At 46.6% G+C, this 57,671-nt stretch carries 49 protein-coding genes and 1 pseudogene (1 of these 50 only partly in view); 27 read left to right on the top strand and 23 right to left on the bottom strand.

What is annotated here, in order from left to right:
* From BM607_RS02465 to BM607_RS02360, 20 genes are all read left to right on the top strand, one after another.
* A protein-coding gene (locus tag BM607_RS02465) for an OmcA/MtrC family decaheme c-type cytochrome (RefSeq protein WP_071939004.1) crosses the window boundary here: on the top strand, nt 1-876 show its 3' end. It extends 1,656 nt beyond the left edge of the window; only the last 876 of its 2,532 coding nucleotides appear in the window; the start codon falls outside the window, past its left edge; it ends in the stop codon at nt 874-876.
* A gap of 430 nt (nt 877-1,306) precedes the next feature.
* Nucleotides 1,307-3,259, top strand: coding sequence for a cytochrome C (locus tag BM607_RS02460; protein WP_071939005.1), 1,953 nt, complete (start codon nt 1,307-1,309; stop codon nt 3,257-3,259).
* A gap of 68 nt (nt 3,260-3,327) precedes the next feature.
* Nucleotides 3,328-4,329 carry a decaheme c-type cytochrome MtrA gene (gene mtrA / locus BM607_RS02455; protein ID WP_006081107.1) on the top strand — a complete coding sequence of 334 codons (1,002 nt, stop codon included), beginning with the start codon at nt 3,328-3,330 and terminating at the stop codon, nt 4,327-4,329.
* A 12-nt stretch (nt 4,330-4,341) separates the two neighbouring features.
* Nucleotides 4,342-6,429, top strand: a complete 2,088-nt coding sequence (locus tag BM607_RS02450) for an MtrB/PioB family decaheme-associated outer membrane protein (protein WP_012088804.1) — start codon at nt 4,342-4,344, stop codon at nt 6,427-6,429.
* Between the two features lie 228 nt (nt 6,430-6,657).
* Nucleotides 6,658-7,263, top strand: a complete 606-nt coding sequence (locus tag BM607_RS02445) for a hypothetical protein (RefSeq protein WP_071939006.1) — start codon at nt 6,658-6,660, stop codon at nt 7,261-7,263.
* A 172-nt stretch (nt 7,264-7,435) separates the two neighbouring features.
* Nucleotides 7,436-8,134, top strand: coding sequence for a uracil-DNA glycosylase family protein (locus BM607_RS02440; protein WP_071939007.1), 699 nt, complete (start codon nt 7,436-7,438; stop codon nt 8,132-8,134).
* An 8-nt stretch (nt 8,135-8,142) separates the two neighbouring features.
* Nucleotides 8,143-9,384, top strand: coding sequence for a sugar diacid recognition domain-containing protein (locus BM607_RS02435; protein ID WP_071939008.1), 1,242 nt, complete (start codon nt 8,143-8,145; stop codon nt 9,382-9,384).
* A 151-nt stretch (nt 9,385-9,535) separates the two neighbouring features.
* Nucleotides 9,536-10,543: a catalase family peroxidase gene (locus BM607_RS02430; RefSeq protein ID WP_071939009.1), complete on the top strand. Its 1,008-nt coding sequence runs from the start codon at nt 9,536-9,538 to the stop codon at nt 10,541-10,543.
* A gap of 311 nt (nt 10,544-10,854) precedes the next feature.
* Nucleotides 10,855-12,213 (top strand): GntP family permease, encoded by a 1,359-nt coding sequence (locus BM607_RS02425; RefSeq protein ID WP_071939010.1) that lies wholly within the window; start codon nt 10,855-10,857, stop codon nt 12,211-12,213.
* 228 nt (nt 12,214-12,441) lie between these two features.
* Nucleotides 12,442-13,653 carry a glycerate kinase gene (locus BM607_RS02415; RefSeq protein WP_071939012.1) on the top strand — a complete coding sequence of 404 codons (1,212 nt, stop codon included), beginning with the start codon at nt 12,442-12,444 and terminating at the stop codon, nt 13,651-13,653.
* A 288-nt stretch (nt 13,654-13,941) separates the two neighbouring features.
* Nucleotides 13,942-15,591, top strand: coding sequence for a pyridoxal-dependent aspartate 1-decarboxylase PanP (gene panP, locus BM607_RS02410; protein ID WP_071939013.1), 1,650 nt, complete (start codon nt 13,942-13,944; stop codon nt 15,589-15,591).
* A gap of 410 nt (nt 15,592-16,001) precedes the next feature.
* Entirely contained in the window at nt 16,002-16,598 is a 597-nt protein-coding gene (locus BM607_RS02405; RefSeq protein ID WP_071939014.1) for an HAD-IB family hydrolase, read from the top strand.
* Between the two features lie 23 nt (nt 16,599-16,621).
* Entirely contained in the window at nt 16,622-16,903 is a 282-nt protein-coding gene (locus BM607_RS02400) for a hypothetical protein (protein ID WP_249269538.1), read from the top strand.
* 237 nt (nt 16,904-17,140) lie between these two features.
* Nucleotides 17,141-17,593: a hypothetical protein gene (locus BM607_RS02395; RefSeq protein ID WP_063883168.1), complete on the top strand. Its 453-nt coding sequence runs from the start codon at nt 17,141-17,143 to the stop codon at nt 17,591-17,593.
* 354 nt (nt 17,594-17,947) lie between these two features.
* On the top strand, nt 17,948-18,256 hold the full coding sequence (locus BM607_RS02385) for a hypothetical protein (protein ID WP_071939015.1): 309 nt from the start codon (nt 17,948-17,950) through the stop codon (nt 18,254-18,256).
* Nucleotides 18,257-18,385: 129 nt separating this feature from the next.
* Entirely contained in the window at nt 18,386-19,042 is a 657-nt protein-coding gene (locus BM607_RS02380; protein ID WP_071939016.1) for a Vat family streptogramin A O-acetyltransferase, read from the top strand.
* Nucleotides 19,043-19,310: 268 nt separating this feature from the next.
* Nucleotides 19,311-20,147, top strand: coding sequence for an AraC family transcriptional regulator (locus BM607_RS02375; RefSeq protein ID WP_011846436.1), 837 nt, complete (start codon nt 19,311-19,313; stop codon nt 20,145-20,147).
* A 199-nt stretch (nt 20,148-20,346) separates the two neighbouring features.
* Complete coding sequence (locus tag BM607_RS02370) at nt 20,347-21,204, top strand: AzlC family ABC transporter permease (protein WP_071939017.1); 858 nt, start codon at nt 20,347-20,349, stop codon at nt 21,202-21,204.
* Nucleotides 21,201-21,503 (top strand): AzlD domain-containing protein, encoded by a 303-nt coding sequence (locus BM607_RS02365; protein ID WP_006081091.1) that lies wholly within the window; start codon nt 21,201-21,203, stop codon nt 21,501-21,503. The genes BM607_RS02370 and BM607_RS02365 overlap by 4 nt, the downstream gene beginning before the upstream one ends.
* 774 nt (nt 21,504-22,277) lie before the next feature.
* Complete coding sequence (locus BM607_RS02360; protein ID WP_014615354.1) at nt 22,278-23,570, top strand: aerolysin family beta-barrel pore-forming toxin; 1,293 nt, start codon at nt 22,278-22,280, stop codon at nt 23,568-23,570.
* 116 nt (nt 23,571-23,686) lie between these two features.
* On the opposite strand, the gene BM607_RS02355 is transcribed toward BM607_RS02360, so the two are convergent.
* The 7 genes from BM607_RS02355 to BM607_RS02325 all read right to left on the bottom strand — a co-directional run bounded on the left by BM607_RS02355 (nt 23,687) and on the right by BM607_RS02325 (nt 31,156).
* Nucleotides 23,687-24,400, bottom strand: coding sequence for a YafY family protein (locus tag BM607_RS02355; protein ID WP_006081090.1), 714 nt, complete (start codon nt 24,398-24,400; stop codon nt 23,687-23,689).
* A 109-nt stretch (nt 24,401-24,509) separates the two neighbouring features.
* Entirely contained in the window at nt 24,510-24,959 is a 450-nt protein-coding gene (locus tag BM607_RS02350) for a GyrI-like domain-containing protein (RefSeq protein ID WP_071939018.1), read from the bottom strand.
* Nucleotides 24,960-25,060: 101 nt separating this feature from the next.
* Nucleotides 25,061-25,444, bottom strand: a complete 384-nt coding sequence (locus BM607_RS02345) for a VOC family protein (RefSeq protein ID WP_006081088.1) — start codon at nt 25,442-25,444, stop codon at nt 25,061-25,063.
* A 169-nt stretch (nt 25,445-25,613) separates the two neighbouring features.
* Nucleotides 25,614-27,335: a phospho-sugar mutase gene (locus BM607_RS02340; protein WP_071939019.1), complete on the bottom strand. Its 1,722-nt coding sequence runs from the start codon at nt 27,333-27,335 to the stop codon at nt 25,614-25,616.
* Between the two features lie 191 nt (nt 27,336-27,526).
* A complete protein-coding gene (locus BM607_RS02335; RefSeq protein ID WP_071939020.1) occupies nt 27,527-29,065 on the bottom strand; it encodes a hypothetical protein in 1,539 nt (512 codons plus the stop codon).
* A 234-nt stretch (nt 29,066-29,299) separates the two neighbouring features.
* Nucleotides 29,300-30,286: a TerC family protein gene (locus BM607_RS02330; RefSeq protein WP_006081085.1), complete on the bottom strand. Its 987-nt coding sequence runs from the start codon at nt 30,284-30,286 to the stop codon at nt 29,300-29,302.
* 297 nt (nt 30,287-30,583) lie between these two features.
* On the bottom strand, nt 30,584-31,156 hold the full coding sequence (locus BM607_RS02325) for a hypothetical protein (RefSeq protein ID WP_071939021.1): 573 nt from the start codon (nt 31,154-31,156) through the stop codon (nt 30,584-30,586).
* 544 nt (nt 31,157-31,700) lie between these two features.
* On the opposite strand from BM607_RS02325, the gene BM607_RS02315 reads away from it, so the two are divergent.
* Nucleotides 31,701-33,320 (top strand): peptide MFS transporter, encoded by a 1,620-nt coding sequence (locus BM607_RS02315; protein WP_071939023.1) that lies wholly within the window; start codon nt 31,701-31,703, stop codon nt 33,318-33,320.
* Between the two features lie 38 nt (nt 33,321-33,358).
* Here BM607_RS02315 and BM607_RS02310 read toward each other — a convergent pair whose 3' ends face one another.
* The 6 genes from BM607_RS02310 to BM607_RS02280 all read right to left on the bottom strand — a co-directional run bounded on the left by BM607_RS02310 (nt 33,359) and on the right by BM607_RS02280 (nt 40,703).
* A complete protein-coding gene (locus BM607_RS02310; RefSeq protein ID WP_071939024.1) occupies nt 33,359-33,598 on the bottom strand; it encodes a DUF3624 domain-containing protein in 240 nt (79 codons plus the stop codon).
* A 105-nt stretch (nt 33,599-33,703) separates the two neighbouring features.
* Nucleotides 33,704-34,894, bottom strand: a complete 1,191-nt coding sequence (gene oleD / locus BM607_RS02305; RefSeq protein ID WP_071939025.1) for a 2-alkyl-3-oxoalkanoate reductase — start codon at nt 34,892-34,894, stop codon at nt 33,704-33,706.
* A gap of 149 nt (nt 34,895-35,043) precedes the next feature.
* Entirely contained in the window at nt 35,044-36,918 is a 1,875-nt protein-coding gene (gene oleC / locus BM607_RS02300) for an olefin beta-lactone synthetase (RefSeq protein WP_071939026.1), read from the bottom strand.
* Nucleotides 36,918-37,826, bottom strand: a complete 909-nt coding sequence (locus BM607_RS02295; RefSeq protein ID WP_071939027.1) for an alpha/beta fold hydrolase — start codon at nt 37,824-37,826, stop codon at nt 36,918-36,920. Before BM607_RS02295 ends, oleC begins: the two co-directional genes overlap by 1 nt.
* Nucleotides 37,827-37,996: 170 nt before the next feature.
* Complete coding sequence (locus BM607_RS02290; RefSeq protein WP_011846420.1) at nt 37,997-39,046, bottom strand: 3-oxoacyl-ACP synthase III; 1,050 nt, start codon at nt 39,044-39,046, stop codon at nt 37,997-37,999.
* A gap of 253 nt (nt 39,047-39,299) precedes the next feature.
* On the bottom strand, nt 39,300-40,703 hold the full coding sequence (locus BM607_RS02280; RefSeq protein ID WP_071939029.1) for a methyltransferase: 1,404 nt from the start codon (nt 40,701-40,703) through the stop codon (nt 39,300-39,302).
* Nucleotides 40,704-40,867: 164 nt separating this feature from the next.
* On the opposite strand from BM607_RS02280, the gene BM607_RS02275 reads away from it, so the two are divergent.
* Nucleotides 40,868-41,101 (top strand): DUF1289 domain-containing protein, encoded by a 234-nt coding sequence (locus BM607_RS02275; RefSeq protein WP_006085323.1) that lies wholly within the window; start codon nt 40,868-40,870, stop codon nt 41,099-41,101.
* Between the two features lie 56 nt (nt 41,102-41,157).
* Here the strand turns inward: BM607_RS02275 and BM607_RS02270 are convergent, their stop codons facing one another.
* The 3 genes from BM607_RS02270 to BM607_RS02260 form a co-directional block, all read right to left on the bottom strand.
* Nucleotides 41,158-41,520 (bottom strand): YajD family HNH nuclease, encoded by a 363-nt coding sequence (locus BM607_RS02270; protein WP_006081075.1) that lies wholly within the window; start codon nt 41,518-41,520, stop codon nt 41,158-41,160.
* A 165-nt stretch (nt 41,521-41,685) separates the two neighbouring features.
* Nucleotides 41,686-43,662 carry a BCCT family transporter gene (locus tag BM607_RS02265; RefSeq protein ID WP_006081074.1) on the bottom strand — a complete coding sequence of 659 codons (1,977 nt, stop codon included), beginning with the start codon at nt 43,660-43,662 and terminating at the stop codon, nt 41,686-41,688.
* Nucleotides 43,663-44,059: 397 nt separating this feature from the next.
* On the bottom strand, nt 44,060-44,641 hold the full coding sequence (locus tag BM607_RS02260) for a DUF502 domain-containing protein (protein WP_071939030.1): 582 nt from the start codon (nt 44,639-44,641) through the stop codon (nt 44,060-44,062).
* A 187-nt stretch (nt 44,642-44,828) separates the two neighbouring features.
* Between BM607_RS02260 and BM607_RS02255 the strand changes: the two genes are divergently transcribed.
* The 4 genes from BM607_RS02255 (at nt 44,829) to BM607_RS02240 (ending at nt 47,346) form a co-directional block, all read left to right on the top strand.
* Nucleotides 44,829-45,224: a VOC family protein gene (locus tag BM607_RS02255; RefSeq protein ID WP_071939031.1), complete on the top strand. Its 396-nt coding sequence runs from the start codon at nt 44,829-44,831 to the stop codon at nt 45,222-45,224.
* Between the two features lie 885 nt (nt 45,225-46,109).
* Nucleotides 46,110-46,376, top strand: a complete 267-nt coding sequence (locus tag BM607_RS02250) for a hypothetical protein (RefSeq protein WP_012088863.1) — start codon at nt 46,110-46,112, stop codon at nt 46,374-46,376.
* A 107-nt stretch (nt 46,377-46,483) separates the two neighbouring features.
* Nucleotides 46,484-46,840, top strand: a complete 357-nt coding sequence (locus tag BM607_RS02245; protein WP_071939032.1) for a DUF2750 domain-containing protein — start codon at nt 46,484-46,486, stop codon at nt 46,838-46,840.
* Nucleotides 46,841-47,031: 191 nt separating this feature from the next.
* On the top strand, nt 47,032-47,346 hold the full coding sequence (locus BM607_RS02240; RefSeq protein ID WP_212669150.1) for a GNAT family N-acetyltransferase: 315 nt from the start codon (nt 47,032-47,034) through the stop codon (nt 47,344-47,346).
* Between the two features lie 494 nt (nt 47,347-47,840).
* On the opposite strand, the gene BM607_RS02235 is transcribed toward BM607_RS02240, so the two are convergent.
* From BM607_RS02235 to BM607_RS02215, 5 genes are all read right to left on the bottom strand, one after another.
* Nucleotides 47,841-48,923, bottom strand: a complete 1,083-nt coding sequence (locus BM607_RS02235) for a DUF3137 domain-containing protein (RefSeq protein ID WP_071939033.1) — start codon at nt 48,921-48,923, stop codon at nt 47,841-47,843.
* A gap of 455 nt (nt 48,924-49,378) precedes the next feature.
* On the bottom strand, nt 49,379-50,089 hold the full coding sequence (gene phoU, locus BM607_RS02230) for a phosphate signaling complex protein PhoU (RefSeq protein WP_011846414.1): 711 nt from the start codon (nt 50,087-50,089) through the stop codon (nt 49,379-49,381).
* An 81-nt stretch (nt 50,090-50,170) separates the two neighbouring features.
* Nucleotides 50,171-50,989, bottom strand: a complete 819-nt coding sequence (pstB, locus tag BM607_RS02225) for a phosphate ABC transporter ATP-binding protein PstB (protein WP_006081067.1) — start codon at nt 50,987-50,989, stop codon at nt 50,171-50,173.
* 33 nt (nt 50,990-51,022) lie between these two features.
* Nucleotides 51,023-52,681, bottom strand: a complete 1,659-nt coding sequence (gene pstA, locus BM607_RS02220) for a phosphate ABC transporter permease PstA (protein WP_006081066.1) — start codon at nt 52,679-52,681, stop codon at nt 51,023-51,025.
* Nucleotides 52,682-52,740: 59 nt separating this feature from the next.
* Nucleotides 52,741-54,999: an ABC transporter permease subunit gene (locus tag BM607_RS02215; RefSeq protein WP_011846412.1), complete on the bottom strand. Its 2,259-nt coding sequence runs from the start codon at nt 54,997-54,999 to the stop codon at nt 52,741-52,743.
* A 200-nt stretch (nt 55,000-55,199) separates the two neighbouring features.
* Here BM607_RS02215 and BM607_RS02210 point away from each other — a divergent pair, with 200 nt between their 5' ends.
* On the top strand, nt 55,200-55,700 hold the full coding sequence (locus tag BM607_RS02210; RefSeq protein ID WP_071939034.1) for an ACT domain-containing protein: 501 nt from the start codon (nt 55,200-55,202) through the stop codon (nt 55,698-55,700).
* Nucleotides 55,701-55,845: 145 nt separating this feature from the next.
* Here the strand turns inward: BM607_RS02210 and BM607_RS02205 are convergent, their stop codons facing one another.
* Both BM607_RS02205 and BM607_RS02200 read right to left on the bottom strand, forming a co-directional pair.
* Nucleotides 55,846-56,733, bottom strand: a complete 888-nt coding sequence (locus BM607_RS02205) for a DMT family transporter (RefSeq protein ID WP_012088774.1) — start codon at nt 56,731-56,733, stop codon at nt 55,846-55,848.
* A gap of 100 nt (nt 56,734-56,833) precedes the next feature.
* Nucleotides 56,834-57,541 (bottom strand): annotated as a pseudogene (locus BM607_RS02200) (alpha/beta hydrolase); the annotation flags it as partial.
* Nucleotides 57,542-57,671 lie beyond the last annotated feature (130 nt).

The following is a 57,671-nucleotide window of genomic DNA, read 5'->3' as shown; positions in this document are numbered from 1 at the left end:
AACTTAACAGCGACCGCTAATGGCTCAAAAGTGACGTACACTTTGACGGGTATTACGGCAGTGATTAGCGCCTCATCTGTACCATACAAACAAATTGTGAGTATTGGTAAAGGCTTTATGGACGGTAAATTGCTGGTTTGTGCAAACTCAGCAGAACTCGATCCAACAATGGATGCGGCGATTGATTGCACCAGCACTGATGCGCCTATCTACGAAGTGATTGTAGGCAGTAACAAAGCTTCATTCTCTGCCGATGCAAGCAATGTCACCGCACGTAGTGTCGTTGTCTCTGAGGCTAAATGTGCTAACTGTCACGGTGAAAAAGCCGACTTCTCAGACTCCCATAAGCTGACTCATGCGACTGATAAGCCTGACAACAGTTGTGGAACTTGCCACTCAGCCGTACCAAATACCGCGGTAGCTTTAGCCGATGGTAGTTGTGTTGCTTGTCACAATGGCGCACCTGCTCACAGTAAAAAGCCGTTTGAACGTGGTTTTGACTTCAAAGTCATGATCCACCAAATTCACGCAGATACTCGCAGTGTTCGTCGTTTAACAACAGATGCAGCAACCTTCCCTGAAAACCCAGCGAACTGCGCAGCTTGCCATGATAAAGGTCAACTCAGCTTAACTAAACTAGGCGATAAACCTGCATTCTTGGCAAGTACAGGTGAATACTCACCTACTGTAGCAGCTTGTGCTTCTTGTCATGCGACAACCGCTGCAGACAGTGCCGTCATAGGTCACTTCGAAACCAACGGTGGTGTGTATAACGGTGCTGCTGGCACTTATACCCCAGGTAGCGAAACCTGTGCGACCTGTCACGGTGAAGGAAAGTCATTTGGCGTGGATAAAGTTCACCCAGTGAAATACTAATATGAACCAGAGTCACGACTGAGCACTTAACCACTTTGGGTTAATCAAATTAGTGACTCACATTAAGCTCAGCAAAATCCCCCGCAGTGCGGGGGATTTTTTTGTTTCCGATAACACTAAGTTAAATAATACCAACCTCAGTTTTACAACACTAAACCCAGCTACAGCACATAGCTAAAATCCGCTGTTTTTTTGATCTGAAATCGTTTTTACCTCTCGCTTTAAATACCTCTTTAGAAATAGAAAGATCCAAGTCACACATTAGCAAAGGCCTTGGAGATTTTAAGGTCATGTTAGGTTAGCCTTTCCTTGGGGAATTCTATTTCCAGCATCCACTTAAGTCGCTTCTAGTGACCAAAAACACAGACATAGAATCTGTTGGCTCTAGAACACAGCGTTTAAGCAATGCCAAACCTATGCAGGGAAAAAAATGATGAACGCACAAACAACTAAAATCGCACTGCTGTTAGCAGCAAGTGCAGTCACTATGGCCTTAACTGGCTGTGGTGGCAGCGATGGTAATGATGGTAATCCCGGTGAACCTGGTGGCGAACCTGCTCCAGCGATTCAAACCCTTAATTTCACGTTTGATAAATCTGTCGTCACTAACGGTGTACCGAGTGTTGAGTTTACCGTGACTAACGAAGATGATTTACCCGTCGTTGGTCTCCAAAAAATGCGCTTCGCCGCAGCACAGTTGATCCCACAAGGGGCCACAGGTGCCGGTAATGCCTCGCAATGGCAATACTTTGGTGATGAAACCTGCGATGTCGCAGCAACATGCCCAGGGACCTTTATTGACCAGAAAAACGGTCACTACAGCTATACCTTCAACATGAACCTGACCGCTAACGCTAAAATCACCTACAACGATCAGTTAGCTCAACGGGTGTTAATCCGCGCTTATAACACGCCGTTACCCGATGGTACTCAAGTCCCTAACAGTAACGCCTTTGTCGACTTTACTGCCGATACCGGTGCTGCACCGACATACAGCCGCAAAATTGTGGCCACTGAAAGCTGTAATACCTGTCACCAAGATTTAGCCAATGTGAAACACGGCGGCGCGTACTCAGATGTTAACTACTGTGCAACTTGCCACACAGCTGGCAAAGTTGGCTTAGGTAAAGAGTTCAATGTTCTCGTTCACGCTAAACACAAAGACCTGACTTTAGGTTCATTGGAAAGCTGCCAAAGCTGTCATGCTGCAAACGATGCCGCGCCAGATTGGGGTAATTGGTCACGTATTCCAACTGCCGCTACCTGTGGAAGCTGTCATAGCACAGTGGACTTCGCCGCAGGTAAAGGCCATTCACAACAACTAGATAACTCTAACTGTATCGCTTGTCATAACAGCGACTGGACTGCCGAGCTACACACAGGCAAGACTGCTGACAAGAAAGCCGTTATCGCTCAGTTAGGTATGCAAGCGACTCTCGTGGGTCAAACTGATGATACTGCGGTATTAACCGTCTCTATCTTAGACAAAGACGGTAAAGCGATTAATGCGGCAACGGTTCAAGACAAGATTAAACGTTTAGAAACTGTCACTAACGTTGGCCCTAACTTCCCAATTATGGGTTACAACAAGAGCCCAGGTAGTGGTGCGGCGAAAATTGCTAAAGACTTAGTCAAAGATGGCGCACTACAAGCTGGCGTGACCTTAGTTGACGGCAAACTGGTTTTCACTACACCTGCCCTGCCTTTCGGTGCTGGCGATACAGATACGGCCTTTACTTTTATCGGTCTGGAAATGTGTAGCACAGGTACTAGCTTAACGGCATGTACCGTTGATAGCGCAACCACCAGTATGAAAGCAGAGCTCGCCTTTGGTACTAAATCAGGCAACGCCCCAAGCATGCGCCATGTTAACTCAGTTAACTTCAGCACCTGTCAAGGCTGTCACAGCGATACCTTCGAAATCCACAAAGGCCACCATTCAGGTTTTGTGATGACAGAGCAAGTATCACATGCAAAAGATGCGAACGGTAAAGCGATTGTCGGTGTTGATGGTTGTGTCGCGTGTCATACACCTGATGGTACTTATGCTTCTGGTGCTAACAAAGGCGCATTCGAGATGAAACTGCACGTGATCCACGGCGAGCAAGGTGTCATCAAAGAATGTACCCAATGTCACAACGATTTCAACCTAGATGCATTCAAAGTGAAAGGCGCGCTGGCAACATCAGCAGGTAAATACACCACGCCAATCACAGCCACTTGTACTTCATGCCACACGCCAGAATCCATTGGCCACGGCTTAGAAAACATGGGCGCGATTGTGAACGGTGATTATGTTCAAGCTAACCAAGCGGCGCAGTCAGAAACCTGTTTCTACTGTCACAAACCCACACCAACAGATCACACTCAGGTGAAAATGTAATTTGCCCAAGCAGGGGGAGCTAGCTCCCCCTTTCTTGAATTTTGTTGGGACAAATTGGGAAGCCTATTATGAAGAACAGCCTAAAAATGAAAAACCTACTGCCGGCACTTGTCATCACCATGGCAATGTCAGCAGTCATGTCTTTATGCATTGCACCAAACGCTTATGCGTCGAAGTGGGATGCGAAAATGACGCCAGAGCAAGTCGAAGCCACCTTAGATAAGAAGTTTGCCGAAGGCAACTACTCCCCTAAAGGCGCCGATTCTTGTTTAATGTGCCATAAAAAATCTGAAAAAGTGATGGACCTGTTCAAAGGTGTCCACGGCGCCATTGATTCATCAAAAAGCCCAATGGCTGGCCTGCAATGTGAAGCCTGTCATGGGCCTTTAGGTCAACACAATAAAGGCGGCAACGAGCCGATGATCACTTTCGGTAAGCAATCGACCTTAAGTGCTGAAAAACAAAACAGCGTCTGTATGAGCTGTCACCAAGATGATAAACGTGTGTCTTGGAACGGCAGTCACCATGACAATGCCGATGTTGCCTGTGCCTCTTGCCACCAAGTGCATGTGGCAAAAGATCCTGTGTTATCAAAAAACACCGAAATGGAAGTCTGTACTAGCTGCCACACTAAGCAAAAAGCAGACATGAACAAACGCTCAAGCCACCCATTAAAATGGGCTCAAATGACCTGTAGCGATTGCCATAATCCCCATGGGAGCATGACAGATTCCGATCTGAACAAGCCGAGCATTAACGAAACCTGTTACTCCTGCCACGCCGAAAAACGCGGCCCCAAACTGTGGGAACATGCACCCGTCACTGAGAACTGTGTCACTTGCCACAATCCTCACGGCAGCGTAAATGATGCCATGTTGAAAACCCGCGCACCGCAGCTGTGTCAGCAATGTCACGCCAGCGATGGCCATGCCAGCAATGCTTACTTAGGTAACACTGGTTTAGGTTCAAACGTCGGTGACAATGCCTTCACGGGTGGAAGAAGCTGTTTAAATTGCCACAGTCAGGTTCATGGTTCAAACCATCCATCTGGCAAGCTATTACAGCGCTAAGGAGACGAGAAAATGAAATTTAAACTCAATTTGATCACTCTTGCGTTACTGGCAAACACAGGTTTTGCGATAGCGGCCGATGGGTATGGCTTAGCCAATGCCAATACCGAAAAAGTCAAAATGTCCGCATGGAGCTGTAAAGGCTGCGTCGTTGAAACGGGCACATCGGGTACTGTGGGTGTCGGTGTAGGTTATAACAGTGAAGAGGACATTCGCTCGGCAAATGCCTTTGGGACGTCAAACGAAGTCGCAGGGAAATTGGATGCTGATGTCACCTTTCGCGGTGAAAAAGGCTATCGTGCCAGCGTTGAAGCCTATCAACTGGGCATGGATGGCGGCCGCTTAGAGGTGAATGCCGGCAAACAAGGCCAGTACAATGTCAATGTGAACTATCGCCAGATTGCCACTTACAACAGCAACAGTGCCTTAACGCCTTACTCGGGTGTGGGCAGCGATAATTTAACGCTGCCAGACAACTGGGTGACGGCGGGTTCAAGCAGCCAAATGCCATTACTGATGGACAGCCTGAACTCCTTAGAACTGTCGCTCAAACGTGAGCGCACTGGGCTAGGTTTTGATTATCAAGGTGAATCGCTGTGGAGCACACATGTGAGCTACATGCGTGAAGAAAAAACCGGCTTGAAAAAAGCATCAGGTGGATTCTTTAATCAATCTATGATGTTAGCCGAGCCTGTCGATTACACTACTGACTCCATTGAAGCGGGTATCAAGCTTAAAGGCGACAACTGGTTCACCGCACTTAACTACAATGGCTCGATTTTTAAGAACGAGTACAATCAGTTAAATTTTGACAGTGCATTTAATCCAACCTTTGGCGCGCAAACCTCTGGCAGTATCGCCCTTGATCCTGACAATCAGTCACACACTGTGTCGTTAATGGGCCAATACAACGACAGTACCAATGTGCTATCGGCTCGCTTGCTTACCGGACAAATGAGTCAAGACCAAGCGTTAGTGACTTCAGGTTATGGTTATCAAGTGCCAACTGAAGCCCTTGATGCCAAGGTCGACCTTATCGGTTTGAACTTAAAAGTGGTCAGCAAAGTCACCAACTCACTGCGCTTAAGTGGTAGCTACGACTATAACGACCGCGATAACAATACGCAGATTGAAGAGTGGACCCAAGTCAGCATCAACAATGTCAACGGTAAGGTGGCCTATAACACCCCTTACGATAACACTAGCCAACGCTTCAAAGTGGCAGCAGATTATCGTATTACCCGCGGCATGAAACTCGATGGCGGCTATGACTTCAGACGTGATGAACGTAATTATCAAGACCGTGAAACCACGGATGAGAACACGGTTTGGGCGCGTTTCAGAGTCAACAGCTTCGAGACTTGGGATATGTGGGTTAAGGGCAGTTACGGTCAACGTGACGGCTCTGAATATCAAGCCTCTGAATGGACATCGTCTGAAACCAACAGCCTGTTGCGTAAGTACAATCTGGCGAACCGTGACAGAACCCAAGTGGAAGCACGAGTCACTCACTCGCCTATCGAAAGCCTGACCATAGATTTCGGTGCCCGTTACGCATTAGATGACTACACAGATACTGTCATCGGTTTAACGGAGTCAAAAGACACCAGTTATGATGCCAACATCAGCTACATGATCACCGATGATTTACTGGCGAACGCCTTTTACAACTATCAAATCATTGAATCTGAACAAGCGGGAAGCAGCAACTACAGCACCCCAACCTGGACAGGCTTCATTGAAGATAAAGTCGATGTTGTTGGCGCTGGCATTAGCTACAACAACTTACTTGAGAACAAGTTACGCATGGGACTGGATTACACCTATTCAGACTCCAACAGTAACACCCAAGTTAGACAAGGTATCACAGGCGACTACGGCGATTATTTTGCTAAAGTACACAACATTAACTTATACGCTCAATATCAAGCCACCGAGAAAATGGCGCTGCGCTTCGATTATAAAATTGAGAACTATAAGGACAATGACGCTGCCAATGATATCGCCGTCAATGGGATCTGGAACGTCGTAGGTTTTGGTGATAATAGCCATGACTACACAGCGCAGATGATCATGTTAAGCATGAGCTACAAGATCTAATCCTCAATGATAGACAATCCAAAAGCCCGCATCTTGCGGGCTTTTGTTTAACCGCAGCAGTCACATGCAAAGTCAGATGCAAAATCATTACATCTGCCCAGATAAAAGTAAAAATCTTGAATAAGATCAGACTCTGGCGCGAAAGTCCGCCCATAAAAACCTTATTCCTTGAGTTTTAACTCACTTTAGCGGATCTTAATTCAATCTTTTGGTTAATCCTCTGAGCCCATGCGTATTTATTCTCCCCTCTGCGAATCTAAGTGGTTGTCATCGCTTCCTGCCCTACTGGGGCTGAGTCTATTGCCCTTACCCGCCTTGGCGTTCGACCCCTCGGGCGGCACCGCCAGCCTGTTTATCATTCTCGGCCTCGGCGGCTTTACCTTGATCAATTTATTTTTACAGGGTTTGTTCTTTTTTGCGGGTCAGTATCGCAGCGCCGCCTTTGCCAAACGCCATGTATTAAGCGCCTTAATCGTACCGCTGATTGCCGTCGCGTTAGCCATTTATGATCACAGAGGTTGGAGTGATTTTGCCCTGAACTTAGGCATTATTTGTGTAGGGATTGGACTGATTTTATTGCCACTACAATTGTGCCAAATCGATAAGCCCAGCAATCGTAATGCCGATTGGATCATCAGCCTAGGTGCATTATTCATCCTCGCCTTGAGCTATGTGATTGCCCCATTAGCCTTCTTTACCATTGTGCTGGCCCATATCTGTTTGGCTTCAAGCCCAAGTAGAGTGCCTAAACTATTAAGTTATATAAGCTTGCTGTTTGGCTACGGTCTTTTTGGCTACTGGCTATATCAAACGGCGATGATGTTCCAATCCTGATTGAAAATGAATGAGCGACCATGAATGAGCAACGATGAATGAGCGATGACATTTACCATTAACCACGGGCACTGACCACTGACTAAGAAAAATTTTGACTAAAACACCTTGCACTAACGCGCAGGCGTCATCGCCGCTAAGCGAAACGATATCTCCGCCCAGTTCTGCATCAATGACAGTGCTGCTGACTAAAATTAACGCCTGTATTTTATGTCAGGCTGATTTGCCCTTAGCGCCCAAGCCGATATTACAGGCCAGTAGCCAAGCGCGGATTTTGATTGCCGGCCAAGCACCAGGCGTGAAAACGCACCATAAAGGGATCCCATTTGACGATGCCAGCGGTGAACGGCTGCGCACTTGGTTGAATGTCACCCGTGAGCAATTTTACGACCCTGCCCTTTTTGCCATTATCCCTATGGGATTTTGTTTTCCGGGCAGTATCGAAAAAAACGGTAAAAAGCAGGGTGATAAACCACCACGCCCAGAATGCGCCGCCACTTGGCATCAAGCCTTACTTGCGTTAATGCCACAAATTGAGCTAATCGTGATCCTCGGCCAATATGCCATCGATTATCATCTACCGCGTGAATCGTCCGTGGCCATAAATCTCACTTCACCGCTCAGCAAGGTCCAAACAACCAGCACGAATGTATCGTCCAGCACCAAAGCAAAAACCATCCCCAAACTGAGACCCATCACAGTGACCCAAGCGTGCGCGCAGTGGCAGCAATATTGGCCTAAATATTTTGTCTTACCGCACCCGAGCCCACGCAATAATCTCTGGCTTAAGCAGCATCCTGAGTTTGAACGCGATATGCTACCCAGATTAAGAATGCGTATTGCATCCCTGTTAAACCTTCAACCACACTAGGCACTCATATGTATCTGCTTGATTCTGCCATCGCTAAACAAATTGTGAGTCGTACAATGAAAATCATTGGCCACAATATCAATGTGATGAACGGCCAAGGGGTGATTTTAGGCTCAGGCGATCCTAAACGTATCGGTTCAACCCACGAAGGCGCGCTGCTGGCCATTGCCCAAAATCGCAATGTGGAGATAAGCCAAGAAGTGGCCTCTGGGCTGCATGGCGTAAAACCTGGGATCAATTTACCCTTGCATTATCAAGGACAAATCATAGGTGTTGTCGGCATTACTGGCGATCCAAGTGAGCTTACCCATTACGGTGAATTACTCAAAATGACCGCCGAAATGATTGTTGAACAAGCTAACCTGCAGGATAAATTGCAGTGGGAGAATCGCCAGCGCGAAGAGTTTATTTTGCAGTTGATCAAAGCTGAAACCGACGATGATGAGCAGTTGCACCGCTGGGCAAAACAGTTAGAAATTGATATCAGCCTGCCACGGGTCGCGGCCATTATTGAGATCAGCGAGAAACACACCCAAAAACAACATTTAAAGACCGACGCCAACTCATCGGCCTTGTACTTAGCAGAGACATCCACTCAGTCCGCCGATGAACGCAGTCCCAGAGTCAGCGAAACCCTCAAGCAAGTGCTGCATCTATTGCAATATCCTGACCGTGGCAACTTGATTGCCATGACCTCAATGTCGCAATTGGTGATCCTAAAGCCCGCTTTTTTAGATGGTAAACAATGGGATCCTGAGCTTGAAAATCAACGCATCGATAAGCTGTTACAACGCTTACCCGCCCAAATGGATTTAAACTTTAAAATTGCCTTGGGCCACTTTTTCCCCGAAAAAGGCGGTATTGCGCGCTCCTATCAAACCGCGCAGGAAACCTTAGCCCTAGGTAAACAGCGCAATGCTGAGGGCAATAAATACCTGTTCGAAGATTATTCCCTGCAAGTACTACTAGCGGGACTTAAACATGACTGGCGCGGTCAGGCACTAGCGTCACCCTATCAGCAACTCGCCAAGGCCGATAAAAACGGCCAGTTACGCAAAACCTTAGCCGCCTATATCACCCACTTTGGTGATGCGCAGCAATGTGCGAATGCGCTGTTTATACACCGCAACACACTTAGATATCGCCTCGATAAAATTCAGCAAATCACCCAAGCCGATATTCAATCCCTGCATGGATTATTGAGTTTGTATCTTGGACAACTGCTTGATACTTCGGCAACCCCAAGATAACGGGTGTTATTTCCTATGCAATTGAGTCAATAAGGCATTAATTAACAGATCGATTGAAAGATTTATACCGTATCCCCTTTCCTATAGTTTCTAATAACAATCTCGCGTCGACATGTCGAACGCTCGACCCAGACCATTGAAAGGAATTGCAATGACCCCATTCAAACTGACTTTACTCGCCAAAGCCTGCCTCATCACAGGCTTAGCGCTAACTTCACCGACATTAGTCGCAGCCGAAAAAACCATTCCAGAGCTGGTTGATGCCGTGAATGGCACGCCCGATGCGGCAAGTCGCGAGGCGGGTAAAAAGGTTAAACTGCGTAATCACACGAAAGGATTTTGCACCTCAGGCACTTTTAAACCGGATCCGCAATTACAACAAACACTGGCGATTCCGTTTTTTAATCAAGATGCCATTAAAGTCACTGCCCGTTTTTCCCTTGGTGGCACGAATCCACAGATCTCCGATAAAACCGCAGGGCGCTTTATGTCACTCAAAATTGATGGCGATAAAGAAAACCTTAACTTTGTTACCACTAACGTCCCCGTTTTCTTCGCCAGTAATCTAGAAGACTTTTTTACCTTTCAGACCAAAGTGAAACAAGGCGCAGAAGGTAAACAGTGGCTTATCGACAATCAACCCAGCGCTAAAGCCTTTTTCGACTATGTCAAACAGCTGCCTCCCAGCCCTAGTTTTGCCAACAGCCGCTACTATGGCGTGAATAGTTTCCTGTTTAGCCCCCAAAAAGGTGGCGCTCAGCAAGGTGAAACGGTTGCGGGAAAGTGGATTTTTGAACCCGTCGCAGGTACGGCAGCACTGTCAGCCAGCGAACTTGCCAATTTGGGTGACGATTTTTTAGAGGCAGAATTACTCGAGCGCATTAAAACCCAGCCAGCACAATGGAATCTCTATATTCAACTGGCTGAAACGGGCGATGAGATTAATGACCCCACAGTAATTTGGCCTGAGACTCGCCAGCGTTTGCTGGTTGGCCAAGTGGTGATTAACGGTGAGCGAGATAGCGATCCCCAAGTGCAACAGTGCGATAAAGGCATTTTCAACCCGCTGTTATTACCTAAGGGCATTGCCGCGTCTGCCGATCCTATACTCAATGCCCGCACCGCTGCCTATGTCGAATCTTTTATTCGTCGCCAATAAAACGACGAATTAAGCCAAGTTCCTCCTATTTAAGGTTGGCAAATAGCCCTATTTGCCAACCCTTATCGACAAGAACCATCCTCCTACATTCGAATTCACCTAAGCATTTTTGTGCATGTGCACAAAAATGGCGAAACATAACGCGGTAATTCCGTGGATTCAACCAAAGCTATTCAAGCATGCCTGCACAATAATAGGATGACCTTAAAGCAGCCCTCATTTGGACTCAGGCCCAAATAAGCACTGCGCCCTACAATATAAGTCAAAAAACTTACTCAAAAACTTCAGCCAAGAACTGAACGGGACATAATATGAACTTAGTGCTAATTCTTATCGGCGTGATTGCATTTATTGTTATCGCGACCTCAAAATTTAAACTCCACCCCTTTTTAACCTTAATTCTGGCCGCCTTTATCGCGGCTTTCGCCTATGGCTTACCGAGCGGAGAAATCGCTAAAACCATCACCACAGGTTTTGGCGGCATCTTAGGTTATATCGGTCTTGTGATCGTCTTGGGGACAATCATAGGTATTATTCTAGAAAAAAGCGGCGCCGCCATTACCATGGCTGATGTAGTGATCAAGGTATTAGGTAAACGCTTCCCGACATTAACTATGTCGGTCATCGGCTACCTAGTGTCTATTCCAGTCTTTTGTGATTCGGGCTTTGTGATCTTGAACTCGCTAAAACAATCGATGGCGAACCGCATGAAGGTCTCTAGCGTCTCCATGAGCGTTGCCTTAGCCACGGGCCTGTATGCCACTCACACCTTTGTACCGCCAACACCGGGGCCTATCGCCGCCGCGGGTAACTTAGGCTTAGAGTCGAACTTGGGCTTAGTGATTGGCGTGGGTCTCTTTGTGGCCGCCGTAGCCGCATTAGCAGGCATGTTATGGGCGAACCGTTTTGCCGATGTTGAACCAGACGGTGAAGGCGCTGAGGAGCTTAAAGCGGAAGCGAGTGACTATGAAACCCTGAAAAAAAGCTATGGCACCCTGCCCAGCCCATTAAAAGCCTTCGCACCGATTTTTGTACCTATCGTATTAATTTGTTTAGGTTCTATCGCTAACTTCCCTTCAGCGCCTTTAGGTAAAGCAGGGTTATTTGACGCGCTAGTGTTCCTCGGTCAGCCCGTTAACGCTCTGATGATTGGCCTATTCTTATCCCTGTCGTTATTAAAAGGTGAGAATAAGATCAGTGAATTTAGCGAGCGCATCAGCCAAGGGTTAGTCACAGCCGCGCCGATTATTTTAATCACAGGTGCAGGCGGCGCTTTTGGTGCGGTCTTGAAAGCCACGCCTATCGGTGACTTTTTAGGCACATCACTGTCGGCACTCGGTATCGGTATCTTTATGCCCTTTATCGTCGCCGCGGCGCTTAAATCGGCGCAGGGTTCATCGACTGTGGCATTAGTCGCAACCTCGGCACTGGTTGCGCCTATGCTCGGTGATATTGGCCTTGGCAGCGATATGGGCCGCGTATTAACGGTTATGGCGATTGGTGCCGGTGCAATGACGGTTTCCCACGCCAATGACAGCTTCTTCTGGGTCGTCACTCAATTTAGCCGCATGAGTGTGAAACAAGCTTACAAAGCACAAACCATGGCAACCCTTATTCAAGGTATCACCGCCATGTTGACTGTGTATGTGCTCAGCTTAGTCTTGCTCTAATAGTGATTTAACCTTGATTCAAGCTTGTCCCTTGGGCGCTAACCGCGCCCAAGATATCTTTTTTATCGCCCAAATAATTGCACCAGTTCAATGTGCCAGTGATGGATATTAATACGTTTATATCCTTCAGTGTTTGCACAGGAAAACTGTTGTACCCAACGTAAGTGGCATTGGGTTTAGTGTTCAACATTGAGCCCTGTTTTATCCCATTTAGCTGTAGGATTTTTAATGAAAATAGTTATCGCCCCCGACTCATTTAAAGAAAGCTTAAGCGCACTCGAAGTAGCTAACGCCATCGAGCAAGGCTTAAGACAAGTGATACCCGACTGCGACATAGTCAAAATTCCCGTTGCCGATGGCGGCGAAGGCACAGTGCAATCTATGGTCGATGCCACGGGCGGCAGTATTGTCAGCCTAGAGGTCATGGGTCCACTGGGGCATAGGGTGCAAGCGCACTATGGCATTCTTGGTGGAGGCATTCTCGGCAATGGATCAAACTATGGCTCAAATTATGGCTCAAACAGTGGCTCAGTCGCTGATATAAGTGCTAGCGCGATTGCCGTGATTGAAATGGCCTCGGCGTCCGGTCTGCACCATGTGCCAAGGGAGCAACGTAATCCGCTGATCACCACCAGTTATGGCACGGGCGAGCTGATTTGTGATGCGCTTAATCGGGGGATAAAGCACATCATTTTAGGTCTAGGCGGCAGTGCCACCAACGATGGCGGCGCGGGTATGGCCCAAGCGCTGGACATTTTATTGCTCGATAGCCAAGGTAAAACCTTGCCTTCTGGCGGCGCGGCGCTAGCGAACCTTGCCCAAATCGATGTCTCGAACGCTCATCCACTTTTACGTGAGTGCAGCTTCGAAGTCGCCTGCGATGTTGACAATCCGCTATGCGGCGAGCGTGGTGCCTCGGCAATTTTTGGTCCGCAAAAAGGCGCAACACCCGAGATGGTTAAGCAGCTCGATACGGCGCTCGCCCATTATGCCGATGTGATTGCCCGCAATGGCATGACCGATCACCGTGAACATGCGGGTGCAGGTGCTGCGGGCGGTATGGGTCTTGGCGTGATGGCTTTTTTAAATGCTGAGCTTAAACCCGGTGTCGAGATTGTGATGCAAACCGTTGGCCTTGCTGACAAAATCCGTGGCGCTGACTTAGTGATAACTGGTGAAGGCCGTATCGACGGGCAAACCGTGTTTGGTAAAACCCCAATGGGCGTATTAAAGCAAGCCAAACTGCAGGGCATTCCTACTATCGGTATCGCGGGCTGCTTAGGTGACAACGCCAACGCCATATTAGATCACGGTATGGCGGCTATCTTCCCTATCATTCCGCACTTAAGTCCGCTCGATGATGTACTGGCCAATGCCAAGCTAAACCTTTGCAATACCGCCCGAAATATCGGCGCGGTACTCATGTTAGGCCAGCGCTAATTTTTAGGGCTAACATGAATTTTAGGGCTAATACTCAGGCTTGATGAGTGGCTCGTCGAGTTAAACATAAAGGCGCCATAACGGCGCCTTTGCTTATTTAGGCTGCAACGCTTTGGTTATACAAATTTTAGTGCTTGATGCCTAAAAGGCCTTGCAGTAAAGTGAGCTCCCTTTTTGGTATTCCGCTGATTGAACATTTTGAGAGTCGCTGATCGCGCATTACTGGTCCGTTATACTCTTCGAGCAAATTTGCGATTTCACTATAAAAATTAATAGACGGCAAGCCCCATGACCCAGAAACTCCCTCGCCAAGCCACAGCATCCGAAGAAAGTCTGCTCCGCATTTTTACTGCACCGGAAGATGCAGGATCAACGCTGAGTATTATCGAGCAGAAGCTCTCCGAGGACTTAGCAGGCTTTTTGGGTGACAGTATCGCCGCGCTCGAAAAACCTTTGTCGGAAATTGAAACTGATTTTCAAGCCTTTGAGATCCCAACTCAGCCGCGTTTTGTTTCCGATTACACCGACGAAATTATGCAAAATCTGGTGGCGCATTCGGTACACACAGCGGCACCAAGTTTTATCGGCCACATGACGTCGGCACTGCCCTACTTTGTGTTGCCGCTGTCGAAAATGATGGTGGGACTCAATCAAAATCTGGTCAAAATCGAAACCTCAAAGGCATTTACGCCACTTGAGCGCCAAGTGCTCGGCATGATGCACCATTTGATTTATGACCAAGATACGGATTTTTATCAAAGCTGGATGCACAGTGCCAATCATTCCCTCGGGGCATTTTGCTCCGGCGGCACAGTGGCCAACATCACCGCCCTGTGGATTGCACGTAACCAATTATTAAAAGCCGATGGCGAGTTTAAAGGCGTCAGCCGCGAAGGATTACTCAAGGCGCTGCGTCACTACGGCTATGACGATTTAGCGATTTTGGTCTCTGAGCGCGGTCACTATTCGCTGGGCAAAGCCGTCGATCTGCTTGGTATCGGCCGCGACAATATCATCAGCATTCCCACGGGCAGCGATAACAAGGTCGATGTCGCGAAAATGCGCCAAGCCGCCCTTGAACTTGCCCGTAAAAACATCAAAGTGTTGGCTATTGTTGGCGTGGCTGGCACCACAGAAACCGGTAATGTTGACCCACTGACAGAATTAGCGGCGCTGGCAAAAGAGTTAAATTGTCATTTCCATGTAGATGCTGCGTGGGGCGGAGCAAGTTTATTATCCAATAAATACCGTCACTTACTCGCAGGTATCGAACTTGCCGATTCAGTTACCATCGATGCCCACAAACAAATGTATGTGCCTATGGGCGCGGGTATGGTGTTATTTAAAGACCCAGAGTTTGCCCACGCCATTGCCCATCACGCCGAGTATATTCTGCGCCGTGGTTCAAAGGACTTAGGCAGCCAAACGCTGGAAGGTTCACGCCCCGGCATGGCGATGTTAGTGCACGCTTGCTTACAGATCATCGGCCGCGATGGGTATGAAATCTTAATCAATAACAGCCTTGAAAAAGCCCGTTATTTTGCCGAACAAATCAAAGCCCATAAGGATTTTGAGCTGGTCACTGAGCCAGAACTGTGTCTGCTGACTTACCGTTATGTCCCCGCCTGCGTCCAAGCCGCCATGCAGCTTGCCTGTGATCAAGCAGACACCTTAAGAATCGCCCGCTTTAACGAGCTGCTCGATGGCCTCACCCAGTTTATTCAAAAGCACCAACGCGAACAGGGTAAATCCTTCGTCTCCCGCACCCGCATTCAGCCTGCCCGCTACTTTAGGCAAGCGACTGTGGTATTTCGCGTAGTACTCGCTAACCCCCTCACCAGCCATGACATCCTCAATCAAGTGCTGGTCGAACAAAGTGAAATCGCCGCACTAGATAACGAGTTTTTACCTGCGTTATTGGCAATGGTTGCTGAATAGCGAGTTGTGAATGATGGAATAGCCCCAATACTATTTGTGGCTATCCCATCATTCGCCGAAATCTGAAGGATTGAACGATTCGGCGAGCTCAGTAATCACCTAAGAATGATGTAAAAGCCTCTGTATCCCCACTTAGACGTTAATAATAAAGTCATTTATTCCAGTGACTCGCTGCGAGTACATCCCTGTAAGCTCGACCGTGGCATCCATGCCACAAACGGTCACTTACATAAATATGCTTTATTCATTCAGTCATGTGTATCCTGTTGCTCGACTAACTTGTGTTGTACCTGATAACGTTTTTCTGACTCACGGCGCATGAGTTACACTAGGTAAGCATTTGAAATAAAAGACAAGAGATGATTAATGATAGCACCTACACTTAATATCAAAACAGGCTCGGAAAATACATGAATCTCGCATTATTTGATTTTGACGGCACAATAACCGATGCGGATATGTACACTAAATTTATACGATTTACGGCTTCTAAAAGACGAACTGTCGTCGCGGGCTGTTTATTATTACCGCTTTATTCACTGTATAGAATTGGCTGGTTTCCGGCACGAAAACTAAGACCGATTGTTAGCTATCTTGCCTTCCGTGGTCGTGATTACCAGCAATTAAATACTATGGCAGCTACCTATGCCCAAAAAGTGATCCCCAAACATGTCATGCCACATGCGCTAAACAAAATCCGCTGGCACCAAGAAAATGGCGATACCGTCGTAGTTGTTTCAGCGTCACTCGATGTCTATTTAAAACACTGGTCTAGTGCGCTCGGATTAAGGTTAATCAGTAGTGAGTTAGAGGTAAAAAATGGCATTTTATCGGGGTATTATGCAGCTGGTGATGTAAGTTGTGAGACAAAGGCAATAAAAGTTAGACATACTTTCGACTTAAACAGCTATGAACGTATTTACGCCTATGGTGACACAGCAGAAGATCTGGCAATGTTACAACTTGCACACGAAAAATATATGAACTGGAATGAAGTCACTTACTAGAAAAATAATACCAAGGGATCACTATGTACTTCATTGCTGCTTTTGGTTTACTGATGTTGTTATTAAGTCTAGTGATGGCTGTAAAGCCTGAGTCTTTCTCTAAGGGGATTATTTCATTTAGCGAGCAGCCCTACTTCCATATTGCTGAGGTGACCAGCCGAATTATTGCGGGTCTCATTTTTACCCATTACTCAACAGATACTCAGTTTCCACAGACCATTTTTGCGATAGGTATTGTGTTGTTCTGTGTCGGAATGGGCTTAGCATTAACGCATCCAAGGTTACATAGGAAGTTTGCGCTATAGTCTGCTCAATACTTCAACAATAAATTCCGTTTAATTGGTCTATTTTCGATCTCACTATCTTTGCTACATATCTATTCTGCTGTTGGCGCCTAAAAAATAGTATGCAATCCAACAACAAGGATTTTGTCACAATAATTTAGTTTTAGCTAAAGCATCGCCACTTGTAAAAAACAATGCTAAGGTAATGATTCGTATAACAAGTATAGCTTTCTAAGCAAAATCTGTCGGAGAAAAAGGATGTTTATCAGATATATTTTAATGCTCACTGCCGTGCTGCTATGCCTTTACCCTGTTTGGGGATTAGTGAGCCCAGCAAGCTACTTGCAGGAGATATTAGAGGTTTATCCCGATGCGGAACAAGCCAGTCATACTCAAGTACGAATTACGGCGGCTATTTTATGGATAAGCAATCTGACGCTATCATTTGGGTTACTATTTATTGCAAAATTCATTAAACAACCTCAAACGTACAAATTCGCAAAAATATCGTCTATCGCATTAATTAGCTATCCATTTATTCTGACGATAACAGAGGTAATTTCTCACAGTATTCTATACCGCCACCTAGAACATCCTACGCTGACAATCGAGTTTTCAGCGCAAAAAATGTTCTATTTCGTATTTGGCCTGATCATTCTGGGAATTTATCAATCCCAACAAGAGTACAAACGCGCCAAAAAGAATGGTTAATTTATCAACATATTTTAGGGAAAAACCATTGAAGTTCTTTATCTCTTTTATCTTTGCTTTTATTGGCTCCAAATTATTATTCAAATACTTCGATTTTCACTACGAAATTTTTAGCGACCCTTTTGATCCATTAAAATTTGTTATTGATACGGGTGTGTTCGTTGTTATTTTTATATCGACGCGGATACTGTATGAAAAAGTATTTGATAAAACGAATAAACAAGAACAGCCATGATTTCCCTAACTAATGCACATAGGGATAATGCGCATAGGAACTATGAATAATATTTGCTGTTAACACGCTCACAAGCGCTAAGCGACCAACCGGAATCATATAGGAATAAGATATTTTATATGCGAAAAATCATTCTCCCACTGATCATGTTAAGCCTTGGCACATTGCCTCTATTTGCTCAAGCACAGGACACCAGCGCGTTATGGGGTAAAAAATACGCTGAGGTGAAATCGAGTTTATTGTCTGCTGGCTGGGTATTAGCGCCCGTAGCGGAAGATGAAACGCCAATGACAGAAGATTACCCTGAAATAACCTGTGGTAGCGGCGCGATGGCAATTTGCTCTGTCGGCTTTATGCGAGACAAAACTACGCTTGCCTTAGTGGTTGAACCTATTGAAAATACACTTGTGGTGACGGGCGAGTACTAGTCCGACTCATCCGGCTATCAACACCACCACAGGCACCACAATCAACATCGCAATAGGCACCACAAATTCGCACATCAATCGCATAAATGAATGCACGAGTTAAGACGTACTTTAACGATGGAGACAGTTATGCCTGACACAACAACCCACGCCCAATTAGGCCCAAATCCCAACGACAAAGCGCCGATGAAAGGCTTCCCTCAGGTTGGATTTCTTAAAAACTTTATTACCCGCGAGAACATTATCGTCGGCGATTATACCTATTATGACGATCCTGCTGGGCCTGAAAGATTCGAGTCGAATGTGCTTTATCACTTTGACTTTATTGGCGATAAACTGATTATCGGTAAATTCTGCGCCATTGCTAAAGACGTGAAATTCATTATGAATGGCGCCAATCATCAAGTGTCTGGCTTCTCGACTTATCCCTTTTATATCTTCGGCAATGGCTGGGAAAAGGTAATGCCAGATCCCACCGATTTGCCCCATAAAGGCGACACCTGTATCGGTAACGATGTGTGGATTGGTTATAACGCCACTATCATGCCTGGAGTGAAGATTGGCCACGGCGCAATTGTTGCCAGTCAATCCGTGGTGACAAGAGATGTGCCGCCCTACGCCGTGGTTGGCGGTAATCCTTCCACTGTCATCAAGCTCAGGTTCGAGCAAGATGTGATAGATGAGCTCGTTGCCATCGCTTGGTGGGATTGGCCGATAGAGAAAATCACTCAGTATCTACACGCCATCGCGGGCGCTGATCTGACTCAATTACAGCAGGCGACCTAAGATAAGCGGGGCGCGAGCAAGATTGAGCCCCAAAAATATCAAGTAGCAAATATCTCAAGTGACTAATATCTCGAGCAGCTAATATATCAAGAGACAAATATATCAACTGGCTAATATCAAGTGACCAATATTAGCAATAATGATTAATAAACAGTCATTAAGCGCAAAACAAAATCCAATATGCGCAATTTTGTACAAAAGCGCTGAGGATTTCTGGGTTACTATCAGACACAACCCGCCCATTCATCCATTCAAGAAAGGAGGCTTGATGAACACAGAACATGCGGCCTACCAGATTGCCGATGAATTAGGTGGCCTTGAGTTACTCAATGCCCACTACCATAAACAAAATTTTAGTCGGCATACCCACGAAGGTTACACAGTAGGCGTGATTGAAACGGGTGCGCAGCGTTTTTATCGCACCGGTGGCAACCATGTGGCGCCAAAACACAGCATTATTCTCGTCAATGCCGATGAAGTGCATAATGGCTGTAGCGCCACTGAAGGCGGCTGGTCGTATCGTGCCATGTATCCAGTCCCTGCGCAGTTTGCCGGTATTAACAGTGAGCGAGCAGCAAACAGCGGTGCGCCCTATTTCCCTGAGCCCGTAGTGTACGATCCTGAATTAGCCGAACTGCTGCGCCTCACCTTTACTACCTTAGATACATCGGATAATCGCTTACTGCGCGAAAGCTTAGTCTATTCAAGCTTGACGCAGTTGATGGCGCGCCATGGCAAGCATCGTCCAAGCGACAACCTCGCGGCAATGGCCAAGCCTGCGTTAGCGCTGGTGAAATCCTTTATCGACGATCATCCCGCAGCTGATATTTCCCTTGAAGAGCTGGCAACGCTTGCGGGATTAAGCCCCTATTATTTACTCAAGCAATTTCAGCGTTATTACGGCTTACCGCCCCACGCTTACCAAATTCAGGCCAGAGTCAGACTGGCCAAGGGGAAAATCAAGCAAGGCACACGGCTGCTTGATGTCGCTCTCGATTGTGGTTTTCACGATCAAAGCCATTTGAATCGGCATTTTAAAAAGACAGTCGGCGTAACACCGGGGCAATTTGCCAAAGAAATAGGCCGCAATATTATCCAAGCCTAAACAACCACTTTAGGTTAATCTGACATGCTCATGCTTACTATCCCTAATAACAGGCCGCTAATAACAGGTCTGCCATAACTAAACACTAGTCTCTAAGAAATAGTCGTAACTGAGCGGTAATAACAGAGCAAGCAGACCTTATCCAAGCATTCATTGTTTAACAGCGATCCTCGCGTCGCCGCTATTTTTAGGAGCCAAAGTGACAACCGACAAGCTTATAGAATCTGATGTTTCTCCCGCGCATCCCACAAAAGCCAAGGCTTTTTTAAAAGGCACCTTGGCCATGATGCCGCTGACAATAGCAGTGGTTCCTTGGGGAATTTTAGCGGGCTCCTTCGCCATTGAGGTTGGGCTCACGCCCATTGAAAGCCAAGCCATGTCAGCCATTATCTTCGCGGGCGCGGCTCAATTAGTGGCGCTCGGCATGGTCAAAGCCGGTATTGGTCTGTGGAGTATCTTAATTACGACGCTACTCATCACCTCGCGCCATCTGTTATATGCGATGGCGATGCGCAGTCAAATCAGTCCCTTGCCATTAAAGTGGCGCCTGACATTGGGCTTTTTGCTCACAGATGAACTGTTTGCCATCGCCAATCAAGGCAAGTTGCATAAGTTCGATCGCTGGTACGCCCTTGGCGGCGGCTTGAGTTTTTATATCGGCTGGAACATAGCGACCTTGCTTGGCATAGTCGCAGGCAATGCTATCGAGAACTTAGGCGAACTTGGGCTCGATTTCGCCATCGCAGCCACCTTTATCGCACTGGTCGTGCCCACGGTAAAAAAGCCGTCGATTCTCGTCTGTGTATTAGTCTCGCTCACTCTCGCTGTGGTATGCGCCTTGTTTGAAATTCAAGCGGGATTACTGATCGCAGCCATAGCCGGAATGACAACTGGCGTACTTTACGCCAAAGTGACCAAGGAAGCGGAACGCGCAGAACAATCCGCAACTGAGCTTGCAAACACACAGGCCCAGACAGAGGCTGACATAGGCACTGGGACTGAAAGTCAGACCGAAACTGAGATTGAAACAAAATCTGCATCAGGAGAAAAAGCATGATTTGGTTAATGATTTTCTCAATGGCAGCGGTTGTGTTTATTAGTCGTCATTTACTGCTCGAACCTAAATTACCGCTGCGATTAAGTAAGGTCACCCAAACTTTTTTAAGTTACTCAGCCCCTGCAGTACTGACCGCTATCTTCGCGCCCATAGTGTTTGTGCAAGAAGGCCAGCTCGATCTCAGTTTAGACAACAGCTATCTCATCTGCGCCGTGGTCGCGACGATACTCGCGCTCGTCACCCGTAACACCTTGCTGACCACAGTGTTGAGTATGGGACTGTTTTTCTTTATCCATTAAGCAAACAACATTAAGTAAACAAAGAGTCAGTGCCCAGCAGCGGCACTGGCTCTTGCATCAATCACTTAACCGCCTCTACGACTCTTTTACACAATCTCATCCCATCTGAGACGTCGTCTCTTAGAAAATCATTTTCACATTATCTTTATCTTCCACAATCTTCATGTCTCTATGCCCTTATGGCTCTACAAAAACAGTAGCGACTTTAACGGCCTTTCATACATCGACGATAATGGAGAGAGATGAGATTTGTCTGCAATAACAAAGACTCAAACCACAAAGAGAAAATACTTAACCTAGCCATATTCACACTATTCATTGCCTAAAGACTTCCGCTCAAACATGTTATTTACTGTATCTATTACAGTATTTATCTCGGTATAGCTTTCGATATAACTCTCGGTATAACTATTGATATAAATCTCGGTAAAAAGAGTCCATTTAAAAAATTTTTCATAAAAAAGTCAGCATAAATATTAAATACGCCATGCCATTAATATTAATCCACGCACAAAAATCCACCCATTAAAAATTAAAGTAAATACACTATATTATAAAGTTTAAAATACCGTTTAAAAATAAAATAATTAACACTTTTAACCTAACTTAAACACCATTTAAATTAATCTAATTTTACTTTGTTTAATAAAAATAAAAGTGCTAGTTTTTAGATGTGCCTAGCAGTAATGATTATTTATATGATTTAGGACTACATATAATTGCCATCGGCGCTCTCAATGAAAGGACGTATTTTATTAAAATAAAGGAACAATCATGAGAAAAAAATCTAGCCTGAGTATATTAACTTTATCCTGTTTAACCGCACTTGGAACTGTTTCTTTGTTGGCCGAAGCGGCTATTCCGAATACTATTCCAAAACTGTCAATGGTAGAACACGCTGCCCCTGATCTTGATTCGCTTAAAAATGATGCGATTAACGATCCCTCGTTTATCAGCTCGTTATTCTCCTTGGGACACCATCTTGGATATGCATGGGCTGGCGGTACGGCATCCCAGTATGTTGGTGAAGACATCGAAGTCAGAAGAGAATCGAGCAACGAATACAGTCTTAAAGCCCGCTATAACGGCAATGATCCTTATGCAAGCGGCTACAGAGCGAATGAACGTTTGAAGGTGAATTTACAAAATATCCATTTTGTGACTAATCCTCAAAGCCTAAAGTTAGGTTCACCTCAAGTTTATGATCGTGAAGCTATTTATACCGCTCCAGTAGTGATTTACAACTGGGGCGATACCGAAGATACCGGTGTAGCCACCCTAAACTATGATTACACCACTAGCTGGGCCAAAACCGATAATTTCTCCTTCTCCGAGAAAATTGGCGTAACCAATAAATATGAAGTGGGTATTCCAGGAATAGGTGGAGCGAGTTCTGAAATCAGTGCCGAATTTTCAGCCAGCCAAGGTTGGAGTGAAACCGACGGTAAAAGTACAACGATTTCAAGTCAGGCACAGTACCGAGCAATTATGCCGCCTCGCAGCAAACGTTATATCTCAATCACTCTGTTTAAACAAAAGGCGGATGTCCCATACACCTCAAGTTTATATATGATGTACGATATAAAATATGAGAACTTCTTAAAATGGGGAGGTAATGCGCATATTAATCATCCGACAAATAGACCTAACTTCCCTTACACCTTTGGCGGAGCGAATGCGAATAATCTCAATGGTCCAGAAGCCTTAGTCGATCAATATCTTCATCAAGATATAAACGGTTATGGTGTATGGGATTGGCCTGCTGCGATTAGTTCTGCACAGTCAAAAAGTGGCTTTGAGTGGCAATTGGCGAATATAGTTAGACAACATGGCGCACCTATCAGCGGTAAATTTACCGCAATCGATTCGAGTCAATTTAATATCGATGCCAGTGAATCCTATCCGCTAACGGATGAAGATATTGCTAATCGTCCTAAAAGCGCTCAAAAATTAGGACTGAGTCGTAATATTCAAGTTGCCGTCGGCGAGATCCAAAATAATGATGAAGATGGTTTAATCAAAAAACTGAATATTTCGCAATCAAGTGAAGTCATGTTAAACAATTAAAAACGGTGTTCTTCGGCTCTCAATAATAGCTATGACACGAGTATCAGAGAGATCTAGATACAACTAGCGAATTGCTAGAATGTTACTAGCAAATTAGAAATGTATTAAAAAGCCACTCATTCGAGTGGCTTTTCTTTTGCTTCGGCTCGCGCCTTCGCATGTTCATCCATCAGGCAAATATAATCTTCCAGCTCTTGACCAGGTGCTTGTTCAAAATGACGGTTCAACCGCACAAGGCCTGTGATGCGATCGACCCTGAAATTACGAAAGGCCGAACGCAGCTCACACCATGTCAGTAAGGTCCAAGTGCCACGCCAAAAATAGATGGCGAGCGGGCGCACTTCACGCTCGGTGACATCAAGTTTGACGTCTTGATAGAAGAGTTTGACGTATTCGCGGCGCTGAGCTGAGTTACGCAGCGGATCGAGGAATTGAAACTCATTGGAGTCGAGGTAAAAATCCGGTGAAAACATCAAGGATTGATAGGCTTGTAGTCGTTTTGGTAGTACGGCTTCGACTTTAATCATCGCCTGCCTCGCGGCGCTACCAAGCTCCTTACCACCCCAAGTTTGCACCATACGCATGCCAACTTGAATCGCTTCGAGTTCGGCTTCGTTAAACATCAAGGGCGGAACATTGACCTCGTGGCGCAACAAATAGCCGACACCCGCCTCCCCTTCAATGGGAATGCCACTTAAACACAAATCCTGCACGTCACGGTAAATCGTGCGCGTGGACACCTCTAACCGTTCAGCCAACTCTTGGGCTGTGGTCAGGCGTTTATGTTTAAGAATTTGCACTATTTGAAATAGGCGGTCGGCGCGGCGCATTGACTCTGATTCAATCCTTTAGTTGCCTATCAGTTGATTAAGCATTGTGAGTTTACATAAATCACTGACATATCCTGATACTCACTTGAGTGATATTTTACGATTTAAATCATAAAATCCCGATATAAATCTCAACCTCAGTGGCGCTGAGATAGACTTCAAAATCAGTTTGATAACGTCGCTGATGCGGACAATCGTTAGCACTAAAATAGCCCCACACTTGTCCCCAAAGATCGATAACACACTGGGGCATGTCACCTTGACCGGTGAATTTAAGGTATTTACCGGCTTCAAGCTCAAGCGACGTGAAGTGGTTTGCCTCAACAGGGGCATCAATTGCCTTGCCCACCAGCACAGCAAACTCGCCATTCATGTCTGACTCATAGTCGTAATACACGCCATACATGGGCGAATTGAGCATAGCGGTGAGTTGTGATGATTCAAAAAAGGCTTGCCATAAACCGCCAATTTTAGCGCCATCGGCGGACATTTCGGCCCGATTGTTCGTGCGGGTACTCAGTCCAAGTAGCGGTCGAGCATCAATATAAACCACGTCCATCTTTGTTTCTTCCATAAAAATCTAAACCCATACTTTAGTTAATTGCGTGATTTTAGCGTCGTGCCTTAAGGCCACGACGCTAATACATTAATCACTCGAGACTACTTATCCTTAGACCACAGACCCACTTTGTTACCTTCGCTATCGGCAAATAAGGCGATATAACCACACTCACCGTCTTTAATCGGCGTGACTGGCAGGATAATCGTCACCTCTGCTGCGATAAGTTTATCCACTAAAGGTTGCAATTGTGCGCTGAAATGCAGATACACAGTGCTGCCTTGCATCGATGGCTGACTCATGCTGCATTTGACTAACCCTATGCTCGCCGCACTCGCATCTTCGGTGACTATCGTCGCATATTCCATGTCTTCCATATCGTCACGTTTAAACTCAACCCCAAAATGCTGCTGATAAAAAGCAACGGCACGGTTCATGTCACTGACAGGAATTTCACCCCAAACTAACGGTGCAATAGATAACATTTTCACTTTCTCCTTGTTGAAAAATATCAATGATTCAAAACCTTATTTATAAAATTCAGGACTGAATCATTAACGGGCGACAACAAGAATAAAACAAGGCTACTGACAGCATGATGTCAGTAGCCTTTTAATAAAAGTGAATGTTGAGGGTTTTGGCCTAGTTAAAACGTTACTTTGGCAAACTGGCTTGGTGCGCCTGAATAAAATCATCCATGGCTTTGCTCGCTCTCGCTTGGGCGCTGGCTAAGGTATCCGTATCGACCATAGTTTCGACCACTTCGTAGTAGCACTTAATTTTGGGTTCAGTGCCAGATGGCCTAACTATTACCCGAGCGCCACCCGCTAAGCAGTAGGTTAATACATCGCTTGTTGGCAAGTCGATTTTCTCAACGCTACCATCGGCAAAACGACGCTCAAGAGCTTTTAAATCATCGGTTGAGAGCACGTCTTGCTCACCAATCTTCACGGGGGGATGTTCGCGCAAATAGGCGCCAATATTAGGCGTGTCAGATTTTAGTGCAATACTCACCTGCGCATTGAGATGGAAGCCATGCTCCCGGTAAATTTGCTCGAGTCTGTCCCAAATCGTTTGCCCCTTCGCCACTAGCTCGGCAGTTAATTGGGCAAATGCCACCAGCGCCGACAAGCCATCTTTATCCCACACCATGCTGCCAACCGTATAACCAAGGGCTTCTTCATAGGCAAACAGGAATTGATCCTCAGGGGACGTTTTCGCGATACCCACATTCATCAACCACTTAAAGCCGGTGAGCGTGGTAAAGCTTTGCGTGCCAAAACCTTGAGCAATTTTAGATAACAGACTCGATGACACAATCGTTGTGCCCGTAAGTCGCTGATTATCTTTAGCGTGAGATAACAAGTAATGCCCAAAGAGCACACCGACTTGATCGCCCGTTAGCATCTGGTATTCGCCATCATCGCGGCGCACTGCGACCGCAAAACGGTCGGCATCGGGATCGTTGGCACAGGCGAGCATAGCGCCGTGTTTTTTCGCCTCGGCGATCACTAAATCCATCGCGCCCTTTTCTTCCGGATTGGGGAAGTTCACCGTTGGGAAATCCCCATCGGGTTCGCGCTGGGAGGCTACCGAATACACTTGGGTGAAACCCGCATCTTTCAATACGGTTTCAGCCATTTCAGCGCCCACGCCGTGCATGGCGGTATAGGCTAAACTGACCTTTTCTGGAGCCGTATGGTTTTGCAGCACCTCAGCGTGCTGCACGCCATGGCGATAGCTTTGGTAAAAATCGTCCTGCAGAATAATTAACTTACCTTGTTTTACCGCCTCATCATGTTCTAAAAACGGAATCACTTGATTCGCGGCGCGCTCAATTTGCGCGGCAATGCCAGAATCGTGGGGCGGAATAATCTGCGCGCCATTCTCCCAATACACTTTATAGCCATTGTATTGCGGCGGGTTATGACTCGCGGTCACTACAATGCCTGCTGCCGCATTAAAATGCTTTACCCCAAAGGCCACCAGCGGTGTCGGCGCCACTTTAGACGTTAAGCGCACCTTAATGCCCATAGCGGTCAGTACGCTCGCCGCATCATGGGCAAAATTGAATGAGTCGTGGCGACCATCGTAACCAATCACCACACCACGCTCGGCGGCATCTTTAATCTGATCAAGTAGATAAGCACCAAGGCCAGTCGAGGTTTGACGGATCACTAGACGGTTCATCCCCATAGGCCCAGCGCCGACCACACCGCGTAATCCTGCGGTACCAAACTCTAAGCGACCGGCAAAGCGCGCCGCGAGTTCGGCTTCATTGCCGTTATCAATTAGGGTTTGTAATTGGGTTTGAGTGCGAGGGTCAGGATCATTTTCAAGCCAATGGTTTACCTGTAACTGCAGATGGGTATTCATAACACGCCTCATTGAAAATCATTTGCAATCACATTAGGAAAAACAGCGGCGAAGAACAAGCTAATTTGCATTAATTTCTAAATCAGCTGAGGCTTAATTTCGGCATAAACTAAGGCTGAGCATAAAAAACGCACTATCTGGCCATTCATGACGGATAGTGCGTTGGTGTTAACCTTAAACAAACTTCAACATTAGCGAGAAGGTAAAGTGCCCTCGAATACGCGCACTTTGATGTTCTTTTTCAGGTTATCTTGGTCTTCTTGCCATTCTTGCCACTGGGTGAGACTGATACTGAGCTGTAATGAAAAGTCAGTAGAAATCCACTCTTTTTGCCCTTGGGCATATTTAGGTACGGGGACTATGTTGCTTGGTCCAACAAAGGATGCTGAGCACTTAAAGGTTTTGAAATACACTTGGTCAATCGATAAATCGAGTGCGCTGGGCGATGTTAAACATTGACCACTGCCCGGCTGTTGATACGAGGCAAATTGGTACAAGATTGCCGGTGTATTATTAGTGCCATCGGGAACAGATGCGGTTTGATGGCAAGATAAACAGCTACTTAATGCGTTATCCGCAGGGCCATTTAAACGTCCGTTACACCCTAAGTGTCCCGCATTGGTGTGCTCATTCAAGCGACCAACGACCTCTTGAAATACAGCGCTATCCTTAAGCCCTGTGATTGGGTTTTGAGGGAATGCTGCCGCTCCCACTGTGGCAGGCGGCGTATCATTACCCCACATTAATCCCAGTGGAGAGATACGATCCCAAGGATTTTTCTCTTTCGCTTTAAACTGACCATCGGCGACAAAAGTGCCATAGGCCCAGCCCACGGGCGAGCGGCTGTCACGCACTGCGATGTCAAACTGTAATAAGTACACATCGGCGACAGAGCGCGGGCATTGCTCTGTTTCCTGTTGGAAACTGCAAGCACTGCCATCGGCATTTTTACATTCGCAGAAATCACTGGCGCTGATATTGGCTTGCCAAACGGGTACGTTTTCGAGGAAAGGATAATTATTGGGCGTTGCTGTGGTGAACAGTAATTTGCCGATCACACTGCCTTCATTAAATACAAAATTTTGCTGCGGCATCACAGGTGACGGCGCTCCCGTCCATACCTTGCCAATGCTATTAGCCGCCTGAGGATTATAAAACCCCACCGCCCACATAGTGGTTTTCAAATCGCCTTGGCCTTTTATCTCCATAGTGACGGGGGCTTCGCGGGTCAAGCCGTGGATAAATTCCCGTCCACTCATAGGATCATAGGTCTGATAGGGAATATGGTACCAAGAGCGAACCTTGTTATTACACAAATCCCAGTCCTTACTGATATCGCCTTTGTCGATATTCCCCTCTTGGATGTATTTCATCACAGCCCAAAGGTATTTCCACGCTTGGGTATTTTTATCTGTCTCACTCAGACTTTTATCGAAGGGATTGAATTCAAGCCAAGGTGCAGCATTATCTTGCTGCGCACTCGAATAGGCATCGCTCAAGCTAAAAATGGGTCCCTTCCAGCCTGAATAAGCTTGGTTGATGATGACTTGATTGTCCCACATACCTGTTTTATTGAACGCGGGGTCTTGGAAGTAACTTGGGTAAGCTCCAGTACAAGTGGAAGTTACATTAGATACGGTATCAGTTGCTTGTTTGTCTGCAGCTTTTGCACTGACAGTGGTCAATGAACAAACTGAGAGCATGAGTATGGCGGCAATGTTAAGTTTCATAATATCGTCCTTGAAGAGTATTAGTCCTAAAAACTCCCTTTGTGAGCCTCGGCACCAGCGGCGACTCAAAGTAAGCATAGACTAATTTTTAATATCCTCATTTTTTAACATCCTCTGTAAAGCTCAACGATTCGGATAGTAAGAATATAAAAAAGGCCATTTAGCATGGGCTAAACGGCCAAGAGATTCGTTATTGGACTCGCCACGAGTCGCGCAAACTATTTCTCTATTTCTCTATTTATCGATTTCTTGGCCACGCGTTTTCCACAGCGAGAACAAGACCCCTGCGACTAACAGGCCGAACGTCACCCCAAGAGACAGTGCGGTTGGAATAGTAAAGTCCACTATGCCCTCGTGATTGAAATACACTAAGCCCACTTTTACCCCGATAAACACTAATACCACCGACAGCGCGTATTTAAGGTACTCGAAACGATGCACCATAGCCGCCAAGGCAAAATACAAGGCACGTAGCCCCAAAATCGCGAAGATATTCGAGGTATAAACGATGAAAGGATCTTGGGTAATCGCAAAAATGGCTGGAATACTGTCGACAGCAAACACTAAATCCGCGGTTTCCACTAAGATCAACGCTAAAAATAACGGCGTCGCCCACCATCCTTTTGATAACTGATGATCTTCACCCCGTACCCAGAATTTCTCCTGATGCAGTGTCGGCGTAAAACGCATCTTAGTGCGTAACCATTTGTAAAACTTATTATCTTGGATATCACTGTGCTCGTCATTGGAGAAGAGCATTTTCACGCCAGTGAAAATCAAGAAGAGTCCAAATAACACCAGTACGCCTTGATATTGGGCAACGAGCACTGCGCCAAGGCCAATCATAATCGCGCGTAGCACTATTACACCCAAAATACCCCAGAAGAGCACTCTGTGTTGGTATAAACGCGGAATGCCTAAACTACTGAAGATTAAAGCGATAACAAAGACGTTATCCATAGACAGCGATTTTTCAATCAGATAACCCGTCAGGTATTCCATACCCGCCGTTGAGCCCTTGTACCACCAGAGCCAAGCCCCAAACAGTAAGCCCATACAGATATAAAAGGCTGAAAGCTTTAAACTTTCGGCCACGGTAATTTCATGCTGTTCCTTGTGTAGTACGCCAAGATCGAAGGCCAATAATGCCAGCACAAAACCGAAAAACATCAACCAAACCCAAAGCGGGTAACCCACAAATAGGGTGGTAAAAAACTCCATAAGTCTCCTTAACAACCAACATAACGGCTGAGCGAAATCAGCATAACTGAGTCTGAAAACCCATAGGAATCCTAGGTATCAAAACAGTGACTATTCAGATAAATCATTCTTAACATCAAAAGCTAATTGATTAAAATTGAGCTTATATCCACCGCCATTGGCATCTAATACCTATTTCATTCGACACTGCTGTGCAACCGATACGCAAGTCTCCGACGCAGAGCTAAACAAGCCCTTTACCTTGCTTTCGGGCCTAATGTAACGTCCTAACGCTAACGAACGGTTGTTTTACTATTTCTAGTCGAATCGCTGCCAAACTTCGACTTCTTTTAACACACCATTTTCAACTCTTTGAGTATGTAACTCTTGACCCTTAATGGCATAACTAAACACAAACTCCGCACCTTTAGCTGCACCGAAAGAGTTCAGCTCTGGCCGCTCTGTATACTCAGTCGCCGTTGCCTGATAAGTCCCAGATCCCGCCGCCCAGAACTGGCTGACACAGTCAACATTCTTGATGGCGGTAAAACTAAAGTGCCGCGCTGATATCACTTTAATTGCACTCAAATTGAGGTTCTGATAATCCACCCATTCGTGCTTTTCATTTAAATAGCGACCTGAGACTAGTTGCCAACTTCCCACTAACGCAAGAACTTGCGCTGCTGATCCAGTGGCCGTATCGACACTCGCTTCAGCGCTCACTGTTTCAGCATTCATCACTACTGAACTGGCAATATCAGCATAAACATTTTGTATCCCAATAAAGCCACTCGCACTGGTGAGTACGGCTAACAAGGTAAAAGCCTTCACATTCTGGCGAACCACACTCATTAAACTAACAGCACTAATGGCACTAATAGAACATCCCATGAAAATATCCCTTAATAAAAGTACAAAGCCGCTAGCGCTAAGTTCTCATGTTGTGGAGGTATCTTCAACAGCACAGAGTCGAGATCAAGCACGTGCTTAAAATAAGGGATAAACAAGAGCTAAACAAAATTTTTAACAACACTTTAAGCGGCTCGCTAAACGACGCCTTAAACATCAAATCGGCACAGAATCAAAGCCCTAAAGCCATCTTTAAAAACTGTCGCTATCAAATTCTGGCCACTATGTAGCACTCATTGATTAACTGAAAATGAATTAATTGAGCCACTTAATCTGACTCAAAAGCAGGTTAACCACAGTTTCAAAGAACAGCAAAATGGTGAAATAAGCAAAATATTCATCAGTTTCAAGCCCCTTGGCTGTTCCATAGCATCCGAGTGTGATTAACTGCAGCTACTGCGGCGTCTTTTAGCAATCAGCAAGGCTGCAATAACCACTAATAATGAAAAATAATTAATAAAATTCATTACGATAAAATGAATCAATCGATGCTCGGTGCATGAAGCGCCAGCAATGGGAGTCTTAAGTGTCAACAGAACAACATCCTCCGCACGCTATGCAAGGCCCACAGGGTTCGCCCCCGCCCGAAATGCTCTTTGGGCATCCTAAGGGCTTGTTTGTCTGCTTTTTTACCGAAATGTGGGAACGCTTTTCCTTCTACGGCATGAAGGCGTTACTGTTTCTTTATCTGATTAAATATCATCTGTTTACCGACGAATTTGGCTATAACGTCATTGGTGCTTACGGTGCCTTAGTGTACGCCATGCCCGTGGTCGGTGGTTTATTGGCCGACCGCTATATCGGCATGCGTAAAGCGGTCATCTTCGGTGGTATTTTGTTGGTCCTCGGCCACTTAGGCATGGCCTTTGAAGGCCATCAAGCGGTTATCGTCGCCGGTGAAGTTCAGCGCGATGAACAAGCACTGCAGGTGTTCTATCTATCCCTCGCCTTGATCATTGTCGGTGTGGGCTTTTTAAAACCCAATATTTCCACCATCGTCGGTCAGCTGTATCCCGAGTCATCTCCAAAGCGGGATTCAGGCTTTACCATTTTCTACGCTGGCATCAATTTAGGCGCCACCTTGGCCCCGCTGATTTGTGCTTATTTAGGTGAAACCTATGGCTGGAAGTACGGCTTTGGTTTGGCAGGTTTAGGCATGTTAGCGGGTTTATTGGTATTTATTCGGGGTAAGAAACATTTGCAGGGCTTCGCCGAACCCAGAGATCCCGCAAGAATTTTAAAGAAAACCGCTGGCATCACCACAGAGCAATGGATTTATTTAAGCGCCATCGGCAGCGTAGTGCTGGTCTGGGGCTTAATTCAAACCCACTCCCTTGTGCTTTCTATTAGCAGTTTATTACCCGCTGTGAGTCCAGTGATCTGGTTTTTGCACTCAGTATCTCTGGTACTTGCCCTTGGGATTGGCTGGTTTATGGTGAAACACTGCAACCCGATTGAACGTCAACAGATGTCGGCCTTACTGCTGTTTATCGTCGCCGGTTTGGTCTTCTTCGGCTTATATGAGCAAACCTACGGTTCTTGGGTGGCATTTTCTGACCGTGTGATGGACCGTAACATGCTCGGCCTCGAATGGAGTGCGGGACAGTTAACCTTCCTCGGCGCCTTCTTTGTGATCAGTTTATCGCCCATCTTTGCTTGGCTCTGGCCTGCCCTCGCCCGTAAACATTGCGATCCGAGTAAACCGGTTAAAACCGCACTCGGTATTTTGTTCGCAGGTTTATCCTTTATGGTGCTAGTGCTCGGGATCCAAATGCCGCTAAGCAGTGGCTTAGTGAGTATTTGGTTTTTAGTCGCGGCTTATTTTGTATTAGAAATTGGGGAGTTATTGCTGTCGCCCATTGGCTTATCTGCCGTAACTCAGCTGTCGGTAAAACGCGTGGTCAGCCTGATGATGGGCGCTTGGTTCCTCGGCACTTCATACTCTGAAATCTTAGCCGCCGAATTAAACAAGCTCGCCGCGATTGATACCCAAGGCGGCGTAATAAGTGACGTACCGAGTGCGATGGCGCTATATGAGCAACTGTTTATCTTCTCGGCGCAAATAGGCGTGGTAATGGCGTTAGTCTTCTTTGCCCTTGCGCCATTAATGAAGAAAATGATGCACGAAAAAACAGCGACAAATTAAGTCTAAGCCCAAGAGTTTAAAAGGAAAGGAAACTTGGCTTACTCTCGCCTTCTGAGGCGACGGTAAGCCAAGACAATAAGATGTAAAGCCAATAACCCCGTAAAAGCGGTGCAGAAAAACAGTAAGGCAATCGAGTTCACTTCCCGCGGCGCATCATAATAGAGCCACCACCACAACGGCCAACCTATTGCCGACAAAGCGGTAAGCTGCCACATACAGCGTTTGCAGCGACCAATTTTTTGCCTGAAAATCGACGTTTTACAATCACCGCAACTCATAAGTCCCCAGCTAAACTATGCCCACAATAAGAGTGCCAATAAGAGTGCAAATAAGAGCAGGCATATTGAATTTCAAGCACACTCCGAAACTCACGCCTAATAACACTATAGTGACGCTTTAAGTCTTGCCATCCCTTCATTGATAGAGATAAGTGCACGATAGCCTAAATCTCGCTTGGCAGCGCTGATATCAAAATAATGGCTGCAAGATAACTGCCTTGCCACGAAGCGCGTCATCATGGGCTCTTCTTGCTTCTTTAGTAGAAAATACACAGTTTCCAACACGGCGCCTGCCACATAGGCCACAGATTGCGGCACGCGCTTAGTGACTGGCGGCAACGCATCGCAGGCCAAAATAAGATTGAGCATTTTGGCCATAGTGATGGGTTCATCGTTACTCAAAAAATAAGCTTTTCCCTGACACTTAGGCTTTGCTTGGCACAGTTCAAGCGCGGCCAGCACATGGGCATAGGCGGCGTTGTCTATGTAGATGGTATCGACAAGCTTATCTTCACGGCCAACCAGTTTAAGCTTATCTAAACGGCCACGCGCTAACACCCTAGGAACAAGATGGGGGTCACCAGGACCCCAGATCAAATGCGGCCTGAGCGCGACAGTTTTTAACGCGTAGGGTGCAGTGGCTTTAGTCGTGACCGGAATAGAGACTTGAGTGCTAGCTGAATTAATGTCTGAAATAGTGGCTGTCGTGGCTTGAGTTACAGCGGCACTTTCAACCGATACGTCACCCACTTGATTGGCATCAAGCATCATCTTTTCGGCAATAGCTTTGGAATGGGCGTAATAATTAAGGAAGGATGTGGCATAGGGAGTGGATTCATCTATACCGGATTCATCCTGCCCCGCAAAGGTTACACTCGGGGTACTGGTGTAGACTAACTTATTTATTTTTAATGCCTTACAAGCAGCAATCACATTTGCGGCGCCCTTCACATTCGGGCAAAAATAGCTGTCTCTGTCGCCCCAAACACCGGCTTTAGACGCCACATGGAACACGATATCGCAGCCTTGCATTGCCTGTTGCAACTGGTCTTTATTGACTAAATCCCCTTGCAACATGACTACGCCCAGCGCTTCAAGTTCGGGATAATGACCACGGGCAAAACCTGTGACCTTAATGCCCGCGGCTAACAATCTCAAACAAATCGCTTTACCTAAAAATCCCCCAGCTCCCGTGACAAAGGCGTGTTGCACTTTAAGGGCGAGCTGCGCGAGTGCAGTTTGTTCAGCCGCATCAAATTGCGCAAGCGTCGTGCTCTTGATTGGGTTTATCGTCATTTAGGTATCCATTTCAGCACATTTACATGAACTTAAAGTCGGTGTAAGAAGTTTAAAATAAGCACAAGGGCTTAAAAATAAGCGAGTTTGTTCAAATGAACACAGAATATAACGTAAAAAATGCAGGAAAAAAGCCGCGGAGTTTTAAATCAACCTTTCGTTTGCGATTGTGCCCAAACAGCTAATTTTTCTCTAAAAATCTTGGCATTATGCCGCACATCCACAGGGAAATCAGGATGGATAAGAAAACGTCTTATGCCCTGCGTCTGGGCAAATTGCTCAGCGATGGTAATCAAATCTTGATACAGCTGTTGGCTCTTATTGCACACCAATGATTGGTCGAGTTCGATACAGATCAAGGGCTCAATCTCGTTCGCCACTTTCACTCCAACTAAGGCAGAGCGCTTTACATTGGGATGGGTATTAAAAATACGCTCGCAAGGAATAGAATAATAACGCTTTACCAACTGGCCTTTACGGGTGGCATCGACTCTGTGGGCCTTGCGACCGCACATCCACAGTCGGCCTTGATCATCGAGATACCCGAGATCGCCCATTCGATGTCTAAAACTATTGGTGGCGGAGTCCCACATCTTGGCCGCCGCAGTCGCGCTATTACCTTGGTTTTCGTTTTGGCTATCGTGCTGACTATTATTTAGATAATAGGACTGACTCACCATAGGCCCTTGCACCACGATTTCGCCGATTTCACCGTTATTCAGCACTAAGGCCTCATCCCACTCGGGGATAACGGCTTCGCTGATGCCGATGATGCGAATCGTCACGCCATCGATAGCGCCGCCGACACAAATGCCGCCGCCGTTATCTGTGATATCTGTGGTGGCAAATAACGCATCGCTGGCAATCATGCTGATCGGTAAAGATTCGGTCGCACCGTAGGAATTTAAAATCGGCACGCCTTGGCTCAGCATCTTGCTAAATCGGGCGATGGAAGCAATGGTGGCTGGCGCGCCCGCGGAAATGACCCGCTGCACACTGGGCAGTTTATGCTGTTTTTGTTCACCTGCACGGCCTAAACGTTCAAGCAAGGCGGGATTAACAAAGATGTTGCTGCATTGATATTTTTCAATCGCGGCAAACAGGAATTCGGGATTGGCGGTAATGGGCTTGCTGGCATCCATTTCTGGAACGATAGAGGCCATACCCAGCGCGGGGCCAAAGAGTGAAAACAGCGGAAACGTCGCTAAATCGCGCTCGCCATGGTAAATGCCATAATCATTTTTTAACGCTTTAATTTGCGCCTCAAACATCCCATGGCTATACACTACGCCCTTAGGCGTGCCGGTACTGCCACTGGTGAATAAAATCGCCGCCATCTCATCAGATTTGAGCATCACCATGGGATATTCAGCATGTTGCGCTGAGGCGTGTTGCGAAGATGAGTGTCGTGAAGAGCTGTTTTGCAGCAGAGTCGATAAACTGATGGCGCCAGTAGCGATGCGGATTAATCTTGCAGCTAAGCCAGTTTTACCGCCATCAACATTGAGCAATGACGTAATGCTGCCCTTACCCCAACCAAATAAACGTCTGGCGATATGGGCTTTAGGAATACCGATAAAAGCATCGGGCGCGGCTTCGGCAAAACATTGCTTAAGATTGTTAATCCCCATGCCGGGGTCAACGAGGATAGGAATAATCCCCGCTTTAAACAGCGCAAAAGTAAGTGCAAAAAAATCCAGACTCGGCGTGACCATAAGCACAGCCTTCATGCCGCGCTCAATGCCATGGGCGTTCAGCGCAAAGGCTATCGCATCGCTTTGTCTGTCTAGATTAAGAAAGTCCAACTCGCTGTAAAGCAAATTCGCCACAGAAGCGCCCTGAGCGCTTTGTACTGCTACCGCAAGATGGTGGGGAATGGCATGGGCGGCTTGCTTGAGATGACGACAAATATTGGCGTCACTGGCCATTGCTGACGCAGAAGTGCCAGTTAAAAGTGACGTATCCAACGGCGTCACTACAGCAGCCAACAAAGGAGTCACTTCAGTCTCAAGCAAGGTCGACATTAACCTACGGCCTGTTCGGACGGCGCCGCTGCTTGGTCGTCGGCCATAAAGCCCTTGATATGAGCAATCACTTCATCGCTGGCATCTTCCAGAATGTAGTGACCACAATCGGCAAATTCATGCACGGTCGCATGGGGCATGTGCTGACGCCATTTTGCTAAAAAGTGCTTATCGAATACAAAGTCCTTCAGGCCCCAGCAAATCAAAGTCGGCACTTTGGCAAACTGCGGTAAACTCGCAGCGATATCAGAGACTAACTGATAGTTTCTATCGCCTTCACGCAGTGGAATATCCTGCACAAAACGCAGCGTCGAAATGCGATTGGCCCAAGAGTTAAACGGCGCGACATACGCCTCACGAATGCATTTGGACATAGGCTGACGCTTCACGCCCACATATGAAGCGATAGACGAAAAGGCATTAAAACCACGCACCAGCACTGTGCCTAGCAGGGTATTACGACAGATCCACAGCGGCCAAGGAAACGGCTTAGTCTCGGGCAGATGGAAAGCACCCGTGTTCAAAATCACTAGGCGTTTGATACGCTCAGGATAACGCGCCGCATAACCCATACCTATCATGCCGCCCCAGTCGTGTACGACTAAGGTAATGTTTTCTTTAATATTCAGGCTATCGAGCAGGGCTTCGAGATCGTCGATGCGGTTCTTAAGGGTATAGTCATAGCCGCTATCGTCTGGCTTATCCGACAGACCACAGCCGATATGATCTGGCACTATGCATTGATGCGTGTCTTTTAATGCGCTCACGAGATTGCGGTAGTAAAACGACCAGCTAGGATTACCGTGAACCATAACCACAGGTTCGCCTTGGCCCTCGTTGATATAATGCAGCTTGTTGCCATTACGGCTAAGAAAATGACGTTTAAAAGGCAACAGAGTGTCTAACATGACGCTTCCTATCTTTTGTTCTATTTATGAGAGCGAATAATGGTTTATTTTTAGCAGGCTTAGCTTATCGACTGAACGACAGACTGAGCTATCAACTGAATCATGAACTGACTTCATTTACTCGAATGTATGCCAGCCATCAAGCGAAAACGTAAAAGGTGCACCGCACCCTACCACTTAATGCCTAACATCATGCAATTCAATCCACTGCCTATGCCTAAAAAGCTCACTTGATCGCCCGCTTGTAAAAAGCCTTGATCGTGCGCCATGGCGGCGGTCACAGGTAACGACACTGTGCCCATATTGCCCAGCAGCTGATACGTAGGAAATTCTTTCTCGGGGGGAATATTTAACGCGCTAAGCACTTGCTTACGGTTTGAGGCGCCCACTTGATGGCAAATCACTTTGTCCACTTGCTCAACCAGCCAATTACGCTGCTCAAGGAAATGTTCCCAAGTATGCTTAGCCAGCTCAACGCCTTCTTTGAGAAGCGTCACCGCATCGGTACGCATAAACTCGCGGTACAGATTGTGCCCCACTTCCTGCAGGCCCCATTGACACAACTGGTGATGCTCAGGCGCCGATAAGTGCGATGCGCCCAGCAATTGATGCTGACGCACATTTGTCAGCGGCAAACTGCCGTCGGTAAGAATAACTGCCACTGCGCCAGAGCCACCGGTTAAGGTCGCCAGCGACTGGGCAAAATTCTGCATAGTGGGATCGGCCAGCATGTTATCAATAGTAACATCGACAATATCCCGCGCCGATTCACAGGACACCACCATCCCCGCCTTGATTTGACCCAGCTCAATACGGTTAGCGATATCTAAAATGCCCGATAACACCCCAAGACAAGCGTTGCTAATATCGTAAATAGCAGTGTCTTTTGACACGCCCAATTCGGCAGCAACACGACACGCGGTCGCGGGTTCATGTTGATCGCGGCACACGCCGGTATAGACAACAGCACCTAAATCGGCGACATCAATCCCAGTTTCAACCATGGCTTTACGGGCAGCTTTAATCGCACCGTCGGACAATTGATGTCCTTTTGGCCACCAGCGGCGTTCAGTAATCCCAGTCAATGCGGCAAGCTGTCCCATAGGAATACGGAACTTTTGATACAAAGGAGCAAGACGAGACTCTAGCTCACTACTGGAAACCACAACAGGCGCCAGTTCATAGGCCAGGCTATTAATAAATACGCGGGAATATTTCATGAAACTGTTTTATTCGCTCACTAGAATGACTGACCAACAGGTCAGCTTTCAGTTGTTATTCGTCATTAATGCGACATTTGAACAAGAAAAGCTCGATGATTCAATAAAAAACCATCTTCAGTGTAAGACTTGTCTCACAGCGCAGGTTCCAAACACGACGGCCCTGAATTCACTATCACTAAACTTAAATGCGCTAATATAGAAATACTTCATAAAAAACATCACAGTACAGCATATTTTCAGACACTCAAAATTATACTGACATTTTTTGCGCTAAAATCAGCGAATTTCTTGGTGTGACGCTGTTTGCACAAAATTCACCCACGCAAACACCATATCCTTGTTCCTGCAAAAAACAAGCGCGATCTAAGATTAACCATTGCTCGAGTACAATGCGAAATAAATGCGCCACTAAATCGATGCGGCGAGTTAATTTTTGTCTTTGTCGCCCTATATCAACCCAAGCCTCAAAATCCCTATTTTTGGCTAAATTAACGGCCTTAGTCTCGGCCGCCCACAGGCAAAAATCAGTAAAACTGCCGCTCAACTGACTCTGCTTTAACGAGGGCAAAGGTAAATATTCGTCGATTTGTCGACATTCACGTTGCAGTGCATCAAAACCTAAGCGCCACGCGATTTCTTGATGGCGCAGCGCCTGTTGTTTGGGATTGGCGATCACACTCTGCTGCAGCGGTAACTGTAAATCATGGCGACTGAGTTTTAGGCTGCTCTGCTGAGCAAGAGTGGATAACGGCTGATAATGGCTCGCGTGAATTAAATGATAACAACAGGGGGAAATCGCCAGCGCCTGCGTGCCCGCCTCGGCCGCCAGCGTTAACAGCCGAACATGTAAATCACCGCAGGCATGCAACGCAACCGCTTGCTGCCGTGCGGTTAAGGGATTAGTTGTTAACGGATTGGTATTTGAGGCGCGTTGAGCTGGTGGTTCAACCGTGGTTATGGATGTGTTTGTCGCAGCATGCTCTGCACCAATAGCAAAGGCATCGGCACAAATAAAGGTTTGTGACAACTGCCACTTATCGGCAAAGGCCTGTCCTGCTTCACATAATGGCGCTTGCCATTCTAAGCTCACCACATCGGCGCCGCGGGCTTTGGCAATCAAGCGGCCCAAATGCCCTTTACCTGCACACCATTCCAGCACAGGTAAATTAAGCTGCGGTAAATGCTGCACAAAGGCGGTAATTTGCTGCCATTTACGACCTTTGATGTGTGCACTGAAATGCGCCTCATCGTCAAAGGACAAGCCATCTTGTTGAGCAACAGTGTTACCCGCAAGCGACTGTTCAGCCACGCCAGCCTTATCAGTAACCGTCTTATCGTTAAAAACCGTACGTTCGGAAATGGATGCGGTAAGCAATGACAAGTCCCAATCTTGGCCTAACGCCTTAAGATCGAGGCTTAATGCCGGTGACAGTGCCTTGACCAATAACGATTGCTCGGCATCGAGTCCATCGAGCTCATCGTCAGCCAGCGCCCACACAGCTTCGGCCAACTGCGGAAAATCCTGTGCCCAAGGTAAAGCGTTCACTTCAAATGCACGCACTTGCCACAGGGCTGCACTCTGTTCAAGCAACTGATTAAGTTCGCTAAATTGCTGTGAGTAAGTGAGTTGTTGCTGCAGGTTATCTTGGTTCACGTCATGCCCAGTGTAAAAAATACTTGTCTCACCTTAGGCCAAGGGAATGCGCCCTAAAGATGACTTTATGCGAAAAAATGTTAGTATCGCGGCCTTTAAACACTCAACCATGTCGTTAACTGAGAAGACTCAGTTAACTAGCCATAAGGCTCCAAAGGACACCTATGCTTTCACCTTGCGTCGCACGCTGCGGTTTAAATGACGAAGACTATTGCATGGGCTGCTTTCGACATATCGACGAAATCGTCAGTTGGCGCACGAGCAGCGAAGCGCAACAGGCGGCCATTTGCCAGCAACTCCCCGCCCGCAAAGCTTTATTTGAAGGCAGTGAAAACCAGCATATTTTAAGCCGTGATAAATGGTTAGCTGCCGAGGCGCGTTTAACCGACAAGGACTAAACCCGTCCGCTAACGCCACCTTCTCCGCAATATCATCCTGCTAAAAAACTACAAGACTATTTTTTCAGCATTGATTTCAAGTCAGCAAAGGGATTGTAGGTCGCCGCCGCTTGTTTCGTTTCTGTGGTGCTGCCGTAACGGATGAGTTCTTCGAAACGAGAATGTTCGTTATCGTGGCAGTACAGGCACAATAACTCCCAGTTTGAACCGTCTGACGGGTTGTTATCGTGGTTATGATCGCGATGATGCACTGTCAGTTCACTTAAGTTTTTTGGAGTAAACTCGCGGGTACAGCGGCCACATACCCAAGGATAAAGTTTTAACGCCTGCTCACGGTAACCGCCCTCACGCTTAGCTTTGTACTCCCGCGCATCGGCTAATACTTTGTCTAACTTACTCTGGCCTGGCACTGACGACATAGTGTAATCCCTAAAACAAACCCTAAAAAAATTGCCCCAAGGATAATCCGAGTTATCACTTGGGGCAATATCTCCCGCACTTTGCGGGTTAATGGTGCGCGATTTGTAGACGCAAATAGCTAAACCGACTTACGTTACTGGCTTACCTTGCTTAACTTACATTACTTAGCTTATGTGGGCATGATCGGCATTCGACAGATGCAAATAGTGTAAGTATTTTTCATACTGAGTCACCACATCCGCGAGGATTTGCTCTTCGGTATACCCCATCACATCGTAATGCTGACCACCTTGTTCTAAATACACTTCGGCGCGGTAATACAAGGTATTGCCCTGCTCGATTTCAGTCCCTATCGGGTTAGTGATGTCAAAACAACGGGTGCGTACTCCGTAAACAAAGGGCAAGTTCACCTCGTTGCTGATCACCAAACGTACGCGGCCATCTAAGTATTCGAGATCGGCCACTATGCCTTTGGCCATAAAGTGTTGACACACCTTAGACAAAGCAGGCGTAGCAACATTATTCAAGAACACTTGCGCTTCTTCATGGGTAGGATGCGACACGAGAACGCCAATGCGCTCTTCCCAGCTCATGTTGGTTTTGGCGTACTGCACACTGGTATTGTGCAATTGCACGCTGTTGATCTTAAGCCAGTCATTCTTCAGGGCTTTAAATAATCCCAGACACATGAATAACATCACCACGAGGAACGGCATGGCACTAGCGATAGCCGCCGTTTGCAGCGCCTGTAAACCACCGGCTAACAACAATACCGAGGCCACAACCCCTTGCAACAGTGCCCAGAAAATCCTCTGCCATACAGGCGCATTGTTATCGCCGCCCGAGGTCAGATTATCAATCACTAAGGACCCCGAATCCGACGAGGTCACAAAGAAGGTCACGACTAAACAAATCGCAATCCCTGAGAGTAAGGTCGGGAACGGCATGTGCTCGAAAAACACAAACAAGGCCACTGACACATCGGTATTCACCGCCTCGGCAAGGTAGGTTGCGCCTTGATTCATAATCGAATCAATCGCCGAATTACCAAACACTGTCATCCACAGGAAGGTCAGCGCCGATGGTACAAATAACACACCAATCAAAAACTCACGGATGGTACGACCGCGGCTCACGCGCGCAATAAAGGTACCGACAAAAGGTGACCAAGAAATCCACCAGCCCCAATAGAGTAAGGTCCAGCCGCCGAGCCAATCTTCCTTATGTTGATAGGCGTACAAGTTAAAGGTTTTGCCAACTAAATCACTTAAGTAACTGCCAGTGTTTTGCACAAAGGCCTGTAACAGCATGACAGTAGGACCCAAGATCAAGACGATAAGCAATAAGATAATCGCGAGGCCAAGATTGAGTTCGCTTAAACGCTTGACGCCTTTGTCGAGGCCAGAAAACACCGACAGCGTCGCGAGCAAGGTAATGCCGATGATCAAGCACACTTGCACTACAGCGTTATTAGGTAAACCTTCAAATAAATAACTTAGACCCGAGTTAACTTGCAACACCCCAAAGCCCAGTGATGTCGCCACCCCAAACATAGTGCCGAGCACGGCAAAGGTATCGACAATATGGCCAATAGGACCATAAATGCGTTCACCAATTAAGGGATAAAGGGCACTTCGTGGCAGTAGCGGTAACTTATGACGATAGGAGAAGTAGGCCAGACTCAATGCCACTACGGCATAAATCGCCCAAGCATGCAGTCCCCAATGGAAGAAAGTAATCTTCATCGCCTCTTTTGCGGCGGCGAGACTCTCAGGTGTAGCATCTGGCGGCGCCAGATAGTGCATTACAGGTTCGGCGACCCCAAAAAACATCAGGCCAATACCCATACCTGCCGAAAACAACATGGCAATCCAGCTTTTATAGCTGTAATCCGGCACAGAATGATCTGGCCCGAGTTTGATATCGCCGAAGCGACTGACCATGACGAAGATGATAAAAATCAGGAAAAACGCCACGCTCAGAATGTAAAGCCAACCGGCTTTCACTTCTATCCATGACTGTATTGATCTAAAAACGGTGTTAGCCTCTGTGGGCCATACTGCACAAATCATCACCATCAAGATGATGAAAAAGACCGACGAATAAAATACCGGCGGATTAATACTCGACTTGATCGACATTGACTCTCCCTATTTCTAGCGGGTTCACTCTCCAAATATCTCAGCGCACCAACGGAGAGATAGAACAAAACTTATACTCAAAATATGTTTAATGCTGCGGGGCTCATCTATGACCAGTATGGGCTCAATCCCACAGATCAATGCAACGACTCGCTATGGCTAAACGTGACAGGATCTGAAAAACGGGATTAACAACACACGACTTTGACAGCCGATGATTGATGGATAAATAGCGTTAACACCACTAAGGCAGTCAAAGCATGCCTTTAGCATAAAACAAATTTATAATTAGAATATTTAGCACAAAAAATGGCGACCATATTGGTCGCCAAAAAATTATACCACAAAAATCATCAAATTTAATTTTAAACGCTAAAACGCTTGAACCAACATCCGATTACTGAGTCGGTGTCTGCGAAATGCCAGCGGTTAAATTAAAGCGCATCGCCTCTTCAAACGACCAGTCGACCATGATTAAATCATCCCGTTTGATCAAGCTAGTCACGCCCGCCATTTGGTAACTCAATTGGAACAACACAGGCACCCAATCGCCCTCAGGCAACGCATCTAACAATGGCTGCGGCGGCGTATCTGTCATGATAAATCCCACCACAAAACTGCCATTCGCCTGTTTCACTAACACTGTCTTTTGGCTGGTCGGCTTGCCATCTCGATTCATCAAAGAGGCGATATCACGGATACTGCCATAAACCGACTTAAACAATGGGAAACGCATCAACTGGCGCTCAAGCCAACCATAAAGCCACACAATCGGACTGACTGAAAACAACAGGCCCACCGCAAAAACTAATGCCACCACCAGCATAAAACCGGCGCCAACAAAGTGTTGGTTAATCCCTACCAACTCTAAAATTACAATTCCTAAACCATCTAACGATACAAACAGCGACCAAAACAGCCACAAACTCAAGGCCATAGGTAATAGATTCATTAAGCCGCGGGCTAAGGTTTTCTTCATCACACTCTCATTCGGTCATAGGGATATAGTAGGCACAAAATATTTACGCAAAAAAACGCCACAAATGCTACCACAGAGTCACTTTTGCACCAGCACATGATGTAAGGTATCTGACTCTTATTCGTCTCAAGTGTAGAGATAGCGTTCAAAATCAGAGCCCACTCTGAGCCATTCTAAGGAAAGTAAAATGCGCGTAACCCGCTTAGATCATTTGGTCTTAACCGTAAAAGACATCGCCGTCAGCGTCGAATTTTATCAAGCCGTGCTCGGAATGAAGAAAGTGGTATTTGGCAATCAGCGTATTGCGTTAAGTTTTGGCGACCAAAAGATTAATCTGCACCAAGCGGGCGCCGAATTTGAACCTAAGGCCGCGACAGCCACGCCCGGCAGTGCCGATCTGTGTTTTGTAGTCAGCCATAACATAGAAGAAGTGATCGCGCATTTAAACGCTCTTCAGATTGAAATCATTGAAGGACCAGTGCTACGAACCGGCGCCACAGGCCGGATAAACTCTGTTTATATCCGCGACCCAGATTGTAACCTGCTTGAGCTATCAGAATATCTACCCGCCTGCACTGGGTGAGCGAATTGGGGTAAAGGTAAGCGAAGTTAGGAAAGAGTAATCGGTCAGTTCTGCGAGCACGCTGCAGCCAGAACTGCAGCGGCCGTTATACTGGTTCACTATCGTTTGCGATAAGACTCTCGACAGTTAGATGGCATTCATTGTCATTGTTTCTCCAATTGACTCGCCGCCCTTTCATTTAAGAAAGTATCCCTATAGGCTCAACGACGACATTAATGTCGTCAAGGGTCACTGTAGCAACAATGCCAATCCTCACGACCCCTCTAGCTGTTTGTACTGGTAGCTAAACTGCTATTGCCCCAAAGCAAGATAACTTTATCGTCAGTTGTGCAGCATGAATTGTCATTGTTTCCCCAGTGACTCGCCATAAACTCGTCCCTGAGGGCTCGACGGCTGCATCCATGCCGCCAACGGTCACTGTTGCAACAATGCCAATCCTCACTAACCCTCTCGCTTTTCATTCAGCTAAAAAGCTATTGATCCAAAGCTTGCTAGCATTTATTTAGTGAATCGAAAACTGACGAATGAATTGCCCTACAAAATCTCATCCATTTACCTAATGTTTGACCCTACCGTAAAGCGACTAACAATGTATGGGTATACAGTCGTATTTAAATTTAGATGCTTTTGAGTGTTTTACACTCATTAGTTTGCGCGTTTATCCAGCCTAAAATTAACAAAACCCTTTAAAATCATTTGTATATACTTTTCCAAAATTAGTTAATAGGTTTGGAAAACGCGCATGCACGTTTTTCCGGATGATGTATTTGATAAAAAGCTGATAAATTCTTTGCATACAGGTAGTTAAGTGTGCGCGTTTTCACTGGTCTAATGAGGTAAACGCGCATGCGCACTAATAAAATGTTAGATATACAGGGAGCTTGAGTGCCAATTTATATCAAAGTTGAACATTCGAATGAAAAGTTAGCTCATTTAGCAAAAGACCATTGGGAACTTCCTATCCAGATTCAAGAACTTGAAAGTTGGTTGTTGGAAAATCCTCTAAATCTAACACCTTCAAGTTATATTGCAGACGTTGGCTTTTCTATTAGAGAAAATGCTTGTGGCGGTGGCGCAATTTTAACCCCTAAAGCCATGAGTGTTATGGGGGAACTCGGTATTAAATTGTACTTATCTGAGTACGGTGAGTAATGTATAGCTAACAAGAAATTAAACAGGGATTAAAAACAGCGGGCTCTTCGCTTCGCTCAATTTTAGCCCACTATTTTTAACCCGTTAATCGAGCGTTAGGAGACAAAGTGAGTTCAGGAGTGGCGCAAGCTAATAAATTCTACGAGGAAGTAGCGAATACGCAAATCGTCTGGTTTGGAACACTACCCAATGACACACTGTTAGAATTTGACTTGCCCAATGATTCTGTTTCATTTCCCGTATGGTCATCAAAATCTAGAATCCTTCGGTTAAAAAAACTGAACCCAGGTTTACTTTCTAGTGTCGAGCCACGAGGAGTTAAATGGACTGAATTTAAAGAATTATTCGTACCACTCATTAATCAAAAAAATAGGGTTGTGGGGGTGAATTTAAGTGGTAAAAAACTGGTGGGTGCAGACATATCCGTTGAAACTCTAATCAGTCAAGTTGAGGCATTTTGGTAAATGTCTCCTAACAAGTTAAATCATCGGGAAATCCCTCGCAGGCCAAACAACGGCCAAAGCGCTCGGTCTTTCCGCTGTTTAAAGCGTTATAAAGCAAATAAACTCCGGCACTAGTAAGTAGAAAGTTAAGAGCTTTTGAGGTGGTTTAGCTGTACTTAGTTAATTCAAAATCAATGAGATAGGAAGGATCTATGAATTTAAGAAAGTTTGTAGCTCAAGACTCAACGGAAGTCATTTCATGGTTCTCAACTGAAAAGGAATCCCTACTTTGGGGTGGTTGGATGTTCGGTTGGCCACTTTCGGAAACTGAAATGGTAAACCGTAGTCAGCTTCCTGAAGTTGAGTTTATGGTTTTATCTAGTGGTAATGACAAGCTTGGCTTTATTGAGCTTCAGCACATCAGTGAAACTGAAATACGCCTGTGTCGAGTTGTCATTAATCCCGAATATCGTGGGCTTGGATATGGTAGAGCTTTAATCGCACTTTCTATCTATCGCAGAAGTTAGGAAATGTGAACAGTTCAAAATTGCTACCTTAGCTGTATTTACTGAAAACGTAGCAGCTTATAATTGCTACAAGTCATATGGCTTTATATCCGTAGACAAAGAGCCAAAGTTTAGAGAGTTTAATGGTCAGAAATGGCCTTTGCTACAGATGGAAACTGTTTTATAACTTGTAAATCAACAGATTACGAGAATGTTCGAAAGGTGAGTCATGGTGATTAGCGAGACGACCGTCCGCCCCATGGACGGGGCGGTCGAGCATCCACGGATGGACTTGAACAACATCCCAGTTTAACGGCCAGTTCGCCGTCCATGGCTCTCGTTCATAAGCTCAGAAACCCTAGGTTTCTATTCACCGCGTCGATGAGTAAATGCCATGGCAAGCCTTTATGAGTGGATACCTGCAAACGCTAAGTCCTCTGAAGCAACCTCTTCTCACGACGAATAAAAGCCTGCTCAAAGTACAGTTCAAAATACAGAGAAAAGAACAGCTCTAGTTAACCCGCTAGCGTCTTAATCCTCTCAAGTGTCTGCTGTGTCGCCAGATTTTGCGCTGCAAGATAATCCAATTTTAGCTGTTTGATGATGCCAGTAATCAAGACTAACTCCTGCTGTAACTGCGGAATTTTCGACATATCATGGGTGGGTAAATTGATATCGACGGTATCAAATAAATTGCCAAAATAGCTCGCCATGATCAGCACTTTATTGGCTTTAAATTCGATACTCAGCCCCGATCCGCGCGCCGTTTTACGGAATAACTGTTCCAGTTCAACGAGGCGTTCCATCACGGCAGGAGACAACAGATATCGCGCATAATGTTGGTCATGTGAATACACTTCAAACATGGCCTCAAAGGTCACGCTTTCGAGTTTCACTCTGGGTTTCTTTATGCCTGCCATGGTGTTACCAAGAGAGCCATAGTCTTGGCTGACGACGGTATGGGATTCAAAGCTAAAGGGCATCGTCATGATCACTACCCCACCTTTAAATTGGATCTTGTCTGACTTGCTGCCGCGGGATTTTAAGGTTAATTCGCAAAATTCGAAGCTGATATCCTCTACCTTGCCGCGAATATGATCCTCTGATTGTTGCTTGCTAAAACGGGGCATAAGTTCGAAATCAGCCACTGAATCAAGGTTGACACAGGAGTCGGGGCTATAACGGTAGTCCCCTAGTTTTTTGAGTAAAACAGGCAATATTTTATATTTGTAATGGCGCTTATATTGCATTTCAGGCAGATGAACCCACATCAAAATGCCGGCGAGGACGATCAGGCTCAAAATGGTTGGGTCATGGTTAGAGGCTAACGAGATTAAATCAAAAGCCAGTGCGGGCAGGCACAATAGCCAACCTAGACGCTTCGCCCATTTTTTACGGGAGAGTTTAGTTTCAAGCTTTTCAATTCGATAGGCTTCTAGCGGCGCTAATAGCTGCAATAGCTCGGCTTTAGCGTCCTCGGACAGTGGCGGTAATTCAGCGCGGGGGAAATCAGCGGGTAAATTCGCTTCAGAAATATGATTTCGAATACTTTTAAGGGCTTCGAAACCTTGCTTTAAAGAATACAATAATGGGCTCATCAACTTATCCATGTTATCGCCGACACAGCGCCCATTCCGTTGCGCTGCGAACCCCAAACCTTAGCGGTAACAAATAGGGGTGGCGGTTAAATTCTGAGATTAAGGTGCTGTGATATCAATCCACAGCTAAACACAAAAACGCTAGCACTTAGGCTTCGACTGCTTTCACTATCTAGGTCTACCGCCCTTTTCCAGCAGCTAAAGTTTGTTGCAAGCATCAGATTAAACAAAGGTTAATTTATTGTAAACACAAAAATGACCTTCTTTATTCGCGGTACTGATCCAGAATGCCAGTTCACACTCCAATTTAACTATCCAATTTCACAATCCATAGCCCAAAATCCTAGCTCACTTCTCTATCTCACGATCCTAGCTCAGCATCCTAAAAGCAAAACGCTCCACAGAGACTGCGGAGCGTTGTATTCAGGCATTACAACAGCAGATTAATGCGTGTGTTAGCTTTTCATGTCCTTTTCCATATCTTCGTAGGAAGTATGGCGAACGTCTTTGCCTTTCACATAGTAGATGATGTATTCACAGATATTTTTACAACGGTCGCCAACACGCTCAACCGCACGCGCCGCCCACAGTACGTCTAAGACGTCAGGGATAGAACGCGGATCTTCCATCATATAGGTCATTAACTGGCGGATAATGCCTTCGTATTCACGGTCAAGCTTGGCATCTTCTTTGTGCAGCTCTAACGCAGTATCGGCATCCATACGGGCCAAAGCATCTAAGGTCGCGTGCAACATACGGGTCGCGTGACGGCCCATATTTTCAATGCTAACCAGTAAAGGTTGTTGATTATTCAAACGCTTATCTAACGCTGCTTTAGCGATACGCACGCAGGCATCACCAATACGCTCAAGATCGGCGATAGTTTTTGAGATGGCGATAATCAGGCGTAAATCGCTGGCCGCAGGTTGACGCTTGGCGATAATACGGGTGCACTCTTCGTCGATAGACACTTCCATACCATTGACCTTGTGATCGCCCTCGATAACACGCTGGGCGAGTTCCGCATCCAGTGCACTGAGTGCGTCAATGGCTTGCTCGAGCTGACGTTCAACCAAGCCACCCATAGCGAGTACGCGGTTACGGATATCATCCAGCTCAGCGGTAAACTGTCCTGAGATGTGCTTACTTAAATTCATGTTTTCCATTTAGCCAACCTTTTACTTAACTGTTTACCAAGCATGCTCAAAGCCTGCGGTTGCGGCTTTATCCGATAGCGACCGAGCTGATTAACCGTAACGTCCTGTGATGTAATCTTCGGTCTTACGTTTTTTCGGCGTGGTGAAAATCGTATTGGTATCAGCGTATTCAATCAATTCGCCCATATACATAAAGGCCGTTTGATCCGATACCCGCGCCGCCTGTTGCATGTTGTGAGTCACGATAACCACAGTGTATTTAGTCTTAAGCTCGGTTATCAGCTCTTCAATCGTCAATGTCGAAATCGGATCGAGTGCCGATGTGGGTTCATCGAGTAATAACACTTCAGGCTCGATGGCAATGGCACGGGCAATTACCAGACGTTGTTGCTGACCGCCAGATAAACCAAAAGCGTTATCGTGCAATCTGTCTTTCACTTCGTCCCAAATCGCCGCGCCGCGCAGTGAACGCTCGGCCGCTTCGTCGAGTTCACGACGGTTATTCAGCCCTTGCAATCTCAAACCATAAACGACGTTTTCATAAATCGACTTAGGAAACGGATTCGGGCGCTGGAACACCATGCCCACGTTACGGCGCAGGGCCGCGACGTCGATTTTCTTGTCGTAAATATTCTGGCCATGCAGCAAAATTTCACCGTCGATATGGCAGTTATCCACCAAGTCGTTCATGCGGTTAATACAACGCAGCAGCGTCGATTTACCACAACCACTGGGGCCGATAAAGGCGGTCACTTGCTTCTTGGGGATCTTCATCGATACATTAAACAGCGCTTGTTTACTGCCATAGCGCAAGTCTAAGTTACGGATCTCCAACGCGGTGTCGGTCTGGCTTAAGTTCGCTAAATCAAAGTTATTGGTTTTCATTGCTGTCGAATCTATAGAAATCATATTCAGTCCTAATACTTTCAGGATAATCGCTGATTAGTGCTCAAGCGAACGATATTTTTCACGCAAGTGGTTACGTACGCCAATGGCCGTCAAGTTGAGTGCCACAATCACAGACACCAGCAAGAAGGAAGTTGCATACACCAGAGGACGTGCCGCTTCAACGTTAGGACTCTGGAAGCCCACATCATAAATATGGAACCCTAAGTGCATGAACTTACGTTCTAAATGCACAAACGGGAAGTTAAAGTCCAGTGGTAATGTTGGGGCTAATTTCACTACACCTACCAACATCAGTGGTGCCACTTCACCGGCGGCGCGGGCGACCGCTAAAATCAAACCCGTCATGATAGCTGGGCTCGCCATTGGGATCACAATGCGCCACAGTGTCTCAGCTTTCGTTGCGCCCAGTGCCAAACTACCTTGACGCACCGCACTTGGGATACGGCTCAAACCTTCTTCGGTCGAAACGATAACCACAGGCAGAGTCAAAATCGCTAAGGTCAATGCCGACCAAATCACCCCTGGCGAACCAAAGGTCGGTGACGGTAATGCTTCAGCGTAAAACAGTTGGTCGATAGAGCCGCCCATCATGTAGACGAAGAAACCTAAACCAAACACGCCATACACGATTGATGGCACACCCGCTAAGTTAATTACCGCAATACGGATCATCTTAGTGATTGGGCCTTTCTTAGCGTATTCATGTAGATAAACTGCCGCAACCACACCAAATGGCGTCACGATAACGGCCATCAACATCACCATAAACACAGTACCGAAAATCGCCGGGAAAACGCCGCCTTCGGTGTTAGCTTCACGCGGGTCGTCACTCACAAAACGGCCAATACCGACGAACCATTTACCAATTTTACCGATCAGGCTTAAGTGGTTCACATAGGTCACATCCAGCACTGTGTCTAGCTTAAGCTCGACTTCTTCACCGCGCATATCACGCACGATTACTGAATCTCGTGCCGCGTCATCACGCAGGGCAAATAACTCTTTTTCAAGCACTAAGTAATCTTTTTGCAGTTGCGCTCGCTTAGCCACTAAGTCAGCTTTATTGCTGTCGGTCAGCTCGCCATCAAGCTCGTAACGACGCTCCTGTAAACGCAGCTTTTCAATAGCGTAGTTAATCGAGCCAATGTCTTGCTTCTGCAAATCTACCGCTTTGTCCGATAAGGCCACAGCGCGGTCGATATGCTCCATTAAGGATGACTCAATCGCATCGTTGACTAAATCCAGACGCTTGCCATTTTCAATCACAGCGATTGGATAGCCGTAGAAGTTACCGTTTTTAGCCCGCTCAATCATGGCGACATCGCTTGGCGTTGAACGGCTCAGAATGTCAGTGCCTAATATCCAGCGGAAATCTAGCCCTACAAACTCACGGTTACCGGTTTTCACTAAGTAACGGGTCACGAACTCGCCAGGATGCTCTTTAAACACATGGCCCGCAGCAATCAAACGCTCAGTCGGTACTTCTTCCCTATCGTAAACTTCACCAATTAAGGTCGAACGTACACCCGTGTTATCTTCGAGTTCCCACTGGTAAACCGTTGCTGGCCAAAAGTAACTTAAGCCACGCCAAGCGATTAACAGTAATAAGCCTAAGACGGCAATCAAACTGATGCTCACCGCACCGCCCGTCATCCATATCCATGGCGAGCCTGATTTTACCCACTTACCCATTGCACAAACCTCTCAAGGTCACTGGCGAAATAGTATTTAATGTCATTGTCTTATCCCCGTTACAGCGAGCTATAGCGTTCACGTAGACGCTGTCTCACCACTTCTGCAATGGTGTTAAAGAAGAATGTAAAGATGAATAGCACGAACGCCGCGAGGAAGAGCACACGGTAATGCGAACTACCGATAGCCGACTCAGGCATTTCAACCGCAATGTTTGCTGCCAAGGTTCGCATCCCTTCGAACACGCTCCATTCCATAATGGCGGTGTTACCGGTGGCCATCAGTACGATCATGGTCTCGCCCACAGCGCGGCCTAAGCCCATCATGATGGCCGAGAAAATACCCGGACTTGCGGTTAACAACACCACGCGAGTTAGAGTCTGCCAAGGCGTCGCACCTAAGGCTAAGCTACCGTTCGATAAATGACGTGGCACAGAGAAAATCGCATCTTCCGCGATAGAGAAAATCGTTGGAATAACAGCAAAGCCCATGGCGATACCTACTACCAGCGCGTTACGTTGGTCGAAGGTGATGCCCAGTTCGTTGGTGATAAATTGACGAGTATTACCATCAAACAGCGCCACTTCGATGATAGGGCTGACCGCAAAAGAGAACCAACCCACGAAACAGACCACAGGGATCAACATCAGCTCTTGATACACTTCGGGTAAACGTTGTTTCCAAATGGCAGGTAACTTACTCCAGCCATAGGCCGAAGCGAGAATCGAGGTCGGCAACAGGGTCAGTAAAATCAAGATACCGGGGAGATGTTCTTCAATCAGCGGCGCTAACCACAGACCCGCCAAGAAACCTAAGATAACCGTTGGTAAGGCTTCCATGATTTCGATGGTCGGTTTCACTAAACCGCGCACCTTAGGCGACATAAAGTAAGCGGTGTAAATCGCACCGGCAATGGCTAAAGGCACAGCAAATAACATGGCATAAAATGCCGCTTTCATTGTGCCGTAGGCCAATGGCATTAAGCTCAGCTTAGCTTCGAAATCATCAGAACCCGAAGTCGATTGCCATACGTATTTAGGCTCAGGATAACCTTCATACCATACCTTGTCCCACATGGCGCTCCATGACACTTCTGGGTGTGAGTTTTCCACACTGAAGATATGCAGCTTTTTGTCCGCTTCAACGACTATGCCGTTTGAGCGTGGGGTAAAGCCCATTTTACCGGGGTTTTTAAGGTCGAATTTTTCGTCAAACAGTTCACGATGACTCGTGGTGTAGAGCAATGTCAGCTCGCCCTCAGGGCTCACAGTCGCAAAACTCTTACGGTAGAATTCAGAGGTAATGGACTCAATAGGCGGTAAGTCATCAAACTGGCGGATTTCTTGATATAAACGCCCTTTTGGACCACTGACTTGGAAGTACTGGGCCACAATACCTGTGTCGTAGCTGACCAGTAAGGAACTTGCGCCCGCCAGCAAAGCCACGTTATTCACTTGGGCTTTAGCACGTTCAACATCAATCACCTGCAGCAGATCTAAGCTGTCAGTATCACGGATGTCGTACACGAAGATTTTATTGCCAGTTTGCAACATCAATTGACGTTGATCGGGCGTCATCAGCTCATGGGAGACTTTCTTCGGTGCATCTTGAATTTGTGACGTCGTAGACACCCACTCCACTTCTTCAGTCATCATGTTCTCTTGCCCTTCGAGGCGAGTCAGGCGCCAAACGCCGCTCTCATCTTGATAGGCAAAGCTCATTTTGTCTGAACTGTAGGTGAAGGTCAGTTTATGAATCGCACTGCCCGTTTCATCGACTGTAATTGGGGTTTCGCCTGCGGGATAACGCAGTTTAGGCGTGATTAAGCGCTTGTTGTTTGGATAACTTAAACCAAACTCTAGGCCAGCCACTAGGACCTGACCATTACTTAATCCCAGCGCAAAACGCTGTTCGCTCGGCACGGCAACGGCGGCACTGGTCACAGTCACGCCCGCTGGCAACGGCGGTGTAAAGCTAGAAAGTAGGCTACCGTCGGCAACGGTATAGAAGTCCACTTGGCCATCAACGGCTACACGGTACATCACCTCATTTTGCTCTTCAGCGCCCACCATTAAAGTAGGTACATCCGCGTGTTGATAGCTCACCGTCTTAACCGGCGTGACATCAGCACTATCGAAAATGGGTTTAATCACATACAACAGATAAAAGAAGATCAACAATAAGGCGACAAACACCATAGTGCCGCCGATAGTGACGCCGATTTGCGCCGCTTTATCCTTAAATGCCCTGCGATTCGAGCGTCCGCCTTTAAGCATACTGTGCGATGCAGGACCAGGTTGAGTGACCTGACTTTCCATTAAGAACCTCTATTATTAATAGCCAGCGAGTTTTTTCGCTAGGATTTGCCGAGTGCTATGCTTACACTGTTTGAACGTAAACTGAGCAATAACAACATCCTTTATTCTAAGTGCGTTGGATTATATGACGCAAAGATGACAGTTGTGTTACACCCCGTTTTAAAACAGGTGCCTTTTACAAAAAATAGGAGTCAGTCACTATGCTACGATATTTAATCACACTACAAGCACCTGATAGAAAAGGATTAGTAGAACAAATCGCCCATGCGGTTAGCCGTCACGGCGGCAACTGGCTCGACTCGGAATTGCGCCATATCGACGGTATCTTTGCCGCAATTCTGTTACTTGAAGTGCCTTCACTGCGTATGGATGAGCTTATTGAGGCGCTGGAGTGCATCGATAGCCTCACCCTCACCTATGCCAAAACCTCGGTCGCGCTTAAACCCATCAAACGCTTAAGCTACAACCTAGTAGCCTATGACAGACCCGGACTCGTGCTCGATATCTCAAATAAGATCAACGCCCTTGGCATCAATATCGAGCAGTTTAGTAGCCAATATGAAACCGCTGGCCACACAGGTATCGCTCTGTTTCGGGCGACTATCGGCCTTGGACTCACAGATCTCGCCCAAGAAGAGCAACTGGTAGCATCCCTCTATGCTCTGGGTGATGATCTCGTGCTCGATAGATTAAGCCGTTAACCTTTACGACGAGCGAACACTTAGCACATTTAGTGAGTACATTTGCCATAGCACTTTCAAACAGCACTTAAATGGCACTTAAAACGCTTTTTAAAAAATGCATAAAATAGAAACGCCGCTAAGCAGATGCCAGCGGCGTTTTTGTTTAAGTCACTTTTTGATGCCGAGATTTGACTAAGTAACGCAGCGGCACTTGGGAGATCAGCATCCCCAGCAACATCAAGCCACAGCCGAATAATGCCCGCACACTCAAACTCTCATCGAGGAAAATAATACCGCCAATGGCCGCAAATACCGTTTCTAAACTGAGGATAATCGCTGCATGGGCAGGATGCGCATTTTTCTGCGCCAACACTTGCAAGGTATAAGCAATTCCCACCGAAATCAGCCCAGCATAGAAAAGTGAACCCCAAGCCGCCATCACGCCGTCGAGCGTGGTGACTTCAATTACCGCCGACACCATCAAACTCAGCACGCCGCAGACAAAAAACTGCATCATGGCTAACACCACGGGCGAAATCCGCTTGGCAAAATGATCCACCGCCAAAATGTGCAATGCCCAAAACAAGGCGCCCACCAACTGCAAGGCATCGCCATAACCTATGCTCATGCCATCTTTAACGCTTAAAAAATACAAACCGACCGCGGCAATCGCGCAGCCAAGCCAAGTATTCAAGCCGGTCGTATGTTTTAGCGCTAACCCAAGCACAGGCACTAACACTATATATAGGCCTGTGATAAAGCCCGCGTTCGCTGCTGTGGTGTATTGCAAACCGACCTGTTGAAATGACGCGCCCGCAAACAGTAAAACCCCAACCAGCAAACTGCCGCGCACTAAATCCTTTGGCGCACTCACATGCAGCTTATTTTGCCGACGCAAGTACCACACCAAAGGCACTAAGCTAAACGTCCCCATTAAAAAGCGAATACCATTAAACGCAAAGGGGGAAAGATGTTCCATGCCTAAGGTTTGGGCGACAAATCCAAAGCCCCAAATCGCGGCGGCAAGCAGTAATAACAGGTTGGCAGGCAAGATAAATTCTCAGCGAACAAAAAGATCACAAGATTACCTAGCCGCGTGAGACTTGTCCAAACATGTTGCAACTTTGTAGTTGAGCTGTCTCTTGGAGCGGTTACTTTTTCGCTTGCGACTGCAAGCGCTTAGCTTGACTGAGGATCTCATTTAAAAACACGGAATCCGTTTGTTTTGCCAGTAGCACGGCTTTATCGGAGGCTTTTATCGCCTGCTCAAGCTGCCCATCCAGATCATAGGCGGTCGCTAAACTGTCCCATAACACCTCTGAATTGGGGAACACCCGCGTCCCCTCTGCGAGAATTTCAACGCCCCAAGCCGTTTTTTGTTCATAAGTCGCTTTGAGTCCATAAACATTATATTGCTGAGCAAAGAGTGGAAATTCATAGCCAAACTCAGCGCTCTTTTGTCGATAGAAGTGTTTTAGGTCCTTGAGTGGCATAACGGCAATTTCAGGCACAGCATTCCAACCGGCAAAAAGGGTCTTTAACGCCTCAATATTGCCAACAAGCGGCGTACTGTCGTGGGTTTCATCGGGGAAATGTTTGTAAAACCAATGCAGTTGCTTTGATGCGTTACCCGTTGAGTTTGCACCTAAGCCGTCTTGCAACTGCTTAATTTGCGCCGCAATCGCGCTCGCCATTTCATTGGGCTCACTTGCCATACTCAAAAACCAGCGCAGTGGTTTTGCACGCTTAGCTGGTAATAACTCTGCCGACTTAAGCACTAGCCAATCACTGTCCCACCATAAACTGGGACTGATTGAAATCACTGCATCAAATTGGCTATTAGGCGTCATAGCGACATATACCCAAACAACCTGAAGATGCAGGATTCAGCGGGAGTTTAACGCACTTTAGGCAAGGCGGTTATTTGCGGACCTAGCGGGCTAAGTTAAAAATAACCAACACAGCATAAAGTGCGTTAAAACCCGCCGG

Origin of the sequence: Shewanella sp. SACH (assembly GCF_001887095.2) — a bacterium.
Classification (GTDB): Bacteria; Pseudomonadota; Gammaproteobacteria; order Enterobacterales; family Shewanellaceae; genus Shewanella; species Shewanella baltica.
This window is presented reverse-complemented; position numbering and strand designations above follow the sequence as displayed.

What these genes read in the sequence shown, in the direction of transcription:
- phoU (WP_011846414.1), bottom strand. Translation starts at nt 50,089, where the DNA reads ATGGAAAACATGAATTTAAGTAAGCACATCTCAGGACAGTTTACCGCT.
- BM607_RS02440 (WP_071939007.1), top strand. Translation starts at nt 7,436, where the DNA reads ATGACAGTGCTGCTGACTAAAATTAACGCCTGTATTTTATGTCAGGCT.
- BM607_RS02335 (WP_071939020.1), bottom strand. Translation starts at nt 29,065, where the DNA reads ATGAAACTTAACATTGCCGCCATACTCATGCTCTCAGTTTGTTCATTG.
- BM607_RS02380 (WP_071939016.1), top strand. Translation starts at nt 18,386, where the DNA reads ATGCCTGACACAACAACCCACGCCCAATTAGGCCCAAATCCCAACGAC.
- BM607_RS02325 (WP_071939021.1), bottom strand. Translation starts at nt 31,156, where the DNA reads ATGGGATGTTCTATTAGTGCCATTAGTGCTGTTAGTTTAATGAGTGTG.
- BM607_RS02295 (WP_071939027.1), bottom strand. Translation starts at nt 37,826, where the DNA reads ATGTTAGACACTCTGTTGCCTTTTAAACGTCATTTTCTTAGCCGTAAT.
- BM607_RS02310 (WP_071939024.1), bottom strand. Translation starts at nt 33,598, where the DNA reads ATGAGTTGCGGTGATTGTAAAACGTCGATTTTCAGGCAAAAAATTGGT.
- BM607_RS02255 (WP_071939031.1), top strand. Translation starts at nt 44,829, where the DNA reads ATGCGCGTAACCCGCTTAGATCATTTGGTCTTAACCGTAAAAGACATC.
- BM607_RS02345 (WP_006081088.1), bottom strand. Translation starts at nt 25,444, where the DNA reads ATGTTATCTATTGCACCGTTAGTTTGGGGTGAAATTCCTGTCAGTGAC.
- BM607_RS02375 (WP_011846436.1), top strand. Translation starts at nt 19,311, where the DNA reads ATGAACACAGAACATGCGGCCTACCAGATTGCCGATGAATTAGGTGGC.
- oleC (WP_071939026.1), bottom strand. Translation starts at nt 36,918, where the DNA reads ATGTCGACCTTGCTTGAGACTGAAGTGACTCCTTTGTTGGCTGCTGTA.
- pstA (WP_006081066.1), bottom strand. Translation starts at nt 52,681, where the DNA reads ATGGGTAAGTGGGTAAAATCAGGCTCGCCATGGATATGGATGACGGGC.
- BM607_RS02405 (WP_071939014.1), top strand. Translation starts at nt 16,002, where the DNA reads ATGAATCTCGCATTATTTGATTTTGACGGCACAATAACCGATGCGGAT.
- BM607_RS02350 (WP_071939018.1), bottom strand. Translation starts at nt 24,959, where the DNA reads ATGGACGTGGTTTATATTGATGCTCGACCGCTACTTGGACTGAGTACC.
- BM607_RS02355 (WP_006081090.1), bottom strand. Translation starts at nt 24,400, where the DNA reads ATGCGCCGCGCCGACCGCCTATTTCAAATAGTGCAAATTCTTAAACAT.
- BM607_RS02260 (WP_071939030.1), bottom strand. Translation starts at nt 44,641, where the DNA reads ATGAAGAAAACCTTAGCCCGCGGCTTAATGAATCTATTACCTATGGCC.
- BM607_RS02240 (WP_212669150.1), top strand. Translation starts at nt 47,032, where the DNA reads ATGAATTTAAGAAAGTTTGTAGCTCAAGACTCAACGGAAGTCATTTCA.
- BM607_RS02400 (WP_249269538.1), top strand. Translation starts at nt 16,622, where the DNA reads ATGTACTTCATTGCTGCTTTTGGTTTACTGATGTTGTTATTAAGTCTA.
- BM607_RS02415 (WP_071939012.1), top strand. Translation starts at nt 12,442, where the DNA reads ATGAAAATAGTTATCGCCCCCGACTCATTTAAAGAAAGCTTAAGCGCA.
- pstB (WP_006081067.1), bottom strand. Translation starts at nt 50,989, where the DNA reads ATGATTTCTATAGATTCGACAGCAATGAAAACCAATAACTTTGATTTA.
- BM607_RS02385 (WP_071939015.1), top strand. Translation starts at nt 17,948, where the DNA reads ATGCGAAAAATCATTCTCCCACTGATCATGTTAAGCCTTGGCACATTG.
- BM607_RS02430 (WP_071939009.1), top strand. Translation starts at nt 9,536, where the DNA reads ATGACCCCATTCAAACTGACTTTACTCGCCAAAGCCTGCCTCATCACA.
- BM607_RS02435 (WP_071939008.1), top strand. Translation starts at nt 8,143, where the DNA reads ATGTATCTGCTTGATTCTGCCATCGCTAAACAAATTGTGAGTCGTACA.
- BM607_RS02445 (WP_071939006.1), top strand. Translation starts at nt 6,658, where the DNA reads ATGCGTATTTATTCTCCCCTCTGCGAATCTAAGTGGTTGTCATCGCTT.
- BM607_RS02365 (WP_006081091.1), top strand. Translation starts at nt 21,201, where the DNA reads ATGATTTGGTTAATGATTTTCTCAATGGCAGCGGTTGTGTTTATTAGT.
- oleD (WP_071939025.1), bottom strand. Translation starts at nt 34,894, where the DNA reads ATGACGATAAACCCAATCAAGAGCACGACGCTTGCGCAATTTGATGCG.
- BM607_RS02360 (WP_014615354.1), top strand. Translation starts at nt 22,278, where the DNA reads ATGAGAAAAAAATCTAGCCTGAGTATATTAACTTTATCCTGTTTAACC.
- BM607_RS02425 (WP_071939010.1), top strand. Translation starts at nt 10,855, where the DNA reads ATGAACTTAGTGCTAATTCTTATCGGCGTGATTGCATTTATTGTTATC.
- BM607_RS02270 (WP_006081075.1), bottom strand. Translation starts at nt 41,520, where the DNA reads ATGTCGTCAGTGCCAGGCCAGAGTAAGTTAGACAAAGTATTAGCCGAT.
- BM607_RS02330 (WP_006081085.1), bottom strand. Translation starts at nt 30,286, where the DNA reads ATGGAGTTTTTTACCACCCTATTTGTGGGTTACCCGCTTTGGGTTTGG.
- BM607_RS02450 (WP_012088804.1), top strand. Translation starts at nt 4,342, where the DNA reads ATGAAATTTAAACTCAATTTGATCACTCTTGCGTTACTGGCAAACACA.
- BM607_RS02265 (WP_006081074.1), bottom strand. Translation starts at nt 43,662, where the DNA reads ATGTCGATCAAGTCGAGTATTAATCCGCCGGTATTTTATTCGTCGGTC.
- BM607_RS02290 (WP_011846420.1), bottom strand. Translation starts at nt 39,046, where the DNA reads ATGAAATATTCCCGCGTATTTATTAATAGCCTGGCCTATGAACTGGCG.
- BM607_RS02340 (WP_071939019.1), bottom strand. Translation starts at nt 27,335, where the DNA reads ATGAATACCCATCTGCAGTTACAGGTAAACCATTGGCTTGAAAATGAT.
- panP (WP_071939013.1), top strand. Translation starts at nt 13,942, where the DNA reads ATGACCCAGAAACTCCCTCGCCAAGCCACAGCATCCGAAGAAAGTCTG.
- BM607_RS02275 (WP_006085323.1), top strand. Translation starts at nt 40,868, where the DNA reads ATGCTTTCACCTTGCGTCGCACGCTGCGGTTTAAATGACGAAGACTAT.
- BM607_RS02210 (WP_071939034.1), top strand. Translation starts at nt 55,200, where the DNA reads ATGCTACGATATTTAATCACACTACAAGCACCTGATAGAAAAGGATTA.
- BM607_RS02215 (WP_011846412.1), bottom strand. Translation starts at nt 54,999, where the DNA reads ATGGAAAGTCAGGTCACTCAACCTGGTCCTGCATCGCACAGTATGCTT.
- BM607_RS02460 (WP_071939005.1), top strand. Translation starts at nt 1,307, where the DNA reads ATGATGAACGCACAAACAACTAAAATCGCACTGCTGTTAGCAGCAAGT.
- BM607_RS02395 (WP_063883168.1), top strand. Translation starts at nt 17,141, where the DNA reads ATGTTTATCAGATATATTTTAATGCTCACTGCCGTGCTGCTATGCCTT.
- BM607_RS02235 (WP_071939033.1), bottom strand. Translation starts at nt 48,923, where the DNA reads ATGAGCCCATTATTGTATTCTTTAAAGCAAGGTTTCGAAGCCCTTAAA.
- mtrA (WP_006081107.1), top strand. Translation starts at nt 3,328, where the DNA reads ATGAAGAACAGCCTAAAAATGAAAAACCTACTGCCGGCACTTGTCATC.